This window comes from Hymenobacter lapidarius, assembly GCF_001816145.1.
In the GTDB taxonomy this organism is placed as follows: domain Bacteria; phylum Bacteroidota; class Bacteroidia; order Cytophagales; family Hymenobacteraceae; genus Hymenobacter; species Hymenobacter lapidarius.
In genome coordinates, this window is sequence record NZ_MDZB01000066.1 from 1 (window position 1) to 57,671 (window position 57,671).

Here is a 57,671-nt window from a genome sequence, read left to right on the forward strand (position 1 = left end):
CCACCATCCGTACCGCAAGCGAGTGGATAAGTCACCAAGATGCTAAAAATTGGTTTGACCATTGCGGGTATCATGTACAGTAACCTGGGAACCGCTCTAAGTTGTAGTGACTGTGCGCTTTGTTGGCATAATGCAGTACTATGCGGCTTCATTATAAAATAAATCCAAGATTATTCGCGATAATCCAACTAATGATGAACTATGCCGTAGTGCGCCGGGTCTTTTGGGCATGCGAAAGACCACTCTGCTGGCCGCCGCTGCCCTTCTGGGCGGCCCCGGCCTCACCCTGGCTCAGAACACGCCGGAAGAAAACAACCCCAACGTTGACGCTCCTTTCGTGCGAAACATTCGCGCCGACCGGCCCGGGCAAACCGTATCGGCCCAGGTGCTGCGGGCCGGCCGCTTCCAGCTCGAAGCGGGCACGCAACGCACAGCCCCCAATGCCGGGCAATCCATGCTGAGCACTGGCGCAACCCTGCGCGTGGGGTTTTTCAATAGCATGGAGCTGCGCGTGAGCCAGCCTTATTTCAACCGCTACACCCGCACCAACCCCGAATCTGGCCAAACTGAGTCGGCCGCGGGGTGGGCTCCGGTGGTGCTGGGAGCCAAGTTCATGGTTTCGCCCAACTTTGACACCCGCACGCAGGTGGCCATCCTAGTAGAGTCGGCCATGCCCAATACCGGCAACAGGGCGTTGGCCACCAATAGCCTGGCCCCTAGCGCCCGCCTGCTCATCAGCGAGCAGCTGGGTCAGCGCTACGGCCTGGAAGCAAACTTTGGTTTCAGCCAGCCCGGCCTGAAAGTTGCCGACATCGAGAAGGGGCAATTCCTGGGTACGCTGGCCCTGAACGGACCGCTCACCAGCAAAACCGGCTTTTTTGTGGAAGGCTACGGCGCGGGGCGCTCTTCCCTCACCACGGGTACTACGGCGGGCCTTTACTGGCGCCCGGTGCCGCAGGTGCGGCTCGATGTGAACGCGGGGCGCGTGCTGGGCGGCCCCGCCAGTGGCACGTCCACGGTGGGCGCTGGCTTGGTGGTGAAAATGGGCAAATAGCATTTTTCATTGAAAAAGGCAAGAGGAGGGGAAATAAAGCAGGCCGCCAACATGGTAGCCAAATGCTTCATTTTCCCTCACCTCGTCTTTATCCCAGCGTAATCACCAGGTCGTCGGCCTGCACGCGGCTGCCTTCCCCCAAGGCAATGGAGGCCACCGTCACGTCCTGCGGGGCGGTGATGGTGGTTTCCATTTTCATGGCTTCGATGACGAACAGCGGGGTGTTTTTGGCAACGGCCTGCCCCGGCTTCACCAGTATCTTGCTGAGCATGCCCTGGAGCGGGGCGCCCACTTGCAGCGGGTTGGTCTTGTCGGCCTTGGCGTTGCTGATTTTGGTGACGGCCACGGCGTGGTCGCGGACCTGCAGGTTGCGGGTCTGGCCGTTGAGGGTGAAAAAGATGGTGCGGTAGCCATCTTCGTTCAGCGTGCCCACCGACTCCAGACGCACGATGACCGACTTGCCACGGGCTATTTCGATGATGGTTTCTTCGCCTGGCTGGAGGCCGTAGAAGAACACTGAAGTGGGTACCTTGCTCACGTCGCCAAACTGCAGGCGGTGCGCCCAGTATTCCTCAAACACCTTGGGATACAGCAGCGAGGACAGCATATCCGTGAATTTGGCGCCCGGAAATTTCTCCTGAAACGCCTTCCACTCCTTGTTGAAGTTGATGGGCTTGAGGTGCTCGTTGGGGCGGTCCGTAAACGGCGCTTCGTTCTTGAGAATGAGCTTCTGCAACTCGGCCGGCCAGCCACCTTCGGGCTGGCCAATATCGCCGCGGAACAGGTCGCGCACGGATTCGGGGAAGCTCAGGGTTTCGCCCTTTTCCATCACATCGGCGGGCGTCAGGCTGTTCGACACCATAAACAGGGCCATATCGCCTACCACTTTGCTGCTGGGCGTCACCTTCACGATGTCGCCGAACATGTCGTTCACGTCGGCAAAGCGCTGCTTCACTTCCTCAAATTTGTCAAGCAGGCCCAGCGACGAGGCCTGCGGGCGCAGGTTGGAGTACTGCCCGCCCGGTATCTCGTGTTGGAATACTTCCGAGGTGCCCGCTTTCAGGCCCGACTCGAATGGGTAGTACATCTCCCGCACCGCTTCCCAGTAGTTGCTGAATTCGTTGAGCGACTGCTGGTTAAACTCGCGGTGGCGCGGCGTGTGGCGCAGCATTTCCACCACGGAGTTGAAGTTGGGCTGGGAAGTGAGGCCGGAGAGCGAGCCCAGCGCCACGTCGATGACATTGACGCCAGCTTCGACGGCTTTCATATAGGTGGCGGTCTGCAGCGAGGACGTGTCGTGGGTGTGCAGGTGGATGGGCAGCTTCACGGTGTCGCGCAGGCCGGCAATGAGCTCGGTGGCGGCGTAGGGCTTCAGCAGACCAGCCATATCCTTGATACACAGGATGTGGGCGCCGGCATCCTCCAGCTGCTTGGCCAGCTTCAGGTAGTAGTCGAGCGTGTACTTGGTGCGGCTGGGGTCCAGAATGTCACCGGTGTAGCAGATGCAGGCCTCGGCCAGCCGGTCGGTTTTGTTGCGCACGAAGCCGATGCAGGCCTCCATGCCCTTGAGCCAGTTCAGCGAGTCGAAGATGCGGAACACGTCCACGCCGGTTTCGGCGGCCTGCTGCACAAACCGCTCGGTGAGGTTATCCGGATAGGCCTTGTAGCCCACGCCGTTGGCCCCGCGGATGAGCATTTGCAGCAGGATATTGGGCACGGCGGCGCGCAGGCGGGCCAGGCGCTCCCAGGGGTCTTCGTGCAGGAAGCGCAGGGCCACGTCGAAGGTGGCGCCGCCCCACACCTCCAGACTGAAGGTTTGGGGGTGCTGCTGGGCGTAGGCGCCCGCCACTTTCAGCATGTCCCAGGTGCGCATGCGGGTGGCCAGCAGGCTCTGGTGGGCATCGCGCAGGGTGGTGTCGGTGTAATGAATGAGCGGCTCGTCGCGCAGCCACTTCGAGAAGCCTTCAGGGCCCAGTTCGTGCAGCTTCTGCTTGGTACCGGGCGCGGGGGCGGCGTGGTCGGACTGCGGCAGGTGCGGCCGGCGCGGGTTATGGCGCGGGTCGAGCAGGTTTTTCACGTCGGGGTTGCCGTTCACCACCACGTCGCCCACAAAGCCGAGCAGGCGCGTGGCGCGGTCCTGCCGGGCGTCGAACTTGAACAGGTCGGCGTGGTCCTTGATGAAATCCACGTTGACCTGGCCCTGCTGAAAATCCTCGTGGCCGATGATATTCTTGAGGAACTGGATGTTGGTTTGCACGCCGCGCACCCGGAACTCGTCTAGGGCCCGCAGCATTTTCTGGGCCGCGCCGTGCAGCGTGGGCGCGTGGGCCGAAATCTTCACCAGCATCGAGTCGAAGAACGGTGACACTACCACGCCCTGGTACACCGAGCCTTCATCGAGCCGAATGCCGAAGCCGCCGGCCGCCCGGTAGGCCACAATGGTACCGTAGTCGGGCTTGAAGTCGTTTGCGGGATTTTCGGTGGTCACGCGGCACTGCACGGCAAAGCCTGTCCGCATGGGCTTCACATCGGGTCCCAGGCCAATTTCGGGGTCGCTGAGCTTGAAGCCGGCGGCGATAAAAATCTGGGTTTTAATCAGGTCGATGCCTGTAATCATCTCCGTCACGGTGTGCTCCACCTGAATGCGGGGATTCACTTCGATGAAGTAAATCCGGTCCTTCTCCGGGTTGACGAGGAATTCCACGGTGCCCACGTTGTCGTAGCCCACGGCCCGGCCAATGCGCAGGGCGTATTCATACAGGAGGTGGCGCTGGTGGTCGGGCAGGTTCATGGCCGGGGCCACTTCCACCACCTTCTGGAAGCGGCGCTGCACCGAGCAGTCGCGCTCATACAGGTGCACGAGGTTGCCGTGCTGGTCGCCCACGAGTTGCACTTCGATGTGCTTGGGTCGCTCCACGTACTTCTCCAGAAACACGGTGTCGTCGCCGAAGGCATTCAGGGCCTCGTTGCGGGCCTCAAAAAAGCCCTTTTCCATCTGCTCGTCGTCGCGGATGATGCGCATGCCGCGGCCGCCGCCGCCGCTGGCCGCCTTCAGCATCACGGGGTAGCCAATGCGGTGGGCTTCGGCTTGGGCGGTCTCGAAGTCCACCAGCTCGGCCTCGCTGCTCTCAATCTGGGGCACCTGGCAGCGCTGGGCCACTTCCTTGGCGCGCACCTTGTCGCCGAGGGCTTCCATTACTTCCGGGCGCGGGCCGACGAACACGATACCTTCCTCGGCGCAGCGGCGCGAGAGCGTGGCGTTTTCGCTCAGGAAGCCGTAACCGGGGTGAATGGCATTAACGCCGTTCTCCTTGGCTACCCGCAGCAGGACTTCAATGTCTAGGTAGGGCTTGAGGGGCTCGTCGTCGCGGCCAATCTGGTAGGCCTCGTCGGCCTTGTAGCGGTGCAGCGAGTACCGGTCCTCGTAGGTGTAGACGGCGACGGTGGGGATGTTGAGCTCGGTGGCGGCGCGCATTACCCGAATGGCAATTTCGCCGCGGTTGGCGACCAGGAGTTTCGTGATTTTCATATACTGCAGGTGGGATAGGCGCGCATACGGCGAAACTACGCCAAAGGCTGCGGCAAATGCCTTCCCCAATCGTTTGCAGCCCGCTGCCAGGAGCTTTAAGCGCTTGCGGATTACAATGCTCCCTATATTTGAACCTCGCTACGCTACTTTAATTCTACCCGCATGAAGCGCCATTGCTTTCTACCCATTGCACTGTTTATCAGCCAGGTCGCACTGGCGCAGCCCGTTTCCCCTGCCCCTTCGGCCCCAACCCTTACGGGTAGTTGGAGCGGCGGCCTAGGCGTTGGGAACGGGGTGGAAATCCATGCCGGTTACTTTGCCAATCGTTTTGTGGTGCTGGGGCGCACCCGCTACAAATGGTGGCGTCCGGACTCGGGGCCCGGCTCCAGCGGCCTGTTTCGGCGATTCAACACCCGCTCGCGGCAAACCGAAGTAGCGGCGCTGGCTGGCTACAGCGTGCCGGTGCGCAGCGCGCTGGTGTATGCGGGGGCCGGCGTGGGCTACGTGGCGGGCCGGCAGCTGGGCGACTACCGCTACACGCTTCGCGGCAACGCCGCTATCAGCAACGATACCTATTATTACGCCTACCGCCGCTACCAAGCCATTGGCCTGCCGCTGGAAGTCGGGTTTGTGTGCCCCGCCCCCAACCCCGACCTGAACGTGGGGATAAGCTTCCAGGCGAATCTCAACCCGGAGCAATCGGTGTTTTGCCTGCTGGTCACGCTTTGGGGCGGCCAGTTCAGCCGTCGACCCGCGCCGGCCCGGTAGCGCCCATGTTGTTTCATCATTACTTTTTATTCCGTTCAATGCCCGCACATTACGCCCGTTTTCGCATCGTATCCGGCTGGTTTTTACTGGCCCTGGCACTCACTGCCGGGGCGGGTTGCACGCTCACCACGGCCGAAGTAGAGCCGGAGCTGCCCACCGGCAGAGTGAGCGACGGCAACACGCTGGTGTACCGCGCCGACGGCCTGCCCGTGGTGGCCCACAACGATACCAGTCTGGGCACCATCCTTATTTCCACCATTGGCGGTACCCGGCCGGTAGTGGGCCGGCTCTACGCTGGCACCGCGGTAGTTATCCGGGCCAGAGACAGCCAGAACGAAGCCGTGGTGGGCCAACAGCAGCACGAGCTGCAACTGGAATTACTGGCTTTTCAAGGCGTGGGCACCTATACTGTTGCGCTCCCCGGCAGCTTTTATCAGGCGTCACCCTATCCCAATAATCAGCAGGCGCCGGCCGCTGCGCAGACCTACTACCCGGCCGGTACCGCCGCCGCCCGGGTCGTGGTTACGGAATGGAATGCGACCACCCGGCAGCTGCGGGGCACGTTTGCGTTCACGGCCACGGCCCCGGCTACGGGCCAGGCGGTGGCCCTCACCGAAGGGCGCTTCGATTTGATTCTTGACCAATAGGGCCATCCCCTTTTAAAACAAGCGAACGGAGTTGGGGTTAGCAAAGCATTCTTCCCGCTAAGCTTCTTCCGCATGGATTTCACCGACAAAAACATCCTCCTCATTGGCGCGTCTTCGGGCATTGGCCTGGCCACGGCGCAGCTGCTCAGCAAGCTTGAGGTAAACCTGTTTACCGCCTCGCGGCACCTCTCGCCGGAGCTGGAGGTCCTGGGCACCACGCACATCACCTACGACGCCACGCAGCCCGTGGGCACTGCCTTCGATGGCCTGCCCGAGGTGCTGCACGGCGTGGCCTACTTCCCCGGCAGCATCAAGCTGCGGCCGTTCGAGCGCATTCCCAGCGAAGATTTCCAGGCTGATTTCGACCTGAACGTGCTGGGCGCCGTGCGCGTGCTGCAAGCCACCATCAAGCGCCTGAAAAAAGCCGAAGGCACGGCCTCGGTGGTGCTCTTCAGCACCGTAGCGGCCGACACGGGCATGAGCTTCCATACCAGCATAGCCACCGCCAAGGCCGCCATTGAGGGCCTGACCCGCTCCCTGGCCGCCGAGTATGCTGCTAGCGGCGTGCGCGTGAACTGCATTGCGCCCTCGCTCACTAACACGCCCCTGGCAGCCGCGTTGCTCAACTCGCCCGAGAAGGCCGAGGCCGGCGCCAAGCGCCACCCGTTGCAGCGCATCGGCCAGCCTCAGGATTTGGCCTACACCGCGTCGTTCCTGCTCTCGGACCACAGCTCGTTTGTGACCGGCCAGGTTATAGCCGTGGACGGCGGCATGGGCGTCTTGAAGTAAGCCCCTCCAGTTGTCGGTTGCTGGTTGTCGGTTTTTAGTCACTGACGGCGAAGACCTTGGTCTTTCCTTCCGCAACCCTAACAAGCTGGCAGGGGTACTGGTAACGGACAATCAGCAACTGACAACTAAGGATGAAAATCTGCATCTTCTGGCACCGCCGCGACTTGCGGCTGCACGACAACGCCGGCCTGGCGGCCGCCCTGGCCAGTGGCCTGCCGGTACTGCCCCTCTTTATCTACGACTCCGATATCCTTGACTATCTGCCGAACAAGGCCGATGCCCGACTGACCTATATTTTCGACGAAGTGGAACGCCTTTCGGCGGCTACGGCGGCGGCGGGCGGTACCTTCCTGGCGCGCTACGGCAAGCCGCTTGAGGTGCTGGAAGCACTGCTGAAAGAGTTTGACGTGGCCGCCGTGCACACCAACGAGGACTACGAGCCTTACGCCACCCAGCGCGATGCCGCCTTGGGCCAGTTGTTGGCCGGGCACGGGGTAGATTTTTTCCTGTATAAAGACCAGGTGATTTTTGCCAAAGACGAAATCCTTACTAAATCGGGCACGGTGCCCAAGGTATTCGGGGCGTACCACAAGAGCTTTCTGGCCAAGCTGACCGACGACCTGCTCCTGCCCTATGGCTCGGCGGAGGCCTTCACCGCTGCCAACCTGCACCGCGTTCCGGACGGCCAGGCCGCCGCCCGTCCCACCCTGGAAAGCATGGGATTTGAGCGCCTGGAGCAGTTTGTGCCCACCGCCGACCTGCCCGCGCAGGAGGTGGTGCGCAACTACCACGCCACCCGCAACACCCCTGCCCTGCAAAACGGCACCACCCGCATTTCGGTGCAGCTGCGCTTTGGCACCCTCAACGTGCGGCAGGTAATGCGACAGGCCAAGGCCCTCAACCCCAAGCTGCTGGCCGAAATTATCTGGCGCGACTTCTTCATGATGCTGCTCTGGCACTACCCCGGCACCGCCACGGAAGCCTACGACCCCAAGATGCGGGCCGTGCCGTACCGCAACAACGAGGACGAGTTCCAGGCGTGGTGCGAGGGCCGCACCGGCTACCCGCTGGTAGATGCCGGCATGCGTGAGCTCAACGCCACCGGCTACCTGCCCAACCGCGTGCGCATGACCGTGGCGGGCTTTCTGGTGAAGCATTTGTTTATCGATTGGCGCTGGGGCGAGAAGTATTTTGCCGACAAGCTGCTGGATTACGAGCTGGCCAATAACGTGGGCAACTGGCAGTGGATGGCCGGCACCGGCGCCATTTCGGCCCCCTGGTTCCGGGTGTACAGCCCGGAAAGCCAGCTGGCGCAAGTTGACCCCGACATGAAATACGTGAAGCGCTGGGTGCCGGAGGTGGGCACCCGCGCCTACCCCACCCCCATCGTGGACCACAAGTTTGCGCGGGACCGCGCCGTAGAAGCCATTCGTGCCGCCCGCATCGCCGCTACCTCGTAGGGTAGCTGTACCGGGCGCGGACTTTCAGCGTCCCTGCCGGCTAGCACCCCACCACAAACCCTGAACCACTGCCCAACTACACCGGTTATACTGCCATGGAAAAGAACCGCATCAAACAAGCTTATCTCGACTTCGTGCTCAACGAAGGCCACCCGCCGCAATCGGTTTTCAAGCTCACGCAGCAGCTGGGCATTGCCGAGCAGGAATTCTACGCGCACTACCCCAATTTTGAGGCTATTGACCGGGAAATATGGGCCGACTTTGGCCACCGCGCCCGCACCGCCGCCGCCGCCGAGCCCGTGTGGGAGGGCTACAGCAGCCGCGAGAAGCTGCTGGCGTTCTACTACACCATGCTCGAAATCCTGAAGCAGAACCGCTCCTACGCCCTCATGAGCCTGCGCCGCTCACTCAAGAAAATGCCGGGTCTCACGCCCCGGGTGCTCGACGATTTCCGGCAGGACTTCGAAATATTCGTGAGCGACCTGCTGGCCGCGGGCCGCGTGAGCGGCGAAATTGCCAACCGCCCGCTGGTGCAGGAGGGCTACCCCCGCTTTTTCTGGCAGCAGGCATTGTTCGTGCTCGGCTTCTTTGCCAAAGACGACACCGTGAACTTTGAGCGCACCGACGCCGCCGTGGAAAAAGCCGTGACGCTGAGCTTCGACTTGGTGGGCCGCAACACCTTGGATTCAGCCTTTGACTTCGTGCGCTTCCTGGTGCGCCGATAATTTCAGTGAACAGTTAGCAGTGAGCAATGAACCGTGACGTTCAATGAAATCCTGAACAACTGTTCATTGCTCACTGCTAACTGTTCACTGATTTAATGGACGAACCCCAAACCTCCCTGCCCACTACCAAGGTGGCCCGGGCCGCGCGCTTTGCCAAAACCGGCCTGAGCGTGGGCGCTAACTACGTGAAGCACTACGCCAAGCGGGCCGTAGGCGCCGAATCCACTACCGAAGACCTGCACGCCGCCAACGCGGCCGAACTGTACGGCGCCCTGAGTGAAATGAAGGGCTCGGTGCTGAAAGTAGCGCAGATGATGGCGATGGAGAAGAACCTCCTCCCCACCGCCTACGCCGACCAGTTTGCCAAAGCTCAGTACCAGACCCCGCCCCTCTCCGGCCCGCTGGTGGTGAAGGCCTTCCGGGATGCCTTCGGGCAGTCGCCGTACACGCTGTTTGATGAGTTTGAGCCCGAAGCGCGGCAGGCTGCCAGCATCGGCCAGGTGCACCGCGCGCTCAAAGACGGGCGCCAGCTGGCCGTGAAGGTGCAGTACCCGGGCGTGGCGGCAAGCATCAAATCCGACATCAATCTGGTGAAGCCCATTGCCTTGCGCGTAATGGGCCTGAACGAAAGCCAGGTACGGCCCTATCTGGAAGAAGTGGAAGCGCGCCTGCTGGAAGAAACCGATTACGCCCTGGAGCTGCGGCGGGGCCAGGAAATGGCCGCTAGCTGCGCGCACCTGCCGCACCTGCAGTTCCCGGCCTACTATCCCGAGCTGTCCCGGGCCCGCATCCTGACGATGGACTGGCTGCCGGGCCAGCACATGAAGGAGTTTCTGGCCACCGAGCCCAGCCAGGAAGTGCGCAACCAGCTGGGCCAGACGCTGTGGGATTTTTACCAGTTTCAACTCAACGCCCTGCACCAGGTGCACGCCGACCCGCACCCCGGCAACTTCCTGCTGAGCACGGACAACGGTGGCACCGTGGGCGTGCTCGATTTCGGGTGCGTGAAGGAAGTGCCTGTGGACGTGTACACCCTGTTTACGGCCCTGCTGGCGCCAGAAACCTTCGCCGACGAAAGCATTCTGGAAAACCTCCTGGCCGAGGCCGGCGTGCTGCGTCCCACCGACCCGGCCGCGTTGCGAGCCCTCTACCTACGCACCCTGCGCGTGTCGCTGGAGCTGGTGGGCCGGCCCTTCCGGCAAGCCACTTTCGACTTCGGAGACCCCGCTTACGTGCAAAGCCTCTACGCTCTCGGCGACGACCTAATGGCCGACCCGGAGCTCAAAAAGCAGCGCGAACCCCGCGGCTCGGCCCACTTCATATACCTCAACCGCACGTACGTAGGCCTTTTTGCGCTGCTCACCGAACTGGGAGCGGTGATAGCAACCAACGCACCTGTCGAGGTCGTAGTACCGCAGTAACTCATGGGCAGAAGCAGGGTGCCAACCCCTGCGGCCCGGGCGCTGCTACCTTCGCGGCCATGAACCTACGGGCGGAACTACTGCGGGAGCACTCGGCGCGGCAGACCCGGCGCCTGACCGAATACGCCTGCGCGCACCCCAAGTATTTCGCTGAGCTGCTCCGGGTGTTTTGGTACGGTACCCCACGGGAGCGGCAGCTTGCAGCCGATGTGCTGGGCATGGCCGGGCAGCAGCGGCCAGCGTGGCTGGTACCGCACCTGGCCGGGCTGCTGGCAGCTGCCCAGCCCGACCAGACAGAGCAGCACCCGGCCGTGCGGCGCAGCGTGGTGCGGGTGCTGCAGTTTGTGGCGGTGCCCGAAGAATGGCAGGCCCTGACCTACGACCTGTGCCTGGGGCTTCTAGTGGCACCCACAGAGCTCGTGGCCATCAGAGGATATGCCTTGAGCGCAGCCACGCGCTTGGCGGGCGCCTATCCGGAGCTGGCCACCGAATTGCTGGCGGCCATTGAAAGCGTACTTAGCACTGCAACTTCGGCAGCACTACACAGCCGGGCAGCGCGCGAAATGCCAAAACTTCGTAGCGTTATCCGGGACGTTTTGCCCGGTTAGCTGTTGGCTTGGCTCAGCTATATGCTTATACGTTTCCCTCCATTTTTATGAAAAAAATCGGTGGTGGTAAAATAGGGCGTGATAGTAGTTTTAACCTGACTAACGGGCTTGCAGATAACGAGTTGAAAGCGAATCAAGCACTCGCGCCCGTCTTAGGTTGGTCGGTAACTGGGACAGGGCCGTCGCTTTTTTAACAGCTTGCCGGTGGCCGGGCGCGAGACGCCAGTTAAGCGCCTAGTGGCGCGTTGGCAGACGCGCTCGAGCAAGAGCATCACCCCCCGAGCGACGGCTTGGCCAAGGCCAGCCCGAACCAACAGGGGCCAATGGCGGCGGGCCGTCCACCGGTACTCGGGCTGGCCGGTACGGCTGCCGTGCTTGCGCACCGCCGTGCAACCATACTTGCCAAGCGTTGCCTTTCTCGGAAGTACGCACTCAAGGTTCGAATCGCCTCCTACTTAACCACCGCCTAAAGTTATAGGTTGTTTAGACCTTTGAATAAGTTAATTTGCAGGATGATAAACCTGCTCAGGAAAGAATAAAAAATACACCTATAGTTTTTCCTGCCGTCGGTTTGTTAACTAAAAATCATCAAATAAACACAACCCAGTAGATTCACATGAAGAAGGAGTTACTACTAATAGGTCTGTTTACCACCCTTAGCAGCCTAGCTTATAGCCAAACCAGTCCAACGCCAGGACCGATTCCTACCGTTGCCGATTCGGTAAAAAAAGTGGCGGGTGCCGCTGGTCTGCAGGGCAATGCCACCAAAAAATCTCAGCCCAAACCCTACAAAACGGTAATTACCGACAAAGCAATTACCAAATCCGGCTTTTTTAAAGTTCATAAAGTCGACGATAAGTATTTTTTCGAGATGGCCGATTCGGTAATGGGCCGGGAAATACTGGTGGTTAACCGGATTTCGAAAGCCGGTTCCGAAGTGCGGGCTGCCGCCGGTTACGCCGGCGACCAGATTGGCAGCTCGGTGATTCAATTCGTGAAAGGGCCGAATGACCGCGTTTTTCTGCGCAAGATATCGTTTAGCACCTACAGCCCCGATAGCACCAAGGCCATGTACCAGGCTGTGCAGCGCTCTAATATTCAGGCTATTGTAGCAGCATTTAATATTGCCGCTTACACCCCCAACAAGAAAGGCAGCGTAATTGACATCACCGATTACATTAACGGTGAAAACGAAATATTCTCCTTCAGTTCGGCGGCCGCAAAATCCCGCATCCGGCTGGGTGATTTTATTGGCGACCGGAGTTATATCGAAAATGTACGCAGTTTCCCAACCAACGTCGAAGTAACCACGGTCAAAACCTACGCCCTTACCCCGGCCCCTACCCCGGCCTCGGGCAGCCCCGGAACGCCGGCGGCGGGGAGCGGAGGCAAGAATTTGACTGGTTCGTCTACCATTGAAGTGAACACCTCGCTGGTGGTGTTGCCAAAAAAGCCCATGCAGCCCCGCTACTTCGACCCGAGGGTGGGTTATTTTACCGTGGGTTATACCGATTTTGATACCAACCCACAAGGCGTAAAGGAGATACAGATGGTGAAACGCTGGCGTCTGGAGCCCAAGCCCCAGGATGTGGCCCGTTACAATAGAGGAGAATTGGTTGAACCGCGCGAGCCAATCGTATTTTATATCGACCCGGCTACGCCCAAAAAATGGGTGCCTTACCTGATAGCAGGTGTAAACGACTGGCAGAAAGCATTCGAAAAAGCCGGTTTTAAAAACGCCATTATCGGTAAAGTGGCCCCCACCGCGAAAGAAGACCCCAATTGGAGTATCGACGATGCCCGGCACTCGGCGATTGTGTACAAACCTTCAGAAATTTCCAATGCCAGCGGCCCCAGTATCTCGGACCCCCGCAGCGGCGAAATAATGGAAAGCCACATAAACTGGTACCACAACGTAATGAAACTAGTGCACGACTGGTACATGATTCAGGCTTCGGCGGTTGACCCGCGGGCCCGGAAAATGGAATTCAGCGACGAACTAATGGGCGATTTAATCCGGTTTGTTTCGTCACACGAGGTGGGCCACACCATTGGGTTGCGGCATAACTACGGCTCTAGCTCCACGGTACCCGTAGAAAAGCTGCGGGATAAAAAGTGGGTGGAAGCCAACGGGCATACACCTTCTATCATGGATTACGCCCGCTTCAACTACGTAGCCCAACCCGGAGACAATATTACCACCAAAGGCATTTACCCGCGCATCGGCGATTATGATTTGTGGGCGATAGAGTGGGGCTACAAAATATTGCCGAATGCCAAAAGCGCCGCCGATGAAGTAGGCACTTTAAATAAATTAACGGTAGCAAAACTAAAAAACCGCCGGCACTGGTTTGGCACCGAAACCAACCCGAACGACCCGCACTCGCAAAACGAAGACTTAGGCGATAACGCCATGAAAGCCAGCGAGTACGGCATCAAGAACCTACAATACATACTAAACAAGCTGCCCGACTGGACCCGCGAGCCCAACGAAGACTACCAAAATCTGGAAACCATGTACGGGCAGTTAACTGCGCAATACAACCGCTATTTGGGCCACGTGCAAAAATATTGGGGGCATTTACGAAAATCCGAAAACGGTTGAACAATCTGGCCCGGTTTACGAACGCACTCCGGCAGATACGCAAAAAGAAGCGCTGGCTTTTTTAGACAAGAATTTATTTACTACACCTTTGTGGCTAATTGATAAGCCGGTATTGGATGACATTGGCGGCAATCCTTTATCGGTGGTGTCGCGTAGTCAAGAAACTATTCTCACCCGCTTAATTAGCAACAATACGTTGTCCAAACTAATTACCGGTGAGGCCTTTGATGGGGACAAAGCATACAAAATAACTTCATTTTTTTCCGATATAAATAATTCCATTTTTAAAGAAGTTAGAAATAATCAACCCATTGATGTGTACCGCCGCAACCTGCAGAAGATTTATGTTGAGAAGCTGATAGAATTGGTGAAGCCCGCGCCAGTTACTCCAGTGATTACGCCATCTTCTCGAAACGCCATGGCCGCCACTATCGCGCAACAAGGCGATGTTATTTCAGTGGCCAAAGCTGAGTTACGCAACATTAATTCCCTCGTAAAATCTTCGTTACCCAGTCAAAAAGATTCCTTAAGCAAATACCATTTGCAGGATATTTCGGACAGGATAGAGCAAGCCCTAAATCCGAAGGGTTAAGGAAAGACAAGTGTTTTCCGAAAAAGAGTTGCTCCTTATTTTAGGAGCAACTCTTTTTATTTATTTTAATATTATTTATTAAAAACCAGGTGCAAATGAATGACGGTGGTAAAGCAGGAGGGGATTCGGTCCTTGGGTGTATGCTTTCAACAATGGTGATGGGTGACGAGTGTGGTGCAGGTGCTGCAGTTTGTGGCGGTGCCCGAAGAATAGCACGCCCCGGCCTTCGAACTGTGCCTGCGGCTGCTGCTGGCGACTTCCGAGCCCCGTGGCCGTCAGCGGATATGCCCTGAGCGCGGCCACGCGTCTGGCGGCCGTTTATCCGGAAGTCGCCCCCGAGCTGCTCGCGGCTATTGAAAGCGTGGTTAGCACTACAACGTCGGCAGCACTACACAGCCGGGCAGCGCACGAAACGCCAAAACTTCGCAGCGTTATCCGGGACGTTTTGCCCGGTTAGCTGTTGGCTTGGCTCAGTGATATCAACCCCCTCTATTTTCATGAAAAAACTCCTTGCCCTCGGGGTCGCGTTTTTGAGCCTGACCTTCTCCGCATCGGCCCAACAACTGGCCAGCTGCTGCGCCAAGCCGGCCGGCAACCTGTCGGCTTCGGCCACGGAGGCCTTTGCCATGCTGGCGGCTAATAAAGACTTTTCGGGCGGCCACGATGCGCCCCTGCCTTTCGAGTTCAAAGGCGAAGGCCGCAACATCGAGTTCAAGACCCCGGACGGCACTGTGGGCCGGGGCTTCGAAATCAAGAGCGCCACGCCCAGCAACAAGTACTTGTTCGTGATTCACGAGTGGTGGGGCCTGAACGACTACATCAAGAAGGAAGCCGCCACGTTTGCCAGTGAGATGCCCGGCGTCAACGTCATTGCCGTGGACCTGTACGATGGCAAAGTGGCCACCACGCCCGAAGAAGCCGGCAAATACATGGGCGCCGTGAAATCGGAGCGCGCCGTGGCCATCCTCAAAGGGGCGCAGCAATACGCCGGCCCCAAGGCCCAGTTTGCCAGCATCGGCTGGTGCTTCGGCGGCGGCTGGAGCCTGCAGGAAGCCCTGCTAGGCGGCAAGCAAACCGTGGGCTGCGTGATGTACTACGGCATGCCCGAGAAAGATGTGGCTAAGCTCAAAACCCTCAATACCGACGTGTTGGGCATTTTCGCAACCCAGGACAGGTGGATTAATCCCGAGGTGGTGGCCCAGTTCAAAAAGGACATGGCCGCGGCCGGCAAGAAGGTGACCATTGAGAGCTACGATGCCGACCACGCCTTTGCCAACCCCTCCAACCCCAAGTTCAACAAGGAATTTGCGGCCCAGGCCCACAGCAAAGCCCTTACGTACCTGCGGGGCAAATTCAAGGTAAAATCCTAGAGACCCGTAGCTTGGACTCTGTGAGTCCGCGTCACAATTCCTCGATTTCTTAAAGCCTTTCCCAAATGGGAAAGGCTTTTTTCGTTAATTTGAAGTGCTTCCCACAGGACACTTTCTCATCGACTTCGCCATGGCCCCGCTCGCTTCCCTCCTGTCCGAATACGGCGAAAGCCACCAAAACCCCACCAACAAGCTGGTGCATTGGGTGTGTGTGCCGCTCATTATGTTTTCGCTGCTGGGCTTGCTCTGGGCAGTACCCGTGCCCGCAGTAGTTGAGCGGGTAAGCCCGTGGTTAAACTGGGGCACGTTGGTGATGGTACTAGCCCTCATCTACTACGTGCGCCTGAGCGGGCGGCTGGCCCTGGGCATGGTGCTGGTGTGGGTGGCTATGGCCGCCGCGCTGCGGCTGGTGGCCGGCACGGCGGCGCTACCGCTGTGGGGCATTTGCCTCGTCATCTTCGCCGTAGCCTGGGTGGGCCAGTTCTGGGGCCACAAGGTGGAAGGCAAAAAGCCCAGCTTTCTCAAGGACCTGCAGTTTCTGCTCATTGGGCCGCTGTGGCTGCTGCACTTCGTGTACCGCCGGCTGGGCTGGACTTACTAATCACAGCCTTTTTCGGTCTGGCTCTGAATTCGAACAGCATGGCGCAAAGCATTGCACTGTCAACGCCGCCGTCGGTGCTTTTGCTCTGCTTTACGCTATGGCCAGCAGGCCCGCCAGCTCGGCCACGCAGTCGGTGAGCTGCTCCCAGGCGGGGAGCACGAAGTACTGATTTTGGTAGCGCGTGCCACTCACAGGCGTGCGCAACACGGTGGCGAGGTCAAATACGAGACGCGGCGTGTTCTCGTTCACGCAGTGGTGGATTTCGCCGGCCGAGGAGAGCAGGCCCGCGCCGTACAGCCGCGGCTGTTCTTCGTGCTGCACCAGGCCGAACTCGGCGGTGAAGAAATACAGCGCCCAAAGCTGCTCCCGCGCCGGCGAACCCACCGGCTGCGCCCGATACGCCTGCCCCAGCATGTGCAGGAAGTCGGCCAAGCCCTTGTCGAGCAGCATGGGCACGTGCCCAAACAAGTCGTGGAACAGGTCAGGCTGCGGGCTGAAGTCAAACGCGTGCATCGGCCGGATGCGGGTCACAACCGGAAACCGCCGCTCGGCCAGCAACTCGAAAAACGCCCCCGGCTCGAAGGGCCGCCCCACCGGCGCCAGCGCCCAGCCCGTGTTCTCGAACACGGTAGCGCTGAGCTCGCCGATGTCCGGGATGGCCTCCCGCCGCATGCCCAGGCGGGCCAGCCCCTCGCTGAAAGCCGGCGCGGCCCGCCGGTGCAGCAGCGCGGTCTGGCGGTCAAACAGAACTTTCCAGATGAGCTGGTCCTGGCCAGCGGTAGTTGCGGAAGGAAGCTTGGTAAACATCATGAGTAGGCGAAAAAAAAGCCCGATATCCTGGCGGATTCGGGCTTTTGAAGGTTTTTAGTGAAGTAGTGGCATCATGCCTTGCTCTTCCTTTCCGCCAATAGCAGCCCACGCTTCCCCTGTTTGGGGCAAGTCATTAGGTTGGTAATATTGACGTGTTGGTGGCGCATAACTGTGACGAATGTAAGAACCTGTTTCAACAATACAAGTCCCTGCTGAAATTAAATAATCAATAAGCAGAACCAGCCCAGCCCGCTATTCCAGCTGACCGCGAAGCGCATATACGCGGCGCAAATTGCGAATTAACTTGGCCGACTCGTCAAAATTCAAGGTCTGCTGCCCGTCCGAAGCGGCGGTTTCGGGTGTTTCGTGGGTTTCGTACACAATACCGTCGGCCCCGGCCAGCACGCCCGCCAGCGCCATGGCCGGCACGTACTCCCGAATGCCAATGCCGTGCGACGGGTCCACGATTACGGGTAAGTGACTCTTCTCCTTCAGAATGGGTACCGCGTTCAAATCCAGCGTGTTGCGGCTGGCCGTTTCAAACGTGCGGATGCCCCGTTCGCACAAAATCAGCTTTTCGTTGCCGCCCGAAAATACGTACTCCGCCGACGACAGCAGCTCTTCGATAGTACCCGAAATTCCCCGCTTAATCATAACGGGCTTGTCCACGCCGCCAAGGGCATCGAGCAGGTTGAAGTTCTGCGTGTTGCGGGCGCCCACCTGGAATACGTCCACGAAATCGTGCATCTCCTCCACTTGCGACACCTGCATCACCTCGGTCACGATTTTGATGCCGCGCTCCCGGGCCATGCTGTGGAACAGCTTGAGGCCGTCCATGCCCAGGCCGCGGAACGAGTAGGGCGACGAGCGGGGCTTGAACACGCCGCCGCGCATCAGGCGCACGCCGTTTTCCGTCAAGTGGTTCATTACCTTCTCCATCTGGGCCTCGCTCTCGATGCTGCACGGGCCGGCGCACAGCGCCAGGCTGCCCTCGCCGATGGTCACGCCGCCGCCGAGGTCGAGCACGGTGGGCTTCACGCGCCATTTACGGCTCACCAGCTTGTAGTCGTCGGACACGAAATGCACATCACGCACGCCGGGCAGCTGGCCAATGGTGCGAATGTCCACGTCCTTCTTTCCAATGGCTACTAGGTAGTGCGCGTGCTGGGTCGTGACTTCGGTGGTTTTGTAGCCCTGTTGCTTCAGGTGTTCGGATATGGCCGGGACGACGGCAGCATTTTCAAGTTGAATTATCACGGGTAAGCTAAAATAAGGGAAACGTCATGCTTCGGCTGCGCGGACGTTAGATGAGCATGACGTTCTGAGGTGTTTCGAATATTAGTTTTTGATGCCCTGCACAAATCGGGTAGCGGCAGCGGAGGCATCAGCCGTGCCCTCCAGGCTCTGGATGAGGGCCGAGCCGATGATGGCGCCATCCGCGTATTCGCAGGCCTGGTCGAAACCGGTTTTGTTGGCGATGCCAAAGCCAATGAGGCGGGGCGTGGTCAGATTCATGGCCGCGATGCGCTCGAAGTATTCGCGCTGAGCTTCCACATCGGGCAGGGTGGTGCCGCCCGTGGTACCGGGGCCAGAAACGAGGTACAGGAACGCATCAGACAAGGCATCGAGCCGACGAATGCGGGCCTCCGACGTCTGGGGCGTGACTAGGAAAACGGCCTTCAACCCGTATTTCTGGAACAGCGGGTGGTACATCTCCTCGTACTCATCCAGGGGCAGGTCGGGCAGGATGAGGCCGTCCACGCCTACCTCCGCCGCTTTTTTCAGGAAAGCCTCCATGCCAAACTGCAGCACCGGGTTAAGGTAGCCCATGAGCAGCACGGGCGTTTCGGGCACGGCCGCGCGCAGCTTCTGCAGCTGGCCGAAGAGCACCGGCAGGTTCATGCCGTTGGCCAGGGCGGCGGAGCTGCTGCGCTGAATGACCGGGCCATCGGCCAGGGGGTCCGAAAACGGCATCCCAATTTCGAGGATGTCGGCACCGGCCCCAACCAGGGCTTTGGCCAAAGGCAGCGTGTCGTGCAGACTGGGAAAACCAGCCGTGAAGTACATGTTGAGCAGGTTTTGCTTGCTCGCGAATGCGTGTTTTATTCGGTCCATGATGTAGTTCCCGCAGAGGGCGCAGAGGTTTTCGCAGCAGTCGCAGAACGTTCAGCGCCTGCTGCGGGAACCTGTGCGCCCTCTGCGGGCTAAATTTTTAAACGAGCTTGTCCATGTTCTTGAGGTACGTCTCCAGGTCCTTGTCGCCGCGGCCTGAGAGGTTCACCACCACCACATCGTTCGGGCCGGCTCCCAGCTGGCCAAGGGCCGACAGGGCGTGCGCCGTTTCCAGCGCCGGGATAATACCTTCCAGGCGGCTGCATTCGCTCACCGCTTTTAGCGCTTCGTCGTCGGTGATGGAGATAAACTCCGCCCGTCCCGAAGCGCCCAGGTGCGCGTGCAGCGGGCCAATGCCCGGGTAATCAAGGCCCGCGCTCAGCGAGTACGGCTCCGTAATCTGGCCGTGCTCGTCCTGCATCAGCAGCGTGCGGCTGCCGTGAATGATGCCCGGCGTGCCCAGCACCGACGTAGCCGCCGAATGCCCGGAGTTGATGCCGTGGCCCGCCGCCTCCACCGCAATAAGCCGCACCGAGGGCTCGTCCAGGAAATGATAAAACGCCCCGGCGGCGTTGGAGCCACCGCCCACGCAGGCCACCACAAAGTTGGGCAGTTCGCTACCGGTTTTTTCCAGCAATTGGTACCGCATTTCCTCGCTGATAACGGCCTGCAGGCGCGCCACCAAATCCGGGTACGGGTGCGGTCCTACCACCGAGCCGATGATGTAGTGCGTGTCCACAGGGTTGGCAATCCAGTCGCGGATGGCTTCGTTGGTAGCATCTTTCAGGGTTTGGCTGCCGCTGGTCACGGCCCGCACTTCGGCGCCCAGCAGGCGCATGCGGGCCACGTTGGGCGCCTGGCGCTCAATGTCCGTCGCGCCCATGTACACCACGCAGGGGTAGCCCATTAGGGCGCACACGGTGGCGGTGGCCACGCCGTGCTGGCCCGCGCCGGTTTCGGCGATGATGCGCTTTTTGCCCAGCCGCTTGGCCAGCAAAATTTGCCCCACGGTGTTATTGATTTTGTGCGCGCCGGTATGGCACAGGTCCTCCCGCTTCAAGAACACGCGAGTGCCGTAGCGCTCCGATAGCCGCTTGGCTTCGAACAGCGGCGTGGGCCGGCCCACGTAGTCGCGCAGCAGGTGCTGCAACTCCATCTGAAAGTCCGGGTCAGCCAGAATTTCCAGGTATTGGGTGCGCAGCTCCTCCACGTTGGGGTAGAGCATTTCGGGAATAAAGGCGCCACCGAATTCACCGTAGTAGCCGCGGGCGGTGGGCTGCTGATAGGAAGTAGTCATGGGTGTCTGCATTTTAGTACACGTTGGGCTTCGACAAGCGCAGCCATTGACATTCAGAAAAACTAAGTAGTGGCCGGGAGCCGCAGCGCCTGCAGCATCTGGGCTACCCGGTGGGCGTCTTTCACGCCGGGCGCGGTTTCAAACCCGCTGTTTAAATCGACGCCGACTAGGCCCGGCAGCCGCAAAGCCGCCAGCTCGGCGGCGTGTTCCAGGGCCAGGCCGCCCGCCAATAGATAAGGCACAGGCAGGTCGTAGCGTTCTAAGAGGGCCCAGTCGAACACCGCGCCGTTGCCGCCGGGCGCGGCCCCTTTGGTGTCAAACAGGAAAAAGTCGCAAAACGGCACGTAAGGCAGCAGCGCGGCAAAATCTACAGCCGAGCCCACCGAAAACGCTTTCATCACCAACAAGCCGGCCTCGCCCAGCTCCTCGCACTGTGCGGGCGCTTCATGCCCGTGCAGCTGCACCGCGCCCAACCCAAACTGACGGGCTTTGGCTAGCACGGTTTCGGTGGTGGCATTCACGAAAACGCCCACTTTCCAGATGCTAGTGGGCACCTGCTGCACCTGCTCGGGCGCCAGCACGTCTTCCATGTAGCGCGGCGAGGCTGGAGCGAAAATGAAGCCCAGAAAGTCCGGAGCCAAAGCCGCTACAGCCGCCAGGGCCGCCTCGTCGCGCATGCCGCACACCTTCACCAGCAGCCGCGACGGGCCCACCGGCGCCGGCGCCGTGCCCTCCGGCAAACCGGCGGCAAGTGCAACATCAGCAGGGAGGTGGCGGGGCGTTTTCATGGCAGTGCTTAGAAGGTGACGGCGGCTTTGGGCAAGGCGGCAATCTCCTGCACCAGGGCCGCGCAGGCACGTTCGGGCCGGGCATCGCGCATGAATGCTTCGCCGAGCAGGAATCCTTGGTAACCTACCTCACGCAGCTGGCCAATGGCCGCAGCGGTGGAAATGCCACTCTCGGAAACTTTCAGAAACTCGCTCGGTATGGCAGCCGCCAACTCCATTGAAGTATCGAGGCTCAAGCTGAAATCGTGCAGGTTGCGGTTGTTAACGCCGATTAAGTCGACGGCATCGGCATCAGCGGAGCGGGCCAGCTCTTCGCCGTCGTGCACTTCCAGCAGCACCTCCAGGCCCAGCGAGCGGGCCAGGCTGCCCAGCGTATGAATCTCCTCGGGCGTGAGCACCGCGGCGATGAGCAGCACGGCATCCGCCCCGATGCTCTTGGCTTCCAGAATCTGATATTCATCAACCACAAAATCCTTGCGCAGAATGGGACAGAAATTGAAGCGCCGCGCCGTGGTCAGGTCCTCGTTTTTGCCGCCAAAAAACTCCCCATCGGTGAGAATGGAAAGCCCTGCCGCGCCGGCCTGCATATAGCCCAGCGTGGTGCGCTCCACCGGCGCGTACTGGTTTATCCAGCCCTTGGAGGGTGACTTGCGCTTGAATTCCGCGATGAGGCCGCTGCCGTTTTCACGCAGCAGGTACTGGCGCAGCGAAAGGGGCTTGGACTGGAAATACAGGCTGCTCTCCAGCAGCTTTACGGGCACCAGCTCTTGGCGGGCGGCTACCTCTTTCCGCTTGTGCGCGACGATGGTTTGTAGAATGGTGGGCTGCGACATGACTTAGCAAACAGAAGGGCGAAGCTTTTGCTTCGCTCGGCAATGAATATTTATTTAACCAGCTGCGGAGCAGACGGCCGTTATTGGGTGTTCAGCATGGTTTCGAAAGCGCGCCGGGCCGCGCCGGAATCCAGAGATTCGCGGCTTTGGGCCAGGGCATCGTCCCAGCCCAGGCCCGGGCGGGCGCACTGCAGCGCCAGGGCGGCGTTGGCCGTCACCACATTGCGCTGGGCGGGGGTGTGGTCTCCGCTCAGCACTTCTTTAAACAGCTCGGCCGAGGCGGCTGCCGTGCTGCCCCCGGCCAAATCGGTGGCCGTGCAGGTGGCCAGCCCCAAGGTTTCGGCGGTGAGCAGCCGCTCGCCTTCAAACGAGGAAACTACTTTGGCCGGGCCGGTCAGGGCCAGCTCATCGTAGCCATCCAGGGCGTGCACCACGGCGTAGCGGGTGCCCGTGGCTTGCATCAGGTAGTGGTACACGCGCTGCAATTCTAGGTTGAACACGCCCAGTAGCTGGGAGCTAGGCCGGGCCGGGTTCACCAGCGGCCCGAGGATGTTGAAGAAGGTGCGCAAACCCAGCTCGCGCCGAATGGGGCCGGCGTGGCGCATGGCCGGGTGGAACGCCGGCGCGTGCAAAAAGCAGATACCGGCCTGGTCGAGCTGCCGGCGCAGCTGGTCGGAGCTGGCTTCGAAGTTGTAGCCGAAATGGGCCAGCACATTGGAGGCGCCCGAAACCGACGACACGCCGAAGTTGCCGTGCTTGGCCACCTTCACCCCTGCTCCGGCCACTACAAAACAGGCCAGCGTGGAGATGTTGATGGTGTTTTTGCCATCGCCGCCCGTGCCCACAATGTCGAGTAGCTCCGTCGTGCCCAGCTGCGGGTCCCGGCTCAAGTCGAGCAGGGCCTGCCGGAAACCCGCCAGCTCGGCCACCGTGATGGGCCGCATGCGGTACACGGCCAGAAAAGCGGCGGTCTCGGCCGGGTTGGCACCGCCCTCGCCCAGCTGGCGCATGGCAGCGTGCGCCTCGGCATGGGACAGGGGCTGGTGGTCGAAAAGCTTGTTGAGAATGTGTTTCAAAACAGTTGTTTTTAGAACGTCATGCTGAGCTTGCCGAAGCATCTCTACTGCGCAAGTTTATGATTTTACTACGGCGGTAGAGATGCTTCGACTTCGCTCAGCATGACGACCTTTTTAATTATTGAGTTAAATCAGCTAAGCCAGTTTTCCAGCATTTTAGCGCCGTGCTCGGTGAGGATGCTTTCGGGGTGGAACTGCACGCCCCGCACATCGTACTGGCGGTGACGGAAGGCCAGCACTTCGCCGTTGGCGTCGCGGGCCGTGGTTTCCAGCTCGGCCGGCATGGTTTCGGGGCGCACGGCCCACGAATGGTAGCGTCCCACCTGGAAGCGGGTGGGCAGGCCCGCGAACAGTCGCTCGTCGGGAGACGTCACTTCGGCCTCGTTGGCTACGCCGTGCAGCACCGCGGGCATGTTGTAGAGCGTGGCGCCGAAGCTTTCGGCCAGGCCCTGGTGGCCCAGGCACACGCCCAGAATGCGCTTGGTGGGCGCGTAGGTTTTAATAATCTGGGGCATGAGGCCGGCTTCGGCGGGAATGCCGGGGCCGGGCGAGAGCATAATGGCATCGTAGGCGTCTACGGCGGCGAGGGGCAGTTGGTCGTTGCGCGTCACGGTGAGATTGGCGCCGTGGCCGAGCTCACGCAGCAGGTGCACCAGGTTGTAGGTAAAGGAATCGTAGTTATCGAGAACGAGGATTTTCATGGGAGTTGACGAAAAGAGAACGTCATGCTGAGCGAAGTCGAAGCATCTCTACCGAGGAAGTAATTACTGCTGACTTAACGAAGCGGTAGAGATGCTTCGGCAGGCTCAGCATGACCGGTTACCGCTCCTGCGCCGCGGCCTGCAACGCGGCGCGCAGGGCGCCCAGCTTGTGGTGCACTTCTTCCAGCTCCGACTGCACGCTGGAAGCCGCTACCACGCCCGCGCCGGCTTGGAAATACAGCTGGTTGCCGGTGCTCAAAAACGAGCGAATCATGATGGCATGGTTGAAGTTGCCATCGAAGCCCATGTGGCCGATGCAGCCGCCGTAGTAGCCGCGCGCGGTGGGCTCAAGGCCGTCGATGAGCTGCAGGGCGCGGTGCTTGGGCGCGCCCGACAGGGTGCCGGCCGGGAAGGTATCGGCCACCACTTGCAGGGTGTCGGTGCCTTCGTCGAGCTCCGCCGTGACGTGGCTCACGAGGTGGATGACGTGCGAGTAAAACTGGATTTCGCGCAGGGTGCGCACCTGCACCTGACTGCCGTGGCGGGCCAGGTCGTTGCGGGCCAGGTCCACCAGCATCACGTGCTCGGCGTTTTCTTTGGGGTCGGCGGCCAGGCGCTGGGCGGCGGCGGCATCGGCCGCATCGTCGCCGGTGCGGCGGTAGGTGCCGGCTATGGGGTAGAGGCTGGCTTCGCGGCCCTGCACCAGCACCTGGGCTTCGGGCGAGGACCCGAAGATTTTGTAGTCGCCGTAATCAAAGTAAAACAGGTATGGCGAAGGGTTGATGGACCGCAGGGCCCGGTATACGCTGAACTCATCGCCGGAAAAGCCCTGCTGGAAGCGGCGCGACAGCACAATCTGGAACACGTCGCCGCGCAGGCAGTGGGCCTGCCCCTGGGTGAGCCGGGCCAGAAATTCCGCATCGGTCTGGTTGCTCGCTTCCTCCCCTACCGTGGCAAATTCGAAGGCCGGCACGCTGGGGTTGCGCACCAGGTTTTCGAGGCGGTCGAGGCCGTCGGTAGCGGGCTCGCCGGCCACGCCGTGCTCAAACAAAAACAGCTCCTGCCGGAAGTGGTTGAAGGCAATAACGTAGCGAAACACCCCGTAGCGAATGAGCGGCACGTCGCCGGCCGGCACCTTGGCCGCGTCAAACGTCACGTCCTCGAAGCTCTGCACCGCCTCGTAGCCCATGTACCCAAACAGGCCGGTACTGATGAAAGGCATCTTCGCGGCCGATTCGTCGGCGGTGAAGGCGGCGGCGAAGTGCCGCAGCTCGGCCAGGGCCTGGCGCGGCTCGCTCAGCTGCAGCACGCTCGGTTCGGCTTGGCCTGGAAACGACTGCCGTAGCTCGCCGCCGCGCCGCAGCTCAAACGTGCCCAGCGGCTCGCACACCAGGTAGCTGAAGGCATTCTGCTGGCCGTGGTAGTCGGCGCTTTCCAGCAGCAGGCAGTTGGCGTACTGGTCGCGCAGGCGCAGGTACAGGCCCACCGGGGTCACGGTGTCGGCCAGAAGGCGGCGGTGGCGGGTAGTGAGTTGGGTTGGCACGGAGGCGGGAGATAAACTGACGAGGGAGGCTAAAGGCAGCCTCGGCTAGGAATAAAAAACAAAAAACCCGGCTGAGGGCCGGGCTTTTGTGTTCAAAGGCAAAATCAGGGGTGACTTCACTAAGCGCACAGGCAGGCCGGTCCGATGTTTCGGAGCTGCCACCACCAAGCCTGAGAAGTACGTTGTAAGGTCATTATGAGAGAAGCGCTTCTTGAAACGCGACGCAAAGATAAGAGCATTCTACTATAATACCAGCAACCCTCGTTCATAAAATATGTAATAGTGGTAACTTTTGCCTCCATCACCTACCGAATTGATATATCAACCAATCCATCCAAGGGCACCTGACGCACACCCTTAAACCCTGCGCAGCTAGCGCTTTGCCGGGCCGGGGCCGGGGCGCGAAGCAGCCCCGAACAGGAACTGATAGGCCGCCGGAAACTCCCGCCGCCAGAACCATTCCTTGTGCTCCCCATCGGCCGGGGCGCGGAACGCTAGGTTGGCAGTTGGCACGCCCTGCGCCTGTAGGTCGCGGCGCCAGGCCGCCATCAGCGGCAGCATGGTTTCGGACTCTTTGGGGCCGCACACGAAGTAAAACCGGGTGGAAGGTGCCGGCGGGTGCTGCTTGGCGAAGGCCTGCAGGGAATCATTACACACCCAAAACGCGGGCGAAAACGCCCCTACCCGCCCAAACACACGCGGGTATTTGAGGGCGGCATACACCGATATCAGGCCGCCCAGGCTGGAGCCGGCCACGCCGGTATGCGCCACATCGGGCTGGCTGCGGTAGTGCGCGTCGATGTAGGGCTTGAGGGTGAGGGCCAGAAAATCGACGTAGGCGCCGCCCTGGCCACCGGCCTTTATCTGGAGATTATACCAGGGAATGTATTCGTCGGCGCGGTGCTGGTTGTCGTTGTCTACGGTCACCACAATGGAGCCTGTGGGGTCCTGGCCGGCGGCGCCGAGGCGGTCCAGGGTCTCGTCCACGCCCCACTCGCCGCTGAAGCTGGTGGCCTCGTCGAACACGTTCTGGCCGTCGTGCAGGTAGAGCACAGGGTAGCGCCGCTGTGGTTTTTTGGCATAGTCAGCGGGCAGGTAGACCAGCACGCGCCGGGTGCGGCCCAGCTGGGGCATGCGGAAGCTGTCGTTCAGCAAATGAACCTGGGCGGTGGCGGTGTGCTTCTTGGGGGTGGCGGCACCGGGCTCGCTCCAGCCCGCTACGTCGTGGCGTACTTCGGTGGCTGGGCGCAGGTCGGCCCGCCGGTTGGGTAGGGGCTGCTGGTTGACAGCGGTTTCGGCGGTGGCCCAGCTGCCGCGCGTAAACTTGTACTCGATGGCGCCCAAGGTGCTGGGCAGGCTGATTTGGTAGGTACCGTCGGCGTTTTTGCGCAGGGCGTACCCAGTGCTGTGCGGGTTCCAGTTATTAAAGGAGCCTGCTACAAACAGCGTATCGGCGAGCGGGGTGTTGGCGGGCACCCGGTCGATTTTCAGGAGGGTCTGGGCCGCAATGGAGCGGCTTCCCAGGGCAAGGCCGGCGGCCAGCAGGGCGAGTTTGAGGGTATTCACGTCTGGTCAGGCTTTATTGGATGGTTTTGACGGCGCCGGCACTGCGCTCGAAGGCATTCATCCTACGCAGCGTATAGACAGCCCGCACAGAATCGACGCCGGGCAGGCCGTTGGCGCCAAAATCCAGCAGGTACCCCCACTTCTGCGGGCCTTTCACAAAGTGGCGGTACTCCTCCGCCGATTCCCGTACCACGCACCGTACTCCGGACGAGGGTACTTTGAGACGGAAAAAAAAGCTGCGCCCGTCGCCAACCGGCCGGCGGGTCGCTTCCGCTACCGAGCGGGTGCCCAGCAGGCGGTATCGGGTAACGTCGCTGCCGGGCAGGGCCAGATTGCCCAGGCCGTTAACAAACACTTCCCGGCGCGCCATGAGCTGCTCCAAATCCAGGGTTCTGAGCAGGCCCAGATTTTCCTCGGACGTGATGAGCTGCTGCACAGCTTTGCCCGGAGCAGGCTCTTGGTAATACACCAGCACGGGTTTTTTGAGCTTGACTTTGCCCATGTAGAGGGTGGAAGCCGGCTTTTTTTCGGCTTCTTCCCGCCGGGTGGTGATGGGCGCGTACACCACGGGGTCCGCTTTGGGAGTGCTTCTGGCGGCAGGCCCAGCCTTGCTTGCGGGAGCGGGCTTGCGGGGGCCGGGCCGCGACTGCGCGCTCCCGCCGACCTGAACCCCGGCGAGCAGCAGTACAACAAACGGGAGGCACTTTATCATCTTCTTAGGAAAAGTCAAAAGTAACCAGCCGCCAGTGACCTTGCAAGGGCTTTGTGGCGAGAGTCGGGCTTGAGCAGTACCATTTGACACCCAAAGCCAGTACGGAGCCACAGGGGTAGCGGGCAGCAAAAAGCCCGGCCGCATACGCATGCGGCCAAGCTTTCAATTGGGCAAAAATAAAGCCGCTCGGCGCACAACCTCTTTTGCCTGGCCCTACATATACCTGATTCAGGATTAAGCATTGGGTATCGGGTAGTTTTGCCAAATCTGGCGTAAAGCGGCCTGCGAAGCACTTGTTGCTTGCTCAACTCCTCGGGATTTTTCCCCGACATGAGCTGACTTTTCACCTCATTTCAGCATGTGACGGGGGTTTGGCGAAATTCCCTATCAGCTCTGCTATTGGCTGCCTACAGTCTAACGGAGCAGACTTTCAACTCCTAAATCCTGCTCAAAGAGTGCCCATTGGCTTATCCCCGTAAAGGCACAATCCGGAACACGGCCTGTACCGATTAGGACAATCGATTGCAATGCGTTTATTTTGAATGAAAAACCGTGAGAAAAATTCATGCATTGTTCATTTTTAGAAGTTTAAATAGAAGTATATTTTTTACGGAATCGTTTGTTTTCCCACTAAATCAGGCTAGATTTATTGCTCTTTGTGGGCTCTCAGCGAGTTTGAAATTACATAACAAAACAGGTGCGCAATGGATTGCAATCTTCCATTATGGGTAACTTGCATCCTCACCACCCTTGCGATTTTTTAAATTTTCCCACCACTCATTTTTTTCACTTACTCACCCGTTTCCCATGAAACACCCTTATTTAGCAAAACTATTGTTTCTGCTATTGCTCGCGTGCTTTGGTCTCTCTTCCGAGGCCGTTGCGCAAACTGGCTCCCTGAGCGGTCGGGTTACCGATAGCAAGAACGAAGGCATTCCCGGCGCTACGGTGCTGGTAGAAGGCACTTCGCTGGGCAGCTCATCCAACGTGGATGGCACCTACAGCATCCAGAACGTGCCAGCCGGGGCGCAAAACCTGGTTATCTCATTTGTGGGCTACACCACCGTGCGCCGCGCCGTGACTGTGGTGGCCGGGCAAAACGCCCAGGTTTCGGCCACGTTGGCTGAAAGCACCACCCAGCTTTCCGAAGCCGTGGTGGTGGCCTACGGCACCCAGCGCCGGCAGGACCTGACCGGTGCCGTGGAGCAGATTTCCGAGAAGCAGTTTGTGAAAGGCCAGGTAACCAGCCCCGAGCAGCTGATTCAGGGCAAAGTGGCCGGCGTGCAGATTACAACCGGCGGCGGCTCGCCCGGCGCGGGCTCGCAGATTCTCATCCGCGGCGGCTCCTCGCTGGCGGCCTCCAATGCCCCGCTGATTATCATCGACGGCGTGCCGGTGGACAACACCACCATTCAGGGCACGGGCAACCCCCTCACCCTTATCAACCCCAACGACATTGAGAGCATCACGGTGCTGAAGGACGCTTCCTCGACGGCCATCTACGGCGTGCGCGCCTCGAACGGCGTTATCCTCGTGACCACCAAAAAAGGCATTGCCGGTGATGTGATGCACGTGAACGTGTCTACGCAGCACTCGGTGGCTACCGTGGCCAAGTACGCGGACGTGCTCTCCGGCGACGAGTTCCGGGCGCTGGTGAAGGCACGCGGCACCACGGGCCAGCAGGCCTCGCTGGGCACGGCCAACACCGACTGGCAGCGCGAGATTTTCCGGCCCGCCTACACCACCGACAACACGGTGGCCCTGAGCGGCTCGACGGGCATTCTCCCCTACCGTGTATCGGTGGGCTACCTCAATCAGCAGGGCCTGCTGAAGCGCAACGAGCTGAGCCGCTACAGCGGCGCCTTGAGCCTGAACCCCGTGCTACTCGACGGTGCCCTGCGCGTGAACCTCAACCTGAAGGGCTCGTGGATTGATAATGAGTTCTCGAACCAGGGTGCCGTGGGCGCCGCCGTGCGCTACGACCCAACCCAGCCCATCACCTCGAACGCCCCCAAGTACGCGCCTTTTGGCGGCTACGTGGAGTTCCTGGACCCCAGCGGCAACGGCCGCCTCAACTCCCTGGCCCCCCTCAACCCAATTGGCCTCATCAACACGCGCCGCGACCGCAGCACCGTGAAGCGCAGCATCGGCAACGTGCAACTCGATTACAAGCTGCCGTTCCTGACTGGCCTGAGCGCCAACCTCAACCTGGGCTACGACATTCAGCGCGGCCGGGGTACCGTGGCCGTACCGGCTGCAGCAGCGCAGGCATTCAATCAGTTGGGCGTGAACAACCAATACGCTCAGGACCTGAACAACACCTTGCTCGAAGCCCTCGTGAAGTACGAGCGCACCGTGGGCCCCGGCAAGCTGGACCTGCTGGGTGGTTACTCCTACCAGAAGTTCCAGAACCGCTTCTTCATCTTTAACAACAACTCGGCCGATGGCAAAGTATTCCAGCAGCCCGCTTCGCTGACGTACAACAACTCGGACAACTTTCTGAACACCAACGTTCTGTTGGCATTCTTTGGCCGTTTCAACTATAACATTGCCGATAAGTACCTCTTCACCGGCACGTTCCGGGCCGACGGCACCTCGCGCTTCAACCCCGAGCCGTTCGGCTTCTTCCCGTCGGGCGCATTCGCCTGGCGCCTGAAGGGCGAGGATTTCCTCAAGAACTCGGAAAGCATCTCGGACCTGAAACTGCGCGTGGGCTACGGCAAAACCGGCCAGCAGGACCTGGGCGGCAACTTCTACCCCTTCCTGGCCGGTCTCACGCTCAGCGACGTCCGGGCGCAGTACCAGCTGGGCGACCAGTTTTTCCGCACGCTGCGGGCCGACCAGTACAACCCCAACATTACCTGGGAAACCACTTCGACCTACAACCTGGGCCTGGACTACGGTTTCTTCGGCGGCCGCTTTTACGGCTCGGTGGACGTGTACCAGCGCGATACCAAGGACCTGCTGAACTTCCGCACCGTGGCGGCCCTGGAAGGCCTCTCGAACGGCGGCACCTTCAACACGGGCTCGCTCACCAACAAAGGCCTTGAAGTGATTGCCAACGTGGATGCCTACAAGAGCGAGAAGTTCAACGTGACGGTGAACACCAACGCGACCTTCAACCGTAACCGCATCACCAAGCTCAACAACAACGACTCGCCCAACGACATCGGCCAGGCCACCGGCGGCATTGCCGGCGGCGTGGGCAACAATATTCAGGTGAACACCGTGGGCTTCCCCGCTCAGTCGTTCTTCGTAAACAAGCAGGTGTACGGCCAGGACGGCAAGCCCCTGGAAGGCGTGTACGTGGACAGCAACGGCGACGGCGCCCTGAACAGCTCGGACCGCTACCGCTTCAAGTCGCCCCGCCCCGACCTTATCCTCGGCGGCGGTGCCAACATCACCTACGGCGGCGCCAATCTGGCCTTCACCATGCGTTCGAACATCGGCAACTACGTGTACAACAACGTGCGCTCGGGCAGCTACTACGACACCAGCACCAACGGCTTTGTGGCCAACGCCAACCGCGAAACCCTGGACTCTAATTTCACCAACGCGCAGTTCTTCTCGGACTATTACGTGGAGAACGGCTCGTTCCTGCGGATGGAAAACATCACACTCGGCTACAATTTTGGTTCGATTGTGAAGAAGGATTCAAACTTAAGCCTCTCGTTTGCAGTTCAGAATGCATTCCTCATCACCAACTACAAAGGCCTCGACCCGGAAGTAATTGGTGGCATAGACAATACGATTTACCCCCGGCCTCGTACGTTCACCGTGGGTCTGAATCTCGGCCTCTAATTCATCCCTAACTTCTTATTATCATGAATCAAAAATTCACCCGTACGTTAGGGATGCTGGCACTAGCCGCCGGGCTAACGACCATGGCCTCGTCCTGTACCAAGGACCTGGACCAGGTACCCGAATACTCGGCCAACGCCGAGGTGGTGTACCGCGACCCGGTTCAGATTAAGCAGGTACTGGCCCGCCTCTACGCCACCTTCGCGGTGAGCGGGCAGAAAGGCCCCGCTGGCGCTGGCGACATTTCGGGCATCGACGAAGGCTTCTCGAACTACCTGCGCACCTACTGGCAGCTGCAGGAAATCACCACCGACGAGGCCATCCTGGGCTGGAACGACGGCAACCTGCCCAGCGTTAACACGCTGCAGTGGAACGCCGACAACGAGTTTGTGCGCGCCAACTACGACCGGATTTTCTACGAAATTGCCCTGTGCAACGAGTTCATCCGCCAGACCACCGACGCTAAGCTGTCGGAGCGTGGCATCAGCGGCAACGATGCGAGCACCGTGCGCACCTACCGCGCCGAGGCCCGCTTGCTGCGCGCCCTGTGCTACTGGCACGCCATCGACTTGTTCGGCGGCGGCCCCTTCGCCACCGAAGCCGCCAGCATTGGCACCACGCCTCCTTATAAAACCCGCGCCGAGCTGTTTGCTTTCGTGGAATCGGAGCTGAAAGACCTCGATACCACCGAAGGCCTGCTGGCTCCCCGTGGCGAGTACGCCCGCGCCGACAAAGCCGTGGCCTGGACCCTGCTCACCAAGCTTTATCTGAACGCGCAGGTATACACCGGCACCAACCGCGCCACCGACGCCATCACCTACGCCAACAAAGTGCTGGCGGCCGGCTACACCCTCGCGCCCAACTACACGTTCCTGTTTCTGGCCGACAACGACAAGACGGCGGCCCGCAACGAAATCATCTTCCCCATTGCTTTCGACGGTCTCAGCACGCAAGGCTACGGCGGCATGACCTTTCTGGTACACGCTCCCGTGGGCCGCGCCATTGCGCCGGCGTCCATTGGCATCAACGGCGGCTGGAGCGGTTTGCGCACCAAGCCAGCTTTGACTCGCCTGTTCCCCGGCGGAGCCACCGGCACCACCGACAAGCGCCAGACCGTGTTCTTCACAAAGGGCCAAAACCCCAACGTGGACACGCTGGGCGCATTCAGCAGCGGTGTGCTGGTTACCAAGTATAAGAACGTGACTTCTACCGGCAAGGGCGGCAAGGACTCGAACGAGCAGGGCGGCTCGGGCGACTTCCCCGACACGGACTTCCCCATGTTCCGCTTGGCCGACGTGCAGCTCATGTACGCCGAAGCGGTATTGCGCGGCGGTGCGGGTGGCAGCCAGGCCCAAGCCCTCGCGCTGGTAAACGCGGTGCGGGCCCGTTCGGGTGCGACGCCGTTCACTACTATTGCCCTTGCTGACATTCTGGACGAACGCGCCCGCGAGCTGTTTTGGGAAGGCCACCGCCGGACCGACCTCATTCGCTTTGGCAAGTTCACCACCGGCTACAACTGGGCCTTTAAGGGCGGTGTGAAGGAAGGCCGCGACGTGGAAGCCACGCGCGTGCTGTTCCCTATCCCTAACACGGACCGGGTAGTGAACCCCAACCTGCCGCAAAATCCCGGCTATTAAACTTTTTTCGGCCGGCTCCTTGTTCAGGAGCCGGCCACTTAATGGTTTTATTCCTCTTTTTTGAATTTTATGAAAAACTGGTTCCTAAACATTGCGGCCAGTGCTGTGGTGCTCCTCTCCTTTACTGCGTGTGAAAAGGACGAGACGAAGGTGACAATTGCCCCCGCCGGAGCCCCCGTACTGACTGCCTCGGCCACCACGGCCACGCTCTCCCAACCCACGGCCAATGACAACGCCGTGAAGTATACCTGGGCCCCTGCCAACTTCGGCTTCGCAGCCGCCACTACCTACACCCTGCAGTTCGACAAGAAGGGTGGAAACTTTAGCAAGGCCGTGTCCATCAATGCCGGCAACGCCACCACCGCACACTGCGCGTGACGGAGTTGAACGACATTTTCACTAACCTGGGCCTGCCAGCCGATGTTCCCGCTCAAGTTGACGTCCGCGTGCTGGCCTCGGTTGGTGCTTCGGCACCCACCCAGGCTTCGGCGGTGAGCACCATTGGGGCTACGCCTTACGATTTCTGCTCGATTCCGAAAGACTCCTGGGGCTTGGTGGGCCCAGCCGGCGATGGCTGGCCCGGTGCCACTGCTACCGACATCGTGCTGCCGTACGACTGCAAGGCGAGGGCTTATTTGCTGCGCTTGCCGCTCAAAGCTGGCGACTTCAAGTTCCGCGCTAACAAGGACTGGGGCACCAACTTCGGTTCTCTTACCAAGGGCGCAACTCCTGGCGCCTCGCCGCTTCCCCAAAAATTGTCCGGGGAAGATATGACCATTACCACGCCGGGCACCTACACTGTGAAACTCGTCGTGACGTTGGATGCCGCAGGCATTCCAACAAACGGAACCGTCACCATAACCCCGTAGTAAAGCCTGAATCAAGCCTTCTTTGCCTGGAGCAACAAAAAAGCGCTGTAACCCAGCGGCTTTTTTGTTGCTCCAGGCACGTCGACTACAGCCCAATCATGCTCCTCGGTTGGGCTCAATTAAACCAGCCCACTACGAAGCCGTGACGTCTAAGCGTTAATGTTTTCCACTTGTACTGCGTCCCTGAGTCTCTGCCAGGGGCCATCGTAGCCAGGTAGCCACGGTGAAGTAGGTAGAAAATGAAAAGACATATCATGCTGAGCGTAGCCGAAGCCCATCTACCGAGCAACTACTCAATTTTGGTTGTGGTAGATAGGCCTCGGCTACGCTCAGCATGACGTTCTAAATCAATGTTCTGCTCCCCTATGAGTAAGTGCTTCATTCTGCTTTATGGAATGGTAAAGCAACAAAAAAACCCGACGCAACTGCGCCGGGTTTTTTTGTTGGGGTTGGGTTTGATGCTTACATCAGCACTACTTTGCGGGTGGCAACTTTGTCGCCCACCTGCACGCGGACCAAATACGTACCGGCCGATACATCGGCTGTGCTTACCGTTTTCGTTTTAACGCCAGCCGACTCCATGCCGTTGGAGAGGACCTGCACGTGGCGGCCCACCAAATCGGTGAGTACGATGTTGACGTTCTCAAAGCGGTTGCCTACGCTGTAAGCCACGGTAGCAATGCCGTTAGCGGGGTTGGGGTACACGCCCAGGGCAATGGCAGCAGCATCAGCAGCGCGGGTACCGAGAACCCCGGTAGCGCCCAACGTAATGGTTGCTGCCTGGCGGCCTGCGATAGTCGTAAAGTCTGCGGCGGCAGCGGCACCCACATTGCCGTTGCCCGCAACAGGCACGGAAGTCTGAGGAATGTAATCCGAAGACAGGAAATCACCTTTCCCGCTGTTCTGCAACACGAAAAAAGTGAGCGCCGGCGTACCGGTGGCCAAGCCCGTGGCAGTACGGTCCAGCTCAATTTCCCAACCGAAAGAACCTACCCCACCGTAGGAAGCGCCCGTGTTGGGCGTGGTATTGCCGGGGTTAGAGGAGACTTTGCCGTCGCTTGAATTGCGGTAAGCTACTCGCGTACCGGCTAGTGCGGCGAAATTGCCAACCGTCGCGGCAGCTGACAAGGTCTGCGCCGTGCCGTTGCCCGATACCACACCAGCAGTAGAGGTAAGTTTCATCGAAGTACCTGCGGTGGCGGAAGTATACGAAGCACCTTCAATCTGAAAGTCAGTTCCTTCCGAACGCAGGGCCAAGGCTAGGTCTGCGGCAAGGTCAAGCTTGGCTACCATGCCTTCAAAGGACGTACCCATCATGCCGGCGGGGAGTGATGTGCCCACGGGCACGCCGGCCCGGGCTGGCAAGTCAAGGAAAAGCTGGAATGCGTTACCATTGGTCTCAACCGTGCCACCAACGAAGAAATACACTTTCGTGGCCGTAGTGGCTGCGTACAGGCTCAGCAAGCCCGCATCGCCGAACCCGCGGGGATTGGTGTACTTACCAATCAGCACGTAATTGCCAGCCGTAATCTCCGGGGCGGTGAGTTGGCCATCGAGCACCACCTGGGCTTGCGCGGCGAAGGAACCAGCTGCTAAAACGCTTGCAGCAGCGAGAGTAAAAAGTTTTTTCATGACAACGTAACTAAAATGAGAGTGGTGAGAAAAGTAATGAGGGAACGAATGTGTGCTCAATATGCCCCTTATGGGTGCTAATTGAAGTAAATGTAGACAAAAGACAGCTAAAAAAATAATTTTCACCGGTACTGTTCGGCTAATTTTCAACTTCTTTACACGCCAAGTGCAACTCTAATCCCATGGGTTGTTGCCCCGTTGGTTGTTATTTTCGCCGGACCTCCCAATACAAATCGTACTTATGATTCTAATTGCCGACGGCGGCTCCACGAAGTGCAGCTGGTGCCAACTCGACGATGCCCACAACCGGGTATACTTTAATACCGAAGGGTATAACCCCGATTTCATTGACACGGCCGGCATCGTGGCTTCCTTGGGCCAGAACTTGCCGGAAACCCTGCCACGGGACCAGGTGCGCGAAGTGCATTTTTACGGCGCGGGGGTATCATCGCCCCAAAAAGCCGAGGTGATTGCCGCCGCCCTGCGCCAGCTGTTTCCCAACGCGACAGTTACCGTAACCGAAGATTTGCTGGCCGCGGCGCGGGCGCTGCTGGGCCGCAAGCCCGGCTTCGCATCCATTCTGGGCACGGGTACGAACTCCTGCCTGTACGACGGCGAAAAAATCACCTATAACGTGGACTCGCTGGGGTATTTCTTGGGCGACGAGGGCTCGGGCTCTTACTTTGGCAAGCGCCTGCTGCGCGACTACCTGCGCGACCTGCTGCCCGACGGGCTCCAGGAGGCCTTCCGCGAGACTTACGACCTGGGCAGCCGCAACAGCATCCTGGACCGGCTCTACAACCAGCCCCTGCCCAACCGCTACCTGGCCAGCTTCGCCAAGTTTGCCTACGACCACAACAACGTGAGCTACTGCCGCGACATCGTGCTCGAAGGCTTCGAAACGTTTTTCAGCAACCTGGTGGTGCACTATCCCGGCTACCAGGATTACTCGTTCAACTGCATCGGCTCGGTAGGCTACAACTTCCGCGACGTGCTCACGCAGGTGGCCCGCCGCCACGGCATGGAAGTGGGCAAGATTATCCGCTCGCCCATCGACGACCTGGTGACTTACCACGAATCGGACCGTTAAGCGTTAACTACTTGTTGGCTGAGTAATTACTCATCAAATCAATTACGTACCCCGCCAATAACCGAGAGCAGACACTCCGCCAAGGGGCCATAAAAAAAACCCGCCTGAATGACCAGGCGGGTTTTTTTATGGCCCCTTGCGGGTATGAATGCCTTATTCCACTACCAGGCGAAGTACTTGCTGGCGGTTTTCGGCGCGTAGCTCTACCAGGTACACTCCCGGCGCGAGCTGGCCCAGTGGCAGCTCGCGGCTGTGCGCCCCGGCCGCCTGGCGCACCACCGGCAAGGTGAGCACCGTTTGGCCGAGAACGTTGCGCACCAACAATTGCGCGGAGCCGCCCGTTGGCAATTGATACCGGAGGGTAGCGGTACCGCTGGCCGGGTTGGGAGCCGCGCTGAAGCGGAAGATATCCTGCTGCTGGCCACCGCGCGTGGCCAGCGTCACGCGGCGGATGCGCGTTTTGGTGTACACCGCGTAGTCGCCGGCGTTTAGGGTGAGCAGCGCGTTGGGGTCGCTCACCGTGATGCTGTCGCCGGTGAGGTAGTTGTACCACTTGCCGGTTTGCTGGAACCGGGGATTGACCTCGTCGCCAAAGATGCCGAAATTGCCCACAACCGTCACGTTGAGCGTGGGGCTGGTGAGTTGCATGACCTTGGACTGGCCGCCCAGCTGGTAGGTGAAGGTGGCGTTGTTGTAGCCGGGCAGCTTGCGCAGGGCAATGAGGTTGGCGTAGGTGTCGCGCAGGCGCGCCCGGTCGGCTTCCTGGGTATAATTCCACCGAATGGGCTTGGCTCCGGTCCGGCCGTTGAGGTTAATATCCACTTCGTAGCCCAGCTCGCCAAACTGCCATATCATCTTCGGGCCCGGAATGGGCAGGAAGAAAGCAGCGTTCATACCGGCCCGGGCCAGGGCCGTGGGCAGGTTACGCACGTTGTAGCCCATGGTGCTGTTGGCCAGGCCGGCGGTAAGCGCCTCGTACATCATGCGCGACTCGTCGTGGCTTTCCATATACGCAATCAGGTTGGGCTGCTGCCAGCCGCGGGCCACGTGGTAAGCCCCCGAGAAGTTGGCGTTGCCGGCGGAACCCTTAATGCCGTTGGCGTAGGCGCCGTGCATGTTGCCCCACAGCATCATGCCGGCGTTGGACAGCACGATTTCTTCGCTGTTTTCGGCAAAGTGCTCCAGGATAACATAAGTACCGGGTCGCGTGGTCTGCATGTGGGTGTTGTAGTCGTTCCAGATATTGATGCGCGACTGGTCGTAGCGTGCAAACGCGGCATCGTCGTTGCCCGAGTTCACCTGCGTAAAGCCCTTGCTCAGGTCGAAGCGGTAGCCGTCGACCCGGAATTCATTTACCCAGAAGTCCATTACCTTCTTGCTGAAAGCACGCGTAAAGGTGCTTTCGTGGTTCATGTCGTAGCCGACGTTGAACGGGTGGCGCGCCACGCGGTTGAACCACGGGTTGTCGTCCGTTGGTTCGCCGCCGTTGGCGTACAGCTGCACCATGGGGCTTTGGCCGAAGGAGTGGTTCAGCACCATGTCGATGACCACGGCCATGCCGCGGCGGTGGGCTTCGTCAACGAAGGCCTTGAACGCATCCTTGGTGCCGTAGTACTTGTCCACGGCAAAGTAGAAGCTCGGGTTGTAGCCCCAGCTGTCGTTGCCCTCAAACTCGTTCACCGGCATCAGCTCAATGCAGTTCACCCCCAGGCGGGAGAGGTAAGAGAGCGTGTCGCGCAGGGTTTGAAAGTCGTGGCGGGCAATAAAATCGCGCAGGTGCAGCTCATAAATTACGAGGTCGGCCTTGGCGGGGCGTGCGAAGTTGGTGGTCTGCCACTGGTAAGCTGCCTGGTTGGTTTGGAACGTGGACATGATGCCCGTGGTCTGGCCCGCCGGGTAGGGCTTCAGGTTGGGGTACGTGACGGCGGGGATAAACCGGTCGTTGTTGGGGTCCAGTACTTTTTCCGTGAAAGGGTCGGCCACGCGGATGGTGCCGTCAACCAGGTACTGATAGGCGTATTCCTGGCCGGGCGTGAGGCCGTCAAGCCGCACCCACCACATGTTGCCATCGGGGGTTTTGTTCATAAAGCCCGAAGCCACGGCCTGGAAATTATTAAACTCGCCCACAACGTATGCAAACTGCTTGTTGGGCGCCGTGAGGGCCAGAATAACCGAAGTGCCACCGGGCAGGTAGGTAATGCCTTCCTTGGCGCCGGCGGGCAGGGCCGCGACCGTCACGGTGGGCCGCACCACCAGAATAACCGAGTCGGACACGGCCGTGGCGCCGGTGCCAGCGGTCAGCTTCAGCACGTTGCGGCCGGCCTGGGTGGGCGTGGCGCTGCCGCTGATGGTGGTGGCGTTGGCGGCCTGCGCAATCTGGGTACCGTTCAGGGTCAGAACTAGGTTGGCGGCCTGCGCGCTTTCGCCCGTCACGGCCAGCGCAACGCCGGAAGCCACGAACTGCGGATTGGCCGAGCGGGCGGGACTGGTGATGCGCACCGCCACGCCCCCTTGGTAAACGTCGACAAAGATGTCGCCGCCATCGCTGGCCCGGCCTACTGTCGAACCGTTGGCATTTTTGAAAATCATGCCCAGCCGCAGAATGGTTTCATTGGCCGGCACCGGGTAAAAGGTGCGGGGCGTGAACGTGATGCGGTAAAGGTTGGGATTGGCCGCGTCGCGGGTCATCAGGGCAGCGGGGTCGGCTTGGCCAAAGCTGGGGCTCTTCACGTTGCGCCAGGTGGTGTTATTGGGGCTGAGGTTGGTGACGGTGCCGGTCCAGATGTAGACCGGGCCCGTGAAGTCCTTAAGGGCGACGTTGCCCTGGCTGGCGTCGAAGGTGATGGTAACGGGCGTGTTTTCGGTAAAGAAAACGGGCTGGGTGGTCACAACCTGCGCCTGGGCGGTCAGGGCCAGCAGGGTGAGCAGCAAGCTGGTAATTCGGGTAAATATCTTCATTGGGAATATTTGGTGGAATGGAAGAAGCAATGACAACGACCAGCGCACAGCGGATGCGCAAACGATAGCGCAAGATAAGCAAACCTGCTGAGTAGAAAATTGGCCGCCTACCTTTACCGCAATCCTTGCCCGCATGAAGTTAGTTCCCTGCCTCTTTGTTCCCATGCGGCGCTGGTGCCTGGCGGGGCTGGCGGCGGGCTTGAGCTTGCTGGGCCGGCCCGCCGCTACGGCCCAACCCCTCCGCCCGGATAGTATCAGCACCTTTCGGCCCGCTCCTGTCGATTCGGCCCGCTTGCGCAGCCAGCGCCTGCGCTGGCTGGTGGGTGGCTCGGCCGTTGGCTACGGCGTGCTTTATACCGGCCTCACTACCTCCTGGTACACCGGCGAGCGAGCGCCGTTGCGCTGGTTCAATGACCTATCGGAATGGAAGCAACTCGACAAGGCCGGCCACTTCTGGGGCTCGTTCCAGATAAGCCGCGGCGCGGTGGATATGCTCCGGTGGACGGGCCTGAGCCAGAAAGAATCCATTTGGTACGGCTCTTTCGTGGGGTTTGCCATCCAGAGTCCGCTGGAGCTGCTCGACGGGCGGGACCCGGCCTACGGCGCTTCGGCTACCGACCTGGCGGCCAATTTCCTGGGCTCCTCGGCGCTGTTGGCCCAGCAGCTGGCGTGGCACGACATCCGCATCATGCCCAAATGGTCGTTTCACCTCACCCGCTACGCTGCGCAGCGCCCCAACGTGCTGGGCAGCAACGTGCCCGAGCGCTGGCTCAAGGACTACAACGGCCAAACCTACTGGCTCTGCACCGACGTGGGGGCTTTCCTGCGGTCCGGCAACCGCTGGCCGCGCTGGCTGCAGCCCGCGGTGGGCTACGGCGGCCAGGACCTGGTGTACAACGACGCCGCGGCCAACGCGGCAGCAGGCCTTCGCCCCTACCGCCAGTATTATCTGTCGCTTGACGTAGACCTGCGGCGCATTCCCACCCGCAGCCCGCTGCTGAAAAAAGTGTTCTACACGCTCAGCATTTTCCACCTGCCGGCTCCGGCCCTGGAGTACAACGGCCGCAACGGCTTCCGCTTCCACGGCCTCTACCTGTGACCACGGATTAGCCCGGATTTTAGCGGATTTCACGGATTTCGTAGCTGACTTTTTTTAGCGGCAAACAACTACCTGATGGGCGGCTTGGTTGGATTTCTGGCAAAGCCAGGAGTCCGTGCACAACCTTTAAATAGCGACAAGGCATCTGGCGCCCCCTCAAAAACGTACTTTTGTAATCCCCGTTCTTACGGAAGGGGCAAAAGAGAGCAAAATGGGATACTTCCGGCGGGCCGACAATCGTCCACAAAATCCGTGAAATCCGTTCAAATCCGAAAAATCCGTGGTCTATGAATGTAGGAGATAGAGTCCGGTTGCTAACCGGCACCGAAGAAGGCATTGTTACGCGCCTGCTCGACAGCGAGTTGGTGGAAGTAGCCATCGACAATGATTTTACCATTCCCGTGCTGCGCCGCGAAGTGGTAGTGGTGGCCCAGGAAGAAGGCAACAACTTCAACCGCACGGCCATTGAGTACCGCGCCGGCCAGGTGCCGGGCAAAAGCGCCAACGCCAGCAAAAAAGACCGCAGCCAGCGCCCATCAGCACCCGCCGCAGCCAAAACCGTGCAGCCTTCGCTGCAGGAAGCCCTGGCTGCGGTGGCCTCCAATGGCGCCGGCGTGGCCAAAATGGGCGGCCCGGCTGCAGGCTCTCCCAAGCAGGCGGCGGCCGCCAAGGGCCTGTTTCTGGCGCTGGTGCACCAGTCGCCGGAGCTGCTGGGCGTCACGCTCATCAACAACACCGAGGCCGACGTGCTCTTTACCTACGGCGAGGAAACCAGCGCCCGCCCCTACCGTGCCCTGGCGGCCGACAAGCTTGGCCCCAAAGCCAGCACCAAGCCCCTCTCCTTCCTGCACATGAAGGATTTTGAAACGTGGCCAGCCGTTATTTTTCAGCTTCTGCCCACCCGCTTGAACGGCGACGCCGCTTACGAGCTGCTCACCAAGCGGCAGGCATTTAAAGCCAGCACGTTCTATTCGAGCAGCGGCCCCGCGCCCGTCATCGGCAAAGACGCCTACCTGTTTCAACTCGATGAGCGCGCCGCGGCGGCCATCACGCCCGAGAAGCTAGTGCAGGAGGCCCCCGCGCCCGCGCCGGAGCCCGCCAAACCGGCCGGGGTCGACATTGCGGCCCTGAAAGCCCAGCTCAGCGGCGACGCTCCCGCCAAGCCGGCGGCCGTGGTAGCGGCGGCCACGCCCGCCCCGGCGGCGCCCGTAGTGGCCCCGCCCCACGAGTTCGACCTACACCTGGAAGCCCTGCGCCCCGACAACAAGGAGGAGATGAGCAACACGGCCATCCTGCGCATTCAGCTCGATGCGTTTGAAGACGCGCTAATCCGGGCGCTGGCTACCAACATGCACGAAATCGTGTTCATTCACGGCATGGGCAACGGCGTGCTGCGCAAGGAAATACACCGCCAGCTGAGCCGCAACAAGGATATTAAGTTCTTCGAGGACGCCCGCAAGGAAAAGTTCGGCTTCGGCGCCACGCTGGTCCGGCTGAAGTAGATTTTTCCCAGTAGACGATTTAACAGAACGTCATACTGAATGAACGTCATGCTGAGCGCAGCCGAAGCATCTCTACCGCAGCACTAATTTTAGCAGTTAGTGTTGGCACGCGAGATGCTTGCTCGCTCAGCATGACGTTCTCTTATTTGCTCCATAATATCCTCTCGCCTCTTCCTTTCTCATGCGCCACCTATTCCTATTCGCTTGCCTTCTTTCCACCCTGCCGGCCCTGGCGCAGCAGCCGCTGCCCGTGCCGCGCAACCTGCAAGCCACCTTCGCCAAAGGCACCCGCGCCGAGAGCGGTCTGCCCGGCCCCAACTACTGGCAGAACACGGCCGACTACGACCTGAACGTGACGTTCGACCCCACCACGCGGCGCATGGCGGGCACGGTGGCCATCAACTACCAAAACAACAGCCCCGATTCGCTGCGCCAGCTCTGGTTTAAGCTCTACCCCAACCTGTATAAAAGGGGCGCCCCCCGCGCCCGCGCCATTTCCCCGGAAGACATCGGCGAGGGCGTGACTATTTCGGCCCTTACCATCAACGGGGAGGTGTTCGACGTGAAGAAGCTCGCCATTGAGGCCACCAACCTGACGGTTCCGCTGCGCCGCGCCATCGGCGTGCGCCAGGCGGCCACGGTGCGCGTCACCTACTCGTACGTGCTCAACAAAGGCTCGCACCAGCGCACCGGCGAGGTAGAGCCGGGCGCCGCATTCCTGGCCTATTTCTTTCCCCGCATCGCCGTGTACGACGACATCGACGGCTGGAACAAGCAGCCCTACACCGGCGACCAGGAGTTTTACAACGACTTCTGTAATTTCCGAGCCGCCATCACGGTGCCCAAAAACTTCGTGGTGTGGGCCACCGGCGACCTTAAAAACGCCGACCAAGTGCTCACCAAAAAGTACGCCCAGCGCCTGCAGGACGCCGAGAGCAAGGACGCCGTAGCTTTTGTTATCAATACCGAGGACGCCAAACGGCGCGATATCACTGCGCCCAATGCGCAGAACACCTGGCGCTTTGAGGCCCGGAACGTGACGGACTTCGCCTTCGCCACCGCCGACCATTACGTGTGGCAAAGCACCAGCCTGGTGGTGGACCCCGCTACCAAGCGCCGCACCCGCGTGGATGCCGTGTACAACCCCAAGCACAAGGATTTTGAGGAAGTCATCGACTTCAGCCGCAAAACGGTGGAGGCCATGAGCTACACCTTCCCGAAGTGGCCCTTCCCCTACGCGCACGAAACCGTGTTCGACGGCCTCGACCAGATGGAGTACCCGATGATGGTGAACGACAACCCCACCGAGACGCGCAAAGACGCCATTGAATTGACCGACCACGAAATCTTCCACACGATGTTCCCTTTCTACATGGGCATCAACGAAACCAAGTACGGCTGGATGGACGAGGGCTGGGCCACCATCGGCGAGTGGCTGATTTCGCCGATAATTGACCCCAAAATAGTGGACGACTACGGCGTGGCCCGCTACGGCACCCACGCCGCCACCGAAAACGATGCGCCCATCGTCACGCTCAGCACCCAGCAAAGCGGCGTGCCCTTCTTCCTCAACTCCTACCCCAAGCCCGGCATGGGCTATCTGTACGTAAAGGATTTATTGGGCGATGAGCTGTTTACCAAGGCCCTGCACACCTACATCCGCAACTGGAACGGCAAGCACCCCATGCCCTACGACTTCTTCAACAGCATGAACGCCGGGGCCGGCCGCAACCTCAACTGGTTCTGGCAGCGCTGGTTCTTCGACGACGGCTACCCCGACCTGGCCATCGCCAGCGTCACCAAAACCGCCCCCGGCTACGACATCCTTGTGCAAGCCAAAGGCAGCAAGCCCGTCCCGGTGGACCTAACGGTAACCTTTGCCGACAACACCACCCAGCAGATTCACCGTACCATCGGCGTCTGGGAGTCGGGCGCCACGTCCGTCACCGTACCCGTCGCCACCAAACAGCCGGTGACGCGCGTCACGCTGGGCAGTACGCTGGTTTCGGATAGTTTCCCGAAGGATAATGTGTGGGAGGGGAAGTAAAAGAAAATGACGATTCAATTAGCGCGCCCACTTTTTCAAATTCTACAGGAGGAATTAGCTTGTGGCAATGAGATAGTTGAAGAGACGGCTTGGCCACCTAATTGTGTAGTGCTAACCATTCTGAGGCGAAAATTCCACAAGCAATATGTTCTTTCGGCAGGAACTGAGTTTCTCAAGATTGACGACTATCATTACTGGCACGCCGAGTTGAATTATGAAACTGCTGAGGGAAAACACTCACTTGTTTGCGGGTTTGAGTCTCCTTGTAGCAAGTGAATGCTTGTGCTGTAGACATACTTCGGCTCCGCTCAGCATGACGTTGTACTTCGTTCTAATTCTAACTTTGCCCGCAGTGATGGCTCGCCCTACCGCGGTGCTTTCGAGCGGCGCAAAACCCCTGTTTTACTGACATACCCACAAACAAACAAGGCCAACCCGTATGGATTGGCCTTGTTTGTTTGTTAAAGTTAAACGCTTATAGGTGCGCGATGGGGTCGGCGTTGCCGTCCGGGTCGTTTTTAACGGTGCCACTGGTAGTGAAGCTCTTGCCTTTCATTAGCAGGACGCCAGCCATGTGCGGGGTTGCCATGGAAGTACCGCTGATGGTGTTGTAGCCACCGCTGAGCCAAGTGGACAGCGTGCTTACACCGGGCATGCAATAGTCAACGGGCGGGTTACCAAAATTGGAGAATGACGCCCACGTATCGGTGTTATTCATGGCCGAAATGGTGTAGATGTTCGGGCCATTCACACGGGCCGGCGAGTGCAGATTGGAATCGCCGCCGTCGTTACCGGCCGCCAGGGCGAAGAGTACGCCGCCGGCCGAAGCCTTGAGCACCGCGTCGTCGAGGGCCTGCGAAACGCCGCCGCCCAAGCTCATGTTCGCCGCGTCGCCGACCTTGCCGTTGGCCCCTACGTAGTCCACGCCGGCAATAACCCCGGAGTTGGAACCGCTACCGCGGGAGTCGAGCACCCGCACGGCCACCACGAAAGCGTTGGCAGCTACACCCACTACGCCAATGGTATTGTTTTTAGCCGCGATGGTGCCCGCTACGTGCGTGCCGTGGCCGTTGCCATCGTCTGGTGAGGCGTAGTTGGCGCCGCTGGTCAGAAACGACTTGCTGCGGGCCACGTCTACGTTCAGGTCGGGGTGGTCGAGGTCGATGCCCGTGTCGATAACCCAGGCAGTCCGGCCCGTGCCGTCGGCGGTACCCACGCGGGCAATGCCGTAAGGCGTGGTCTGGGCAGGTTGGGTAGAACCCCCGCCGGCTGGTTTGCCCAGCGAAATAATCCGGTCTTGTTCCACGTAGGCCACGCGGGAGTCAGCCCGCAGTTCGTTGGCCTGCGCAGCGGTCAGGGCCGCAGAGAAGCCTTTCAAGGCGTGGCCGTAGGCAAAGCCAAGCGCCTCAGCACTGGCGCCCCGCGCCCGCAAAATACCCTGGCCTACTGCTTTTACTTTTCTTACTTTTTCAGTATAAGATTCGCTCTGCCCCACTTCAACTGCTCCGTCCTTCAACACCACAATGTACTGACCAGGAATGGCATCGTCTATTCCCTTGGCATCGTTGCTCAACGAAACTTCGGGGGCGGCGGGCTGAATGGAGTCGTTGGAGCACGAAGTGAACGTGGCACTGGCAACCAGTGCCGAGGCGCTCAAAAGCATGGCAAGGCGAACATTGTGTTGTTTCTTCTGCATTTTGAATTGTGGAAAGTGGGAAAAAATTGGTAAGAAGTTGGCAAAATCATTTGTCAAGGCTTGTCACCAAAGCAACTGGATAAGCCAGCGCCTACAAGTGCTTATTAGGCTTAAGCAGGTGACTGTGCTAGGCGCAAGGTATGAGTTTTTTGAGTCAATATCAGTTTGTCGCTTATATTTTTTCATTAAAACCTCATTTGGCATTGATTCTCAATGCCAAATCGACCATTTTTCGTCATAAAAGCAATATATTTAACAATTATATAAAATTATGTTAATTCAAATTCCTTAATATAACTACGCTTTAAAAATAATTTAATGGTCTTGTTTTTAAATAAGAAATCGGTGGCTTTCTAAGTGTATTTGGAACCAGAAACTTCGGTTATTCAAACAACCAACAGATACCGGCTTCGCTAAGTAAGAAAGCCGGTTCGATTGCCAGCAGCAGAAATTTTTACATTTTTATATTTCACTAATAAACTTATCGGCGCATCTCTCAATTTAGCAGACCATACCCTCTTCCCTGATAAGCCCGTATCTTTGCCCGCAGTGATGGGTCGCCCCACCGCGGCGCTTTCGGGCGACGAGGAAAGTCCGGGCAACGCAGAGCACCCTGCTTCCTAACGGGAAGGACTGGCGCGCATAACGCAACCCAGGACAGCCAGTGCCACAGAAAATTACCGCCGGACGGTGACTGAGCGACAGAGTAACTGAGTGATATAACACTGCGGCACTCAACCACTCAGTCGCAGCCGGTAAGGGTGAAAAGGTGCGGTAAGAGCGCACCAGCGGGCGGGTGACCGTCCCGGCTGGGTAAACCTCAGGGGTTGAAAGACCAAATAAGCTGGTACGCCGGCGCTTCTTCGGAAGCATCGGCACCGGGCGGCTCGTCCGGCGCCAGCGGGTAGGTTGATGGAGCCTTTCCGCAAGGACTGGCCTAGATAAATGGTGGGGACGCGGCTTCGGCCGCGCACAAAACCCGGCTTACAGACCCATCACCTGACATAGAAACGGCCGCCCTTGCAGGGGCGGCCGTTTTTTGTTTTATTTTGATTGTAAAACGAGAAACCGTCATGCTGAGCGCAGACGAAGCATCTCTACCGCGCCGTCTGGCTCCCCTCTCCTGGGGAGAGGGGCCGGGGGTGAGGTTTCGTCCGCACGAAGCAGCCTCGCGGCTACTTCTTATTCGCCGCCCGCACGACTTTCACTTCCGCTGCTTTCACGGCGGTGGCTTTGTTGCCGAAGCTGTTGCGCACGTAGGTGAGCACGTCGGCAATTTGCTGGTCGGTGAGGTAGTCGAAGGCGGGCATCACGTTGGCGTACCGCTCCCCGTCGATTTCCACGCCCTGCATGCCGTTAAGTAGCACTTTCACGAGCGGGGTTTTGTCGCCCAGCACCCAGGTTGTTTGGGTCAGGGGCGCGTTCATACGGTCTACGCCGCCGCCGTCGGCCTGGTGGCAGCTCAGGCAATTCTGTGCATACAGGGTTTTGCCCAGTGCCAGCGAAGCGGCGGGGATGCCAGCCGCAGCCGGTTTAGCCGCGGGCTTGGCTTTGGCAACGGGTTTCTTTTGGGCGGCGGCCGGCATGGCTGCCCACACTAGCGCGCCCAAAACGAACATTATTTGCTTCATCAAACGAGTTATTTCTTAGCGTACACAATCCGGTAGATGGAGCCCTGCTTGTCGTCGGTGACGTAGAGCGAGCCGTCGGTGCCCTGGGCCAGGCCGCACGGCTTGTGGTCGGGGCGGCCGGCGTTGGCCTTTTCCGGCGTGCCGGCGAAGTTGTCCGCAAACACCTCATACGGCCCGGCAGGCTTGCCGTTCTTGAACGGCTGGAACACCACATAATAGCCCTTCTGGGGCTCGGGCGCGCGGTTCCAGGAGCCGTGAAAGGCAATAAAAGCGCCGTTGCGGTACTTCTCCGGGAACATGGTGCCGGTGTAGAACAGTAGGGCGTTGGGGGCGGTGTGGGCGGGATAGGCCATGGCCGGCGCCAGGTAGCTGCCGGTCGATACTTTTTTGCCGTCGCCGCCGTATTCGGGCGACACCATTATTTTGTTCTTAGCGGGGTCGAAATAGGTGTAGGGCCAGCCGGCGTTATCGCCCTTGTTGAGGGCGTACAGGCACTCGGCCGGCAGTTCCGCCGATTCCTTGCTGTCGTAGAGCTCGGGGAAGTTGTCGTGCAGTTGGTCGCGGCCGTGCTGCATCACAAACAGCTGGTTGCTCTGGGCGTTCCAGTCCAGGCCCACTACGTTGCGCAGGCCGGTGGCGTAGCGCGTGCCGTCGCCGTAGGTCTGGTTGAGCTTGTCGGCCCGGAACTGCCAGATGCCGCCGGCCGAGTCCAGGATGGGGCAATTGGGCCGGCCCATGGAGCCCTTCTGCCGGTCTTTCACCTGGCAGGAGTTGGCGTAGGCCCCCACGTTCACGTAGATGTTGCCCGCCTGGTCCAGGGTAATAGACTTGCTCTCGTGCTGCTGCCGGTTGAGCAGGCCCGTGATGACTTTTTCGGGCTGGGTGGGGTTGGTCACTTCGCCCTTGGCGTTGAGCTTGTAGCGAAACACCTCCTCATCGGAAGAGGCATACAGGTAGTCTTTGGTGCTGTAGATGCCCGTGCCGCCGTAGTTGCCGAAGCCGGCCACGACGGTGGCTTTGCCGGTGCCGCCCTCGCGCAGCTGCAAAATACCCTGGCCCTCCTTGGTGGGCCGGTTCAGCTTCACGAAAATAGTGCCCTGGGGCGTCACGGTAATGTGCCGGGCGCGGGTGCCGGTGTCGGCCACTTTCAGGGCGCCGAAGCCGGCGGGCAACTTAAGCCCGGCATTGTCGGCGTCGGCTACTATTTTATACTCGTTTTTCAGAGCGAATAAGGACAGGCTGCCGACTACGGCCGTCGAAAGTAGGAGGTACCGGCTGGTGGCGCTTTTCATGAATGAAATGGTTCGGTTTATACTGAAGAGAGGGAACGACGGGCGAGCAGGAACAGTGCGCTGCGGTGTCGCGTTTGAAACTGATTTTTTGCCGGCTGCCATAACATTGTGGCGGCCCAAGTGTGCCACTTGCGCGCAAAGGCCTAACCCGAGCACCAGGTAAATGATTGGCGAAGATAATAACTACCCGCGCAGGCCACCGCGCGCCTAACGCGAACCGGGGTCGGGCTGCTATTCGTTACTTTCGGCCCCGACTTACTATCCCCGTTTCTATGCCCCGTATCCTCATCATCGACGACGAACGCGCCATTCGGCACACCCTGAAGGAAATCCTCGAATTCGAAAGCTACACCGTGGACCAGGCCGAAGACGGCCCCGCCGGCCTCGATATGCTGATTCAGCAGAAGTACGACGTGGTGCTCTGCGACATCAAAATGCCCAAAATGGACGGTCTCGAAGTCCTCACCCGCGCCCAGGCCATGGGCACCGACGCGGCCTTCATCATGGTATCGGCCCACGGCAGCATCGACACGGCCGTGGAAGCCACCAAAAAAGGAGCCTACGACTTCCTCTCCAAGCCCCCGGACCTCAACCGCCTGCTGGTGACCGTGCGCAACGCCCTGGACCGCACCAAGCTGGTGAGCGAAACCAAAACCCTCAAAAAGAAGCTCTCCGTCGCCAAAGGCTCGTCCATGGTGGGTTCGTCGGCGGCACTGGGTGCCGTGCGCAAAGCCATTGAAAAGGTGGCCCCCACCGACGCCCGCGTGCTGATAACAGGCCCCAACGGCGCCGGTAAGGAGATGGTAGCCCGCCAGCTGCACGAACTCAGCAACCGCGCCCAGGGCCCCATGGTGGAGGTAAACTGCGCCGCCATTCCCTCGGAGCTGATTGAGAGTGAGCTGTTCGGCCACGAAAAAGGCTCCTTCACCTCGGCCGTGAAGCAGCGCATCGGCAAGTTTGAGCAGGCCGACGGCGGCACGCTGTTCCTGGACGAAATCGGCGACATGAGCCTCTCGGCCCAGGCCAAGGTGCTGCGGGCACTGCAGGAGAGCAAAATCACCCGCGTGGGCGGCGAAAAGGAAATTTCGGTAAACGTGCGCGTGCTCGCCGCCACCAACAAGGACCTGATGCAGGAAATCGCGGACAAAAACTTCCGCGAAGACCTCTACCACCGCCTCTCGGTTATTCTAATTCAGGTGCCCTCGCTCAACGACCGCCGCGACGACGTGCCCGAGCTGATTGAGAAGTTCCTCAACGACATCGCCGCAGATTACGGCAACAAGCCCAAGAAGATTGACGCCGCCGCCCTCACCTACCTCAAAGACCTGGACTGGCGCGGCAACATCCGCGAGCTACGCAACGTGGTGGAACGCCTCGTGATTATGAGCGACGACGTGATTTCCGAAGGCGACGCAAAAGCGTTTGCGGGGAAGTAGAAAGCTTTCTCCATAGTTATCAGGCCATAAAAAAGGCAGCAGCAGAATCGGTTGATTCTGCTGCTGCCTTTTTTAAAATAGTGCAGTCAACGGTTCTCGGCTTGGCGAAGGATGCGGTTTTTACCACAAATATTGATGCGGAGAACCAATGTTTGATTAACCACAAATATGTCTGCGGAGCACTGAACCGCCACTTTCGCCAAGCCGCTGTTATGCCCAGTGGTTCTTTTCTTAGGATGGTATGTTGTTATCCTTGCAATAGTTCTCTACTTCTGTATCGTTTGCGAAATAGTCGTCACAAATTTCGTCAAGTTCTTTTTCTGTCGATTTATAATAGCGGTCTGCTGCCGTCATTAGTTTTTCCGTCTGCTCAATGAATTTTTCAAATTCTTTATTGATTTTGCAAAGTTTGTCAATTGTTTTGAAATCCAAATTGCGAAATTTTGCAGGGAACAAAATTTTGCTTTGATATGGATTTGCATTTAGTTCAATCACACCAATTCCAAATGATTGATTTAGTCGTTCCATTTCTTCCGTCAAACTATCGCTGAATTCAAATGCAACTAAGTAACCGTAGTTAGCCCAACTTGAATTTGAAACTGCCTGAAAAAATGCCTTTTTAAGTTCGCTGTCGTTATTAATTTCCTTTTTAATTTCGTAAGAACTTAGTTTAAATGTGTCAACACGATTTATAGATTTTAAAAAGTTTTGACTGGCTTTGGTCTGCAAGTTCAGAAATTTAATTCCAACCACATCGGGGTGCGTCCAGATTTGATTATTGTCCTTACCGTTCGATTGTTCGTGAAAAATTGTCTTTGAGTAAATGCCTGTACTTTTCAATTTGAGTAAATGCCTGTACTTTTCAAGTAACTACTTAAAAGCTTATGCAAGTCTCTTTCGTTATAGGTTTTGGTTTTGTCCACCTTAACCACTGTAGCTATTGTTGTTTCTGTCGCCCCGATTAAGATATCAATGCCAATGTTTTGCTCGTTTTTTGCCAAATAATATGAGTAAGTCCCACCGTCTTGTTTAATTCGTTTTACTCTGGTGTCACCGTTACGAATGAAATCACCAAGTGAAGCCGAAACTGTCGAACCAGGTGTTTTACCAGCACCAAAGTCAAAATACTTTTGTGCAACTACATGATTTAAAACTTCGGAATAATTTGTTAGTCCACCGATGTCTTCTAAACTTTTTATTATTGCTTCCTTTAATGTCATTATCTGTTCTTTTTTATGTTCGTGTTGGTAGTCCTACCGTTGGGCATAACTCCTGTATTCCCCAAACTCCGACTGTGTAACTTTCGGGAAGCAGTCTACCGTCGGCTGGGTTTACGAAACAAGGTAATGCAATATCCCCCTGCCAGCAACTACACCAATTGATTACACCCCCGCACGTCTGAATTATCCATGCGGCCCAGCACCTCGAAGCTGCCATCGAGGTGCATGCGGGCTAAATCTTTCGTTTCGATAAAGGCGCAGGAGTCCACGTTGGCCAAATCAATAACGTTGATGGCCCCGTCGGGCCTGTTGCCAATGGTAAACGGGTCGGAAGGGTCGCGCAGCAGCACCTGCAGCGGCGCGGGGCAGTGGAAACGGCCGTCGCCCAGCGAGTAGGCCTGGCCCAGCAACTCGGTCATGCCGTACTCGGAGTGGATGCCGGCCGGACCAAAGGCCCGCTGCAGCTCCTGGTGCAGCTCTTCCCGAATCATCTCGCGGCGACGGCCCTTCATGCCTCCTGTTTCGAGCACGGTGAGGTCTTGTAGCTCCGGTGCCGGGCCCATCTCGGCCGCAAAGTCCAGCAGCGCGTAGCTCACGCCCAGCAGCAGCACGCGGCGGCCGGGCACTTGTTTGGCTTCGGCCAGGGCGGCGCGCAGGGCGACGTGGTCGTGCAGGAAAAACGCGGGCTGGGTTTGGCCCGATTGCCGGGCGAAATAATCCACCATGGCCACCAGCGAGGAATGGCCCTGCTCCAGATACGACGGCAGCAGCGCCAGAAACGTCCAGCCGCTGAGCGGGCCGTAGCTGCTCTCGAAGATGCGCGCCGCGTTTTCGCGATACAGCGCCGGGTCGCGCACCAGGTGGCGGCTGCGCTGCTGCAGCGTGGTGCCACTGCTCAGGAACACCTCCTGCGCTTCCCACTCAGCGGGTGCGGTGCGCACCTCGTGGGTCTTGAAAAACGCTATGGGCAGAAACGGAATATCCGTCAGGTGCGTCACCGACGCCGGGTTGCGCCCGAGTGCCTGCAGGTACTCGGCGTAGGGCGGACAGTGCAGGGCTTGATGGCGAAACAGGGCCAGCGCCGCCGCTTCAAAAGTAGCAGCGGTGACGCTGGGCAGCTGGCGCAGAAATTCGGAACGGAAACTCATGACTGGAGGTCGGGGTTAGCAACCACAACCGAACTACCAAGCCCGGCTTTTCGTTGAAATAAATGTACTTTGGGGCCACTTCGGCCGTTGTGCTCCAGTCTTCTCACTTTCTCTACTTATGAACCTGTTTCGTACTCTGGGCAGCGCCTTTTTCGTGGCCTTCGCCGGCCTAAGCTTCACCGGCTGCATCAGCGCGCCCGAATACGCCGTGGAGCCAGATATCGACTTCAAGGGGCTTACCATTACCAAAAACCGCCCCGGCAACGGCCAGTTGGCGGTAGACACGCTCAACTTCGCCATTGACTTTCGGGATGGCGACGGCGACCTGGGCCTGTCCGACGCCGACATCAAAAAGGCGCCCTATAACGCCACCACCGGCGGCCCCAACAACCGGGGTTTCAGCTACAACTACTTCATTCAGCCCTACGTGCGAACGGGTGGGCCGGGCACGGCGTTCGTAAAATTCATCACCCCTTTCGGCTTTCAGGGCGAATACGATGGCCGCTACCTGCGCCTCGACGGCAATGCCGATGGCAGCGAGTCCAAAGCTGCCCCGCTGCGCGGCACCCTGCGCTACAAGCTCCCCCTGTTCTTAGACGGGGCCGTGTACCGGGCCGGCCAAGTGCTGTATTTCGAAATCAGCATTATGGACCGCAAACTGCACCAGAGCAATGTTATTAAGACATCGGAGGTAACGCTGGGGCAGTAACGCAGTCACCTCACCCCCTAGCTCTCCTGCGGAGAGGGGGCTAGGGGGTGAGGTGAACGAATGCGCAACTCAACTAGTAAATATCAGCGAACCGCTCGGGCTCGGCTTCACTCATCAGCTCGTACACCGTATCGAACACGTCTTCGGCGTTGGGCTTGCTGAAATAGTCGCCGTCGGAGCTGTAAGCGGGGCGGTGGGGCTGCGCGGCCAGGCAGCGCGGCTGCGCGTCGAGGAAGCGGTAGGCGCCCTGCTCGTCCAGTACGTGCTGCATCATATAGGCGGTGCCACCGCCGGGCACGTCCTCGTCGGCGAAGAGCACGCGGCTGGTCTTCTGAATGCTGTCCACAATCAGGTGCTCCAGGTCGAAGGGCAGCAGGGTCTGCACGTCGATTACTTCCACGGAAATGCCCACTTCGGCCAGCTGCTTGGCGGCATCCATCACTATGCGGCACATTGAGCCGTACGTTACCACCGTGATGTCGGTGCCGGTCTGCAGTACCTCGGGGCGGCCCAGGGGCAGCGTAAACTCGCCCACGTTGCTCGGAATCCGCTCCTTCAGGCGGTAGCCGTTCAGGCACTCAATTACCAGGGCGGGCTCGTCGCTGCGCAGCAGCGTGTTGTAGAAGCCAGCGGCCTGGGTCATGTTGCGGGGCACGCACACGTGCATGCCGCGGATGCTGCCCAGAATCATGCCCATGGGCGAGCCCGAGTGCCAGATGCCTTCGAGGCGGTGCCCGCGGGTGCGCACAATGAGGGGGGCTTTCTGGCCGCCTTTGGTGCGGTACTGCAGGCAGGCCAGGTCGTCGCTCAAAATCTGGATGGCGTAGAGCAGGTAGTCCAGGTACTGGATTTCGGTGATGGGACGCAGGCCGCGCAGCGCTGCCCCGATGCCCTGCCCCACAATGGTGCACTCGCGGATGCCGGTATCGGTCACGCGCAGCTCGCCAAACTTGTCCTGCAGGCCCGCAAAGGCCTGGTTTACGTCGCCAATCTTGCCCACGTCTTCGCCGATGGCGAAAATGCTGGGGTCGCGCTGGAAGTTGGCCTCAAAACAGGCCTGCAGCACTTCGCGGGCGTCTACCACGGGGGCATCGGTGGCGAAGGCAGCTGGCACTTCGTCGATATTACCTACCGCATACTCACTCTGGCTGAACAGGTTGGAGTTGTAGCGGTCGGCGTTTTCGGCCAGCAGCTGCTCTAGGTGGCGCTGCACGGCGCGGCGGCCGGCGCTGCGCTTCTCGTTGCGCACGTGGCGCAGGGCGCGGCGCATAGTGCGCACAATGTCGGCCCGAATGGGCGTGGGGTTTACCTTCAGCTGCTCCACCATTTCGTGCAGCGTGTTTTCGGTGCCGGTGTCGGCCACCAGCTTATCCAGCAGCACCACGGCCTCGTCGCGCTCGGCCTTGATGGCGTCGAAGAAAGCCGCCCAGGCCGCCGTGCGCGCCGTTTTGATGGTGGCCGCTGCCGTCTTTTCAATTTCGTCGAGCTCCAGCTCCGTGGCGTGCCCTTCGGCCAGCAGCCACTCGCGCAGCTTGTGCAGGCAGTCGTGGGCTTCTTCCCAGCTCAGCCGGTCCTTGCTCTTGTAGCGCTCGTGCGAGCCGCTGGTGCTGTGGCCCTGCGGCTGCGTCACTTCCGTGACGTGGATGAGCACGGGCACGTGCTGCTCGCGGCACACGGCGGCGGCGCGCAGGTAGGTGTCCACCAGGCCAGCGTAGTCCCAGCCGCGCACCACGTAAATTTCGAAGCCCTGCTCGCCTTCGCCGTCGCGCTGCAAGCCGGCCATGATGGCCGAAATACTCTGCTTGGTGGTCTGGTATTCGGCCGGCACCGAGATGCCGTAGTGGTCGTCCCACACGCTCACCAGCATGGGCACCTGCAGCACGCCGGCGGCATTAAGCGCCTCAAAGAACATGCCCTCGGAGGTGCTGGCGTTGCCGATGGTGCCGAAAGCCACCTCGTTGCCGTTGGTGGAGAGGTGCGTGAACTGGTGCAGCTCGGGGTTTTGGCGAAACAGCTTGGAAGCGTAGGCCATGCCCAGCAGGCGCGGCATTTGCGAGGCCGTGGGCGAGACGTCGGCCGAGGAGTTCTTGGTTTGGGTGAGGTCGGTGAGGTTGCCGTCATCGTCCAGCATGCGCGTGGCGAAGTGCCCGTTCATGGCGCGGCCGCCGGTGGCGGGCTCGGCTTCCACGTCGGGGTTGGCGTAGAGCTGGGCAAAGTATTGCTCCCAGGTGAGCTGGCCGATGGCCACCATGAAGGTCTGGTCGCGGTAGTAGCCGGCGCGGAAGTCGCCGTTTTGGAAGGCGCGGGCCATGGCCAGTTGGGGCACTTCCTTGCCATCGCCGAAGATGCCAAATTTGGCCTTGCCCATGAAAACCTCCTTGCGGCCGGCCAGGGACGCCAGGCGGCTTTCCCAGGCCAGACGGTAATCGTAGAGAAAATCAACCTTTGAAAGAGGTGCGGATAGCGCAGGCAACGCGGTTTCGGCAGTGGGCATAGCGAGTTGAACGGGGGGTGGGAGTAAAGTCAGGAAGGACGGCACGGTTGGAACCGCGGTGCAAAAATACGGAATTGAGGCCGGGCAGATGGCAGGTGGAGTTTGGGCGTATATTTGGGAGCTAATGAATTGGCTGGTCGGCCTGTCCCTGGTCAGGGCCTCCACCGCCAGGCTGCATTTCCTATTAAACGTAACCGTGGCTTGCGTAGCTATGCGCGCCGCGGCTGGCAGTTCAACTTCTACAACCATGAAACAGCTTCTCACCATTTGCCTGCTGGCATTTGCCTTCACCGCCCGCGCCCAGGCCGTGATGCAATTCGAAAACGACAGCCACGATTTCGGCAAAGTGCCCGAGGGCACCATGGCCACCCACGAGTTCAAGTTTAAGAACACCGGCAAGCAGCCCCTGGTGATTGCCAACGTGCAGGCCAGCTGCGGCTGCACCACGCCCGACTGGACCAAGACGCCGGTGGCGCCTGGCAAATACGGCATCATCAAGGCCATGTACAGCAGCGCGGGCCGCCCCGGCGCCTTCAACAAAACCGTGACCGTGACCAGCAACGCCACCGAGCCCAGCAAGGTCCTCACCATCAAGGGTGCGGTGCTGACCAAAGACGAAATCAAGCCCACGCTCACGGCGGCGCAGCTGGCGCAGTCGCCGCACCTGGTGCTGGACCGGAGCACCCACGACTTTGGCAAGTTTGAGGCCGGCCAGCAGCCTTCGGCCCGGTTCACCGCTCGCAATACCGGCAAAACCCCGCTGGTGCTCGGTGCCATCTCGTCCGGCTGCTACTGCGTGGGCTACAAAACGACCCCCACGCCCATTGCCCCCGGCCAAAGCGCCGTGGTGGAGCTGGTTTACAGCCAGCGCCAGCTCGGCCAGGTGAGCGACGCCGTCACCATCACGTCCAACGACCTGAGCGGCGATGCCAACCTCACGCTGCGTGCCAACATTGTGCGCGACCTCAGCGGCAACAGCATGGTGAAGGAAAGCGGCACGGCCGTGCCTTTTAAGTAAAGACCACGGATTATTCGGATTTCGTAGCCGATTTAGGTATAGAGCCCTGTCAATCTGACGGGGCTTCTTTCTTTAGGAGAAACCCCGCTACTTTTTTGGTGGGGTTTTTCTTTTGAAATTGAGTTGGCCCGAACCAAATCTTAGCGCCAATGGTACTAGCCGCACGCCCTATCTTTGCGGCTCGAAACAGTACTTCTCCTCCCAAACCTTCACTCCCACCCTTCGCTCATGATTATCGGCGTTCCTAAGGAAATTAAAAACAACGAAAACCGCGTGGGCCTCACGCCCGCCGGTGTGGCCGAGCTGCGCAAGCACGGCCACACGCTGCTGGTGCAAAGCACCGCCGGCGAAGGCAGCGGCTTCTCCGACGAAGAGTACCAAACGGCGGGCGCCACCATGCTCGGCACCATTGCCGAAGTGTACGGCCAAGCCGAGATGATTGTGAAGGTGAAGGAGCCGATTGCGGAAGAATATCCTCTCATTAAGGAGAACCAGCTGCTCTTCACCTACTTCCACTTCGCCAGCGGCGAGGAGCTGACCCACGCCATGATAGCCCGCAAGGCCGTGTGCCTGGCTTACGAAACCGTGGAGTTGCCCAACCGCGCCTTGCCCCTACTCATTCCGATGAGCGAAGTGGCCGGCCGCATGGCCCCACAGGAGGGCGCCAAGTACCTGGAGAAACCCCTCAAAGGCCGCGGCATTTTGCTGGGCGGCGTGCCCGGCGTGAAGCCCGCCAACGTGTTGGTGCTAGGCGGCGGCGTGGTGGGCACGCAGGCGGCCAAAAT

Annotated in this window: 44 protein-coding genes, 1 other RNA gene and 1 pseudogene (1 of these 46 running past the window's edge); 25 read left to right on the plus strand and 21 right to left on the minus strand. The window is 59.6% G+C overall.

Translation table 11 applies throughout. The features are described 5' to 3' along the window. The first annotated feature begins 229 nt into the window (after positions 1-229). Positions 230-1,054, plus strand: coding sequence for a transporter (locus BEN47_RS02985; protein ID WP_070724940.1), 825 nt, complete (start codon positions 230-232; stop codon positions 1,052-1,054). Positions 1,055-1,142: 88 nt separating this feature from the next. Here the strand turns inward: BEN47_RS02985 and BEN47_RS02990 are convergent, their stop codons facing one another. Continuing rightward, positions 1,143-4,583: a pyruvate carboxylase gene (locus BEN47_RS02990; RefSeq protein ID WP_070724942.1), complete on the minus strand. Its 3,441-nt coding sequence runs from the start codon at positions 4,581-4,583 to the stop codon at positions 1,143-1,145. Positions 4,584-4,745: 162 nt separating this feature from the next. On the opposite strand from BEN47_RS02990, the gene BEN47_RS02995 reads away from it, so the two are divergent. The 11 genes and pseudogenes from BEN47_RS02995 (at position 4,746) to BEN47_RS03040 (ending at position 16,169) form a co-directional block, all read left to right on the plus strand. Further along, positions 4,746-5,351, plus strand: coding sequence for a hypothetical protein (locus BEN47_RS02995; protein ID WP_125921466.1), 606 nt, complete (start codon positions 4,746-4,748; stop codon positions 5,349-5,351). 38 nt (positions 5,352-5,389) lie between these two features. Next, positions 5,390-5,998: a DUF6252 domain-containing protein gene (locus BEN47_RS03000; protein WP_070724947.1), complete on the plus strand. Its 609-nt coding sequence runs from the start codon at positions 5,390-5,392 to the stop codon at positions 5,996-5,998. Positions 5,999-6,070: 72 nt separating this feature from the next. Then, on the plus strand, positions 6,071-6,787 hold the full coding sequence (locus tag BEN47_RS03005; protein ID WP_070724950.1) for an SDR family NAD(P)-dependent oxidoreductase: 717 nt from the start codon (positions 6,071-6,073) through the stop codon (positions 6,785-6,787). Positions 6,788-6,918: 131 nt separating this feature from the next. Then, complete coding sequence (locus BEN47_RS03010) at positions 6,919-8,247, plus strand: cryptochrome/photolyase family protein (protein ID WP_070724953.1); 1,329 nt, start codon at positions 6,919-6,921, stop codon at positions 8,245-8,247. A gap of 95 nt (positions 8,248-8,342) precedes the next feature. After that, positions 8,343-8,972 carry a TetR/AcrR family transcriptional regulator gene (locus BEN47_RS03015; RefSeq protein ID WP_070724956.1) on the plus strand — a complete coding sequence of 210 codons (630 nt, stop codon included), beginning with the start codon at positions 8,343-8,345 and terminating at the stop codon, positions 8,970-8,972. A gap of 95 nt (positions 8,973-9,067) precedes the next feature. Further along, positions 9,068-10,393 carry an ABC1 kinase family protein gene (locus tag BEN47_RS03020; RefSeq protein WP_070724959.1) on the plus strand — a complete coding sequence of 442 codons (1,326 nt, stop codon included), beginning with the start codon at positions 9,068-9,070 and terminating at the stop codon, positions 10,391-10,393. A 59-nt stretch (positions 10,394-10,452) separates the two neighbouring features. Further along, positions 10,453-11,001 (plus strand): HEAT-like fold family protein, encoded by a 549-nt coding sequence (locus BEN47_RS03025; RefSeq protein ID WP_070724965.1) that lies wholly within the window; start codon positions 10,453-10,455, stop codon positions 10,999-11,001. Positions 11,002-11,048: 47 nt separating this feature from the next. After that, positions 11,049-11,195 carry a hypothetical protein gene (locus BEN47_RS21270; RefSeq protein WP_158010812.1) on the plus strand — a complete coding sequence of 49 codons (147 nt, stop codon included), beginning with the start codon at positions 11,049-11,051 and terminating at the stop codon, positions 11,193-11,195. A 422-nt stretch (positions 11,196-11,617) separates the two neighbouring features. Further along, positions 11,618-14,198: pseudogene (locus tag BEN47_RS03030) on the plus strand (zinc-dependent metalloprotease). 497 nt (positions 14,199-14,695) lie between these two features. Continuing rightward, positions 14,696-15,568 carry a dienelactone hydrolase family protein gene (locus BEN47_RS03035; protein ID WP_070724969.1) on the plus strand — a complete coding sequence of 291 codons (873 nt, stop codon included), beginning with the start codon at positions 14,696-14,698 and terminating at the stop codon, positions 15,566-15,568. A 130-nt stretch (positions 15,569-15,698) separates the two neighbouring features. Continuing rightward, on the plus strand, positions 15,699-16,169 hold the full coding sequence (locus tag BEN47_RS03040; protein ID WP_070724972.1) for an Mpo1 family 2-hydroxy fatty acid dioxygenase: 471 nt from the start codon (positions 15,699-15,701) through the stop codon (positions 16,167-16,169). Positions 16,170-16,259: 90 nt separating this feature from the next. Here BEN47_RS03040 and BEN47_RS03045 read toward each other — a convergent pair whose 3' ends face one another. The 11 genes from BEN47_RS03045 to BEN47_RS03095 all read right to left on the minus strand — a co-directional run bounded on the left by BEN47_RS03045 (position 16,260) and on the right by BEN47_RS03095 (position 27,607). Beyond that, positions 16,260-16,979: a hypothetical protein gene (locus tag BEN47_RS03045; protein ID WP_070724975.1), complete on the minus strand. Its 720-nt coding sequence runs from the start codon at positions 16,977-16,979 to the stop codon at positions 16,260-16,262. Between the two features lie 252 nt (positions 16,980-17,231). After that, entirely contained in the window at positions 17,232-18,236 is a 1,005-nt protein-coding gene (aroF, locus tag BEN47_RS03050) for a 3-deoxy-7-phosphoheptulonate synthase (RefSeq protein WP_083322061.1), read from the minus strand. Between the two features lie 81 nt (positions 18,237-18,317). After that, positions 18,318-19,094: a tryptophan synthase subunit alpha gene (trpA, locus tag BEN47_RS03055; protein WP_070724978.1), complete on the minus strand. Its 777-nt coding sequence runs from the start codon at positions 19,092-19,094 to the stop codon at positions 18,318-18,320. A 97-nt stretch (positions 19,095-19,191) separates the two neighbouring features. Next, positions 19,192-20,388, minus strand: coding sequence for a tryptophan synthase subunit beta (gene trpB / locus BEN47_RS03060; RefSeq protein ID WP_438830495.1), 1,197 nt, complete (start codon positions 20,386-20,388; stop codon positions 19,192-19,194). A gap of 62 nt (positions 20,389-20,450) precedes the next feature. Then, complete coding sequence (locus BEN47_RS03065; RefSeq protein ID WP_083322062.1) at positions 20,451-21,176, minus strand: phosphoribosylanthranilate isomerase; 726 nt, start codon at positions 21,174-21,176, stop codon at positions 20,451-20,453. Positions 21,177-21,184: 8 nt separating this feature from the next. Next, positions 21,185-22,009 (minus strand): indole-3-glycerol phosphate synthase TrpC, encoded by an 825-nt coding sequence (gene trpC, locus BEN47_RS03070; protein WP_070724983.1) that lies wholly within the window; start codon positions 22,007-22,009, stop codon positions 21,185-21,187. An 80-nt stretch (positions 22,010-22,089) separates the two neighbouring features. Beyond that, complete coding sequence (trpD, locus tag BEN47_RS03075) at positions 22,090-23,085, minus strand: anthranilate phosphoribosyltransferase (RefSeq protein ID WP_070724989.1); 996 nt, start codon at positions 23,083-23,085, stop codon at positions 22,090-22,092. Positions 23,086-23,216: 131 nt separating this feature from the next. Further along, positions 23,217-23,786, minus strand: a complete 570-nt coding sequence (locus BEN47_RS03080; protein WP_070724992.1) for an anthranilate synthase component II — start codon at positions 23,784-23,786, stop codon at positions 23,217-23,219. Positions 23,787-23,904: 118 nt separating this feature from the next. After that, positions 23,905-25,329: an anthranilate synthase component I family protein gene (locus BEN47_RS03085; protein ID WP_070724995.1), complete on the minus strand. Its 1,425-nt coding sequence runs from the start codon at positions 25,327-25,329 to the stop codon at positions 23,905-23,907. A gap of 372 nt (positions 25,330-25,701) precedes the next feature. After that, a complete protein-coding gene (locus BEN47_RS03090; RefSeq protein ID WP_070724999.1) occupies positions 25,702-26,895 on the minus strand; it encodes an alpha/beta hydrolase in 1,194 nt (397 codons plus the stop codon). A 13-nt stretch (positions 26,896-26,908) separates the two neighbouring features. Beyond that, positions 26,909-27,607 (minus strand): hypothetical protein, encoded by a 699-nt coding sequence (locus BEN47_RS03095; protein ID WP_070725001.1) that lies wholly within the window; start codon positions 27,605-27,607, stop codon positions 26,909-26,911. Between the two features lie 807 nt (positions 27,608-28,414). Between BEN47_RS03095 and BEN47_RS03100 the strand changes: the two genes are divergently transcribed. From BEN47_RS03100 to BEN47_RS03115, 4 genes are all read left to right on the plus strand, one after another. Further along, entirely contained in the window at positions 28,415-31,408 is a 2,994-nt protein-coding gene (locus BEN47_RS03100) for a SusC/RagA family TonB-linked outer membrane protein (protein WP_070725004.1), read from the plus strand. Positions 31,409-31,431: 23 nt separating this feature from the next. After that, positions 31,432-33,045, plus strand: a complete 1,614-nt coding sequence (locus tag BEN47_RS03105) for a RagB/SusD family nutrient uptake outer membrane protein (RefSeq protein ID WP_070725007.1) — start codon at positions 31,432-31,434, stop codon at positions 33,043-33,045. A 69-nt stretch (positions 33,046-33,114) separates the two neighbouring features. Continuing rightward, on the plus strand, positions 33,115-33,423 hold the full coding sequence (locus BEN47_RS03110) for a SusE domain-containing protein (protein ID WP_070725010.1): 309 nt from the start codon (positions 33,115-33,117) through the stop codon (positions 33,421-33,423). After that, positions 33,420-33,914, plus strand: coding sequence for a cadherin repeat domain-containing protein (locus tag BEN47_RS03115; RefSeq protein WP_070725013.1), 495 nt, complete (start codon positions 33,420-33,422; stop codon positions 33,912-33,914). Before BEN47_RS03110 ends, BEN47_RS03115 begins: the two co-directional genes overlap by 4 nt. Positions 33,915-34,376: 462 nt before the next feature. On the opposite strand, the gene BEN47_RS03120 is transcribed toward BEN47_RS03115, so the two are convergent. Continuing rightward, complete coding sequence (locus tag BEN47_RS03120) at positions 34,377-35,546, minus strand: T9SS type A sorting domain-containing protein (protein WP_083322063.1); 1,170 nt, start codon at positions 35,544-35,546, stop codon at positions 34,377-34,379. A 241-nt stretch (positions 35,547-35,787) separates the two neighbouring features. Here BEN47_RS03120 and BEN47_RS03125 point away from each other — a divergent pair, with 241 nt between their 5' ends. Further along, complete coding sequence (locus BEN47_RS03125) at positions 35,788-36,636, plus strand: N-acetylglucosamine kinase (protein WP_070725017.1); 849 nt, start codon at positions 35,788-35,790, stop codon at positions 36,634-36,636. Between the two features lie 153 nt (positions 36,637-36,789). On the opposite strand, the gene BEN47_RS03130 is transcribed toward BEN47_RS03125, so the two are convergent. Beyond that, entirely contained in the window at positions 36,790-39,594 is a 2,805-nt protein-coding gene (locus BEN47_RS03130) for an alpha-amylase family glycosyl hydrolase (RefSeq protein WP_070725019.1), read from the minus strand. Between the two features lie 133 nt (positions 39,595-39,727). Between BEN47_RS03130 and BEN47_RS03135 the strand changes: the two genes are divergently transcribed. From BEN47_RS03135 to BEN47_RS03145, 3 genes are all read left to right on the plus strand, one after another. Continuing rightward, entirely contained in the window at positions 39,728-40,693 is a 966-nt protein-coding gene (locus BEN47_RS03135) for a DUF2279 domain-containing protein (protein ID WP_239691486.1), read from the plus strand. Positions 40,694-40,980: 287 nt separating this feature from the next. Continuing rightward, positions 40,981-42,195 (plus strand): Smr/MutS family protein, encoded by a 1,215-nt coding sequence (locus BEN47_RS03140; RefSeq protein ID WP_083322065.1) that lies wholly within the window; start codon positions 40,981-40,983, stop codon positions 42,193-42,195. 181 nt (positions 42,196-42,376) lie between these two features. Next, positions 42,377-44,242, plus strand: coding sequence for a M1 family metallopeptidase (locus tag BEN47_RS03145; RefSeq protein WP_070725023.1), 1,866 nt, complete (start codon positions 42,377-42,379; stop codon positions 44,240-44,242). A 475-nt stretch (positions 44,243-44,717) separates the two neighbouring features. On the opposite strand, the gene BEN47_RS03150 is transcribed toward BEN47_RS03145, so the two are convergent. Continuing rightward, a complete protein-coding gene (locus BEN47_RS03150) occupies positions 44,718-45,905 on the minus strand; it encodes a S8 family serine peptidase (protein ID WP_239691487.1) in 1,188 nt (395 codons plus the stop codon). A gap of 582 nt (positions 45,906-46,487) precedes the next feature. On the opposite strand from BEN47_RS03150, the gene rnpB reads away from it, so the two are divergent. Then, an RNA gene (rnpB, locus tag BEN47_RS03155) (RNase P RNA component class A) lies at positions 46,488-46,941 on the plus strand. Positions 46,942-47,113: 172 nt separating this feature from the next. Here the strand turns inward: rnpB and BEN47_RS03160 are convergent. Next, positions 47,114-47,569 (minus strand): c-type cytochrome, encoded by a 456-nt coding sequence (locus tag BEN47_RS03160; protein ID WP_070725025.1) that lies wholly within the window; start codon positions 47,567-47,569, stop codon positions 47,114-47,116. 8 nt (positions 47,570-47,577) lie between these two features. Then, the gene (locus BEN47_RS03165) at positions 47,578-48,861 is read right to left on the minus strand and encodes a PQQ-dependent sugar dehydrogenase (protein ID WP_070725027.1); all 1,284 of its coding nucleotides are present in this window, start codon (positions 48,859-48,861) and stop codon (positions 47,578-47,580) included. Positions 48,862-49,133: 272 nt separating this feature from the next. Between BEN47_RS03165 and BEN47_RS03170 the strand changes: the two genes are divergently transcribed. Beyond that, on the plus strand, positions 49,134-50,297 hold the full coding sequence (locus BEN47_RS03170; RefSeq protein WP_070725029.1) for a sigma-54-dependent transcriptional regulator: 1,164 nt from the start codon (positions 49,134-49,136) through the stop codon (positions 50,295-50,297). Positions 50,298-50,528: 231 nt separating this feature from the next. On the opposite strand, the gene BEN47_RS21735 is transcribed toward BEN47_RS03170, so the two are convergent. From BEN47_RS21735 to BEN47_RS03180, 3 genes are all read right to left on the minus strand, one after another. Next, positions 50,529-51,026 carry a hypothetical protein gene (locus BEN47_RS21735; protein WP_204378268.1) on the minus strand — a complete coding sequence of 166 codons (498 nt, stop codon included), beginning with the start codon at positions 51,024-51,026 and terminating at the stop codon, positions 50,529-50,531. Between the two features lie 107 nt (positions 51,027-51,133). Next, positions 51,134-51,517: a hypothetical protein gene (locus BEN47_RS21740; protein ID WP_204378269.1), complete on the minus strand. Its 384-nt coding sequence runs from the start codon at positions 51,515-51,517 to the stop codon at positions 51,134-51,136. Positions 51,518-51,666: 149 nt separating this feature from the next. Next, positions 51,667-52,665: an acyl transferase gene (locus BEN47_RS03180; protein ID WP_070725031.1), complete on the minus strand. Its 999-nt coding sequence runs from the start codon at positions 52,663-52,665 to the stop codon at positions 51,667-51,669. Positions 52,666-52,783: 118 nt separating this feature from the next. On the opposite strand from BEN47_RS03180, the gene BEN47_RS03185 reads away from it, so the two are divergent. Then, positions 52,784-53,374, plus strand: coding sequence for a hypothetical protein (locus BEN47_RS03185; protein WP_070725032.1), 591 nt, complete (start codon positions 52,784-52,786; stop codon positions 53,372-53,374). Between the two features lie 73 nt (positions 53,375-53,447). Here the strand turns inward: BEN47_RS03185 and BEN47_RS03190 are convergent, their stop codons facing one another. Further along, positions 53,448-55,868 (minus strand): alpha-ketoacid dehydrogenase subunit alpha/beta, encoded by a 2,421-nt coding sequence (locus BEN47_RS03190; protein ID WP_070725035.1) that lies wholly within the window; start codon positions 55,866-55,868, stop codon positions 53,448-53,450. A gap of 247 nt (positions 55,869-56,115) precedes the next feature. Between BEN47_RS03190 and BEN47_RS21275 the strand changes: the two genes are divergently transcribed. Next, positions 56,116-56,886 (plus strand): DUF1573 domain-containing protein, encoded by a 771-nt coding sequence (locus BEN47_RS21275; RefSeq protein WP_070725037.1) that lies wholly within the window; start codon positions 56,116-56,118, stop codon positions 56,884-56,886. A 228-nt stretch (positions 56,887-57,114) separates the two neighbouring features. Continuing rightward, positions 57,115-57,671, plus strand: the beginning of a protein-coding gene (gene ald / locus BEN47_RS03200; protein WP_070725039.1) for an alanine dehydrogenase. Its footprint extends 571 nt past the window's final position; only the first 557 of its 1,128 coding nucleotides appear in the window; it begins with the start codon at positions 57,115-57,117; the stop codon falls past the right edge of the window.

Coding starts and splice junctions, on each gene's coding strand:
- BEN47_RS02985 (WP_070724940.1), top strand. CDS start 230: ATGCGAAAGACCACTCTGCTGGCCGCCGCTGCCCTTCTGGGCGGCCCC.
- BEN47_RS02990 (WP_070724942.1), bottom strand. CDS start 4,583: ATGAAAATCACGAAACTCCTGGTCGCCAACCGCGGCGAAATTGCCATT.
- BEN47_RS02995 (WP_125921466.1), top strand. CDS start 4,746: ATGAAGCGCCATTGCTTTCTACCCATTGCACTGTTTATCAGCCAGGTC.
- BEN47_RS03000 (WP_070724947.1), top strand. CDS start 5,390: ATGCCCGCACATTACGCCCGTTTTCGCATCGTATCCGGCTGGTTTTTA.
- BEN47_RS03005 (WP_070724950.1), top strand. CDS start 6,071: ATGGATTTCACCGACAAAAACATCCTCCTCATTGGCGCGTCTTCGGGC.
- BEN47_RS03010 (WP_070724953.1), top strand. CDS start 6,919: ATGAAAATCTGCATCTTCTGGCACCGCCGCGACTTGCGGCTGCACGAC.
- BEN47_RS03015 (WP_070724956.1), top strand. CDS start 8,343: ATGGAAAAGAACCGCATCAAACAAGCTTATCTCGACTTCGTGCTCAAC.
- BEN47_RS03020 (WP_070724959.1), top strand. CDS start 9,068: ATGGACGAACCCCAAACCTCCCTGCCCACTACCAAGGTGGCCCGGGCC.
- BEN47_RS03025 (WP_070724965.1), top strand. CDS start 10,453: ATGAACCTACGGGCGGAACTACTGCGGGAGCACTCGGCGCGGCAGACC.
- BEN47_RS21270 (WP_158010812.1), top strand. CDS start 11,049: ATGAAAAAAATCGGTGGTGGTAAAATAGGGCGTGATAGTAGTTTTAAC.
- BEN47_RS03035 (WP_070724969.1), top strand. CDS start 14,696: ATGAAAAAACTCCTTGCCCTCGGGGTCGCGTTTTTGAGCCTGACCTTC.
- BEN47_RS03040 (WP_070724972.1), top strand. CDS start 15,699: ATGGCCCCGCTCGCTTCCCTCCTGTCCGAATACGGCGAAAGCCACCAA.
- BEN47_RS03045 (WP_070724975.1), bottom strand. CDS start 16,979: ATGATGTTTACCAAGCTTCCTTCCGCAACTACCGCTGGCCAGGACCAG.
- trpA (WP_070724978.1), bottom strand. CDS start 19,094: ATGGACCGAATAAAACACGCATTCGCGAGCAAGCAAAACCTGCTCAAC.
- trpB (WP_438830495.1), bottom strand. CDS start 20,388: ATGACTACTTCCTATCAGCAGCCCACCGCCCGCGGCTACTACGGTGAA.
- BEN47_RS03065 (WP_083322062.1), bottom strand. CDS start 21,176: ATGAAAACGCCCCGCCACCTCCCTGCTGATGTTGCACTTGCCGCCGGT.
- trpC (WP_070724983.1), bottom strand. CDS start 22,009: ATGTCGCAGCCCACCATTCTACAAACCATCGTCGCGCACAAGCGGAAA.
- BEN47_RS03080 (WP_070724992.1), bottom strand. CDS start 23,786: ATGAAAATCCTCGTTCTCGATAACTACGATTCCTTTACCTACAACCTG.
- BEN47_RS03095 (WP_070725001.1), bottom strand. CDS start 27,607: ATGATAAAGTGCCTCCCGTTTGTTGTACTGCTGCTCGCCGGGGTTCAG.
- BEN47_RS03100 (WP_070725004.1), top strand. CDS start 28,415: ATGAAACACCCTTATTTAGCAAAACTATTGTTTCTGCTATTGCTCGCG.
- BEN47_RS03105 (WP_070725007.1), top strand. CDS start 31,432: ATGAATCAAAAATTCACCCGTACGTTAGGGATGCTGGCACTAGCCGCC.
- BEN47_RS03110 (WP_070725010.1), top strand. CDS start 33,115: ATGAAAAACTGGTTCCTAAACATTGCGGCCAGTGCTGTGGTGCTCCTC.
- BEN47_RS03120 (WP_083322063.1), bottom strand. CDS start 35,546: ATGAAAAAACTTTTTACTCTCGCTGCTGCAAGCGTTTTAGCAGCTGGT.
- BEN47_RS03125 (WP_070725017.1), top strand. CDS start 35,788: ATGATTCTAATTGCCGACGGCGGCTCCACGAAGTGCAGCTGGTGCCAA.
- BEN47_RS03130 (WP_070725019.1), bottom strand. CDS start 39,594: ATGAAGATATTTACCCGAATTACCAGCTTGCTGCTCACCCTGCTGGCC.
- BEN47_RS03135 (WP_239691486.1), top strand. CDS start 39,728: ATGAAGTTAGTTCCCTGCCTCTTTGTTCCCATGCGGCGCTGGTGCCTG.
- BEN47_RS03140 (WP_083322065.1), top strand. CDS start 40,981: ATGAATGTAGGAGATAGAGTCCGGTTGCTAACCGGCACCGAAGAAGGC.
- BEN47_RS03145 (WP_070725023.1), top strand. CDS start 42,377: ATGCGCCACCTATTCCTATTCGCTTGCCTTCTTTCCACCCTGCCGGCC.
- BEN47_RS03150 (WP_239691487.1), bottom strand. CDS start 45,905: ATGCTTTTGAGCGCCTCGGCACTGGTTGCCAGTGCCACGTTCACTTCG.
- BEN47_RS03160 (WP_070725025.1), bottom strand. CDS start 47,569: ATGAAGCAAATAATGTTCGTTTTGGGCGCGCTAGTGTGGGCAGCCATG.
- BEN47_RS03165 (WP_070725027.1), bottom strand. CDS start 48,861: ATGAAAAGCGCCACCAGCCGGTACCTCCTACTTTCGACGGCCGTAGTC.
- BEN47_RS03170 (WP_070725029.1), top strand. CDS start 49,134: ATGCCCCGTATCCTCATCATCGACGACGAACGCGCCATTCGGCACACC.
- BEN47_RS21740 (WP_204378269.1), bottom strand. CDS start 51,517: ATGACATTAAAGGAAGCAATAATAAAAAGTTTAGAAGACATCGGTGGA.
- BEN47_RS03180 (WP_070725031.1), bottom strand. CDS start 52,665: ATGAGTTTCCGTTCCGAATTTCTGCGCCAGCTGCCCAGCGTCACCGCT.
- BEN47_RS03185 (WP_070725032.1), top strand. CDS start 52,784: ATGAACCTGTTTCGTACTCTGGGCAGCGCCTTTTTCGTGGCCTTCGCC.
- BEN47_RS03190 (WP_070725035.1), bottom strand. CDS start 55,868: ATGCCCACTGCCGAAACCGCGTTGCCTGCGCTATCCGCACCTCTTTCA.
- BEN47_RS21275 (WP_070725037.1), top strand. CDS start 56,116: ATGAAACAGCTTCTCACCATTTGCCTGCTGGCATTTGCCTTCACCGCC.